Origin of the sequence: Corynebacterium sp. MSK073, from assembly GCF_030232085.1 — a bacterium.
Lineage (GTDB): Bacteria > Actinomycetota > Actinomycetes > Mycobacteriales > Mycobacteriaceae > Corynebacterium.
Genome location: NZ_JASPIY010000016.1, coordinates 1 through 54,624 on the forward strand (window position 1 = coordinate 1; position 54,624 = coordinate 54,624).

52 protein-coding genes and 4 pseudogenes are annotated in these 54,624 nt (G+C 58.7%); 34 read left to right on the plus strand and 22 right to left on the minus strand.

All coding sequences use genetic code 11. From position 1 onward, the window contains the following. Positions 1-61: 61 nt before the first annotated feature. The 4 genes and pseudogenes from QP970_RS09965 to QP970_RS11725 form a co-directional block, all read right to left on the minus strand. Positions 62-214, minus strand: coding sequence for a hypothetical protein (locus QP970_RS09965; protein ID WP_284771360.1), 153 nt, complete (start codon positions 212-214; stop codon positions 62-64). 49 nt (positions 215-263) lie between these two features. Next, positions 264-365, minus strand: a pseudogene (locus QP970_RS11785) (transposase); the annotation flags it as partial. A 345-nt stretch (positions 366-710) separates the two neighbouring features. Continuing rightward, complete coding sequence (locus QP970_RS09970) at positions 711-1,178, minus strand: hypothetical protein (protein WP_284771361.1); 468 nt, start codon at positions 1,176-1,178, stop codon at positions 711-713. A gap of 657 nt (positions 1,179-1,835) precedes the next feature. Further along, positions 1,836-2,018 (minus strand): integrase core domain-containing protein, encoded by a 183-nt coding sequence (locus QP970_RS11725; protein ID WP_349819741.1) that lies wholly within the window; start codon positions 2,016-2,018, stop codon positions 1,836-1,838. A 105-nt stretch (positions 2,019-2,123) separates the two neighbouring features. On the opposite strand from QP970_RS11725, the pseudogene QP970_RS09975 reads away from it, so the two are divergent. Both QP970_RS09975 and QP970_RS09980 read left to right on the plus strand, forming a co-directional pair. Further along, a pseudogene (locus tag QP970_RS09975) lies at positions 2,124-3,461 on the plus strand (IS256 family transposase). A 36-nt stretch (positions 3,462-3,497) separates the two neighbouring features. Further along, a pseudogene (locus QP970_RS09980) lies at positions 3,498-3,758 on the plus strand (integrase core domain-containing protein); the annotation flags it as partial. A 195-nt stretch (positions 3,759-3,953) separates the two neighbouring features. Here the strand turns inward: QP970_RS09980 and QP970_RS09985 are convergent. Next, complete coding sequence (locus QP970_RS09985; RefSeq protein WP_410763221.1) at positions 3,954-5,000, minus strand: pseudouridine synthase; 1,047 nt, start codon at positions 4,998-5,000, stop codon at positions 3,954-3,956. Positions 5,001-5,120: 120 nt separating this feature from the next. Here QP970_RS09985 and QP970_RS09990 point away from each other — a divergent pair, with 120 nt between their 5' ends. The 3 genes from QP970_RS09990 to QP970_RS10000 all read left to right on the plus strand — a co-directional run bounded on the left by QP970_RS09990 (position 5,121) and on the right by QP970_RS10000 (position 7,136). Next, a complete protein-coding gene (locus tag QP970_RS09990; protein WP_284771248.1) occupies positions 5,121-6,020 on the plus strand; it encodes a universal stress protein in 900 nt (299 codons plus the stop codon). 177 nt (positions 6,021-6,197) lie between these two features. Then, complete coding sequence (locus QP970_RS09995; RefSeq protein ID WP_005279667.1) at positions 6,198-6,449, plus strand: GlsB/YeaQ/YmgE family stress response membrane protein; 252 nt, start codon at positions 6,198-6,200, stop codon at positions 6,447-6,449. A gap of 78 nt (positions 6,450-6,527) precedes the next feature. Next, positions 6,528-7,136 (plus strand): TetR/AcrR family transcriptional regulator, encoded by a 609-nt coding sequence (locus QP970_RS10000; RefSeq protein WP_284771247.1) that lies wholly within the window; start codon positions 6,528-6,530, stop codon positions 7,134-7,136. Here the strand turns inward: QP970_RS10000 and yidC are convergent. Further along, positions 7,093-8,037, minus strand: a complete 945-nt coding sequence (yidC, locus tag QP970_RS10005; RefSeq protein ID WP_284771246.1) for a membrane protein insertase YidC — start codon at positions 8,035-8,037, stop codon at positions 7,093-7,095. The two genes, QP970_RS10000 and yidC, sit on opposite strands and share 44 nt — an antisense overlap. Positions 8,038-8,072: 35 nt before the next feature. Here yidC and QP970_RS10010 point away from each other — a divergent pair, with 35 nt between their 5' ends. Then, positions 8,073-8,735, plus strand: coding sequence for a class E sortase (locus QP970_RS10010; protein WP_284771245.1), 663 nt, complete (start codon positions 8,073-8,075; stop codon positions 8,733-8,735). Beyond that, positions 8,735-8,887, plus strand: coding sequence for a hypothetical protein (locus QP970_RS10015; protein ID WP_284771244.1), 153 nt, complete (start codon positions 8,735-8,737; stop codon positions 8,885-8,887). Before QP970_RS10010 ends, QP970_RS10015 begins: the two co-directional genes overlap by 1 nt. Here QP970_RS10015 and QP970_RS10020 read toward each other — a convergent pair. Then, positions 8,884-9,414, minus strand: coding sequence for a DUF2020 domain-containing protein (locus QP970_RS10020; protein ID WP_284771243.1), 531 nt, complete (start codon positions 9,412-9,414; stop codon positions 8,884-8,886). The two genes, QP970_RS10015 and QP970_RS10020, sit on opposite strands and share 4 nt — an antisense overlap. On the opposite strand from QP970_RS10020, the gene QP970_RS10025 reads away from it, so the two are divergent. Further along, positions 9,413-10,576, plus strand: coding sequence for a sensor histidine kinase (locus QP970_RS10025; protein WP_284771242.1), 1,164 nt, complete (start codon positions 9,413-9,415; stop codon positions 10,574-10,576). The genes QP970_RS10020 and QP970_RS10025 overlap by 2 nt on opposite strands. 37 nt (positions 10,577-10,613) lie before the next feature. Then, on the plus strand, positions 10,614-11,252 hold the full coding sequence (locus QP970_RS10030; protein ID WP_023018163.1) for a response regulator: 639 nt from the start codon (positions 10,614-10,616) through the stop codon (positions 11,250-11,252). A gap of 4 nt (positions 11,253-11,256) precedes the next feature. Here the strand turns inward: QP970_RS10030 and QP970_RS10035 are convergent, their stop codons facing one another. Together QP970_RS10035 and QP970_RS10040 are read right to left on the minus strand one after the other, a co-directional pair. Beyond that, a complete protein-coding gene (locus tag QP970_RS10035; protein WP_284771241.1) occupies positions 11,257-11,568 on the minus strand; it encodes a histone-like nucleoid-structuring protein Lsr2 in 312 nt (103 codons plus the stop codon). A 192-nt stretch (positions 11,569-11,760) separates the two neighbouring features. After that, complete coding sequence (locus tag QP970_RS10040; RefSeq protein WP_284869903.1) at positions 11,761-12,393, minus strand: DUF6474 family protein; 633 nt, start codon at positions 12,391-12,393, stop codon at positions 11,761-11,763. A 68-nt stretch (positions 12,394-12,461) separates the two neighbouring features. Here QP970_RS10040 and QP970_RS10045 point away from each other — a divergent pair, with 68 nt between their 5' ends. Continuing rightward, entirely contained in the window at positions 12,462-13,895 is a 1,434-nt protein-coding gene (locus QP970_RS10045) for a TM0106 family RecB-like putative nuclease (protein WP_284869904.1), read from the plus strand. Here QP970_RS10045 and QP970_RS10050 read toward each other — a convergent pair. The 3 genes from QP970_RS10050 to QP970_RS10060 all read right to left on the minus strand — a co-directional run bounded on the left by QP970_RS10050 (position 13,892) and on the right by QP970_RS10060 (position 17,080). Next, positions 13,892-15,190 carry a copper oxidase gene (locus QP970_RS10050; RefSeq protein ID WP_284849694.1) on the minus strand — a complete coding sequence of 433 codons (1,299 nt, stop codon included), beginning with the start codon at positions 15,188-15,190 and terminating at the stop codon, positions 13,892-13,894. The two genes, QP970_RS10045 and QP970_RS10050, sit on opposite strands and share 4 nt — an antisense overlap. 10 nt (positions 15,191-15,200) lie before the next feature. Continuing rightward, positions 15,201-16,352, minus strand: coding sequence for an MFS transporter (locus tag QP970_RS10055; protein WP_239269325.1), 1,152 nt, complete (start codon positions 16,350-16,352; stop codon positions 15,201-15,203). Between the two features lie 125 nt (positions 16,353-16,477). After that, positions 16,478-17,080, minus strand: a complete 603-nt coding sequence (locus QP970_RS10060) for a superoxide dismutase (protein ID WP_005279684.1) — start codon at positions 17,078-17,080, stop codon at positions 16,478-16,480. 164 nt (positions 17,081-17,244) lie between these two features. Here QP970_RS10060 and msrA point away from each other — a divergent pair, with 164 nt between their 5' ends. Next, positions 17,245-17,892 carry a peptide-methionine (S)-S-oxide reductase MsrA gene (gene msrA / locus QP970_RS10065; protein WP_284869905.1) on the plus strand — a complete coding sequence of 216 codons (648 nt, stop codon included), beginning with the start codon at positions 17,245-17,247 and terminating at the stop codon, positions 17,890-17,892. On the opposite strand, the gene QP970_RS10070 is transcribed toward msrA, so the two are convergent. Then, complete coding sequence (locus QP970_RS10070) at positions 17,889-19,631, minus strand: alpha/beta-hydrolase family protein (protein WP_239269323.1); 1,743 nt, start codon at positions 19,629-19,631, stop codon at positions 17,889-17,891. The genes msrA and QP970_RS10070 overlap by 4 nt on opposite strands. 87 nt (positions 19,632-19,718) lie before the next feature. On the opposite strand from QP970_RS10070, the gene QP970_RS10075 reads away from it, so the two are divergent. The 4 genes from QP970_RS10075 (at position 19,719) to QP970_RS10090 (ending at position 22,583) form a co-directional block, all read left to right on the plus strand. Next, entirely contained in the window at positions 19,719-20,666 is a 948-nt protein-coding gene (locus tag QP970_RS10075) for an L-lactate dehydrogenase (RefSeq protein WP_239269322.1), read from the plus strand. Continuing rightward, the gene (locus QP970_RS10080; RefSeq protein ID WP_284869906.1) at positions 20,666-21,370 is read left to right on the plus strand and encodes a glycerophosphodiester phosphodiesterase family protein; all 705 of its coding nucleotides are present in this window, start codon (positions 20,666-20,668) and stop codon (positions 21,368-21,370) included. The genes QP970_RS10075 and QP970_RS10080 overlap by 1 nt, the downstream gene beginning before the upstream one ends. 17 nt (positions 21,371-21,387) lie before the next feature. Next, entirely contained in the window at positions 21,388-22,308 is a 921-nt protein-coding gene (locus QP970_RS10085) for a DUF5926 family protein (RefSeq protein ID WP_005279695.1), read from the plus strand. Positions 22,309-22,394: 86 nt separating this feature from the next. Next, positions 22,395-22,583, plus strand: a complete 189-nt coding sequence (locus QP970_RS10090; protein ID WP_284772102.1) for a hypothetical protein — start codon at positions 22,395-22,397, stop codon at positions 22,581-22,583. A gap of 8 nt (positions 22,584-22,591) precedes the next feature. Here the strand turns inward: QP970_RS10090 and QP970_RS10095 are convergent, their stop codons facing one another. The 3 genes from QP970_RS10095 to QP970_RS10105 are packed head-to-tail and all read right to left on the minus strand — an operon-like array spanning position 22,592 to position 25,778. Continuing rightward, complete coding sequence (locus tag QP970_RS10095) at positions 22,592-23,875, minus strand: LCP family protein (RefSeq protein ID WP_284849693.1); 1,284 nt, start codon at positions 23,873-23,875, stop codon at positions 22,592-22,594. 59 nt (positions 23,876-23,934) lie between these two features. Continuing rightward, complete coding sequence (locus QP970_RS10100; protein WP_284772104.1) at positions 23,935-24,645, minus strand: CPBP family intramembrane glutamic endopeptidase; 711 nt, start codon at positions 24,643-24,645, stop codon at positions 23,935-23,937. Next, entirely contained in the window at positions 24,642-25,778 is a 1,137-nt protein-coding gene (locus QP970_RS10105; RefSeq protein WP_284772105.1) for an amidase, read from the minus strand. Before QP970_RS10105 ends, QP970_RS10100 begins: the two co-directional genes overlap by 4 nt. Before the next feature lie 33 nt (positions 25,779-25,811). Between QP970_RS10105 and pheA the strand changes: the two genes are divergently transcribed. Together pheA and QP970_RS10115 are read left to right on the plus strand one after the other, a co-directional pair. After that, a complete protein-coding gene (gene pheA / locus QP970_RS10110; protein ID WP_284772106.1) occupies positions 25,812-26,720 on the plus strand; it encodes a prephenate dehydratase in 909 nt (302 codons plus the stop codon). 9 nt (positions 26,721-26,729) lie between these two features. Then, entirely contained in the window at positions 26,730-27,383 is a 654-nt protein-coding gene (locus tag QP970_RS10115) for a histidine phosphatase family protein (protein ID WP_239269315.1), read from the plus strand. Here the strand turns inward: QP970_RS10115 and QP970_RS10120 are convergent. From QP970_RS10120 to QP970_RS10130, 3 genes are read right to left on the minus strand one after another with little or no spacing between them, the layout of a single operon-like run. Beyond that, positions 27,380-27,727 (minus strand): metallopeptidase family protein, encoded by a 348-nt coding sequence (locus QP970_RS10120; RefSeq protein WP_239269314.1) that lies wholly within the window; start codon positions 27,725-27,727, stop codon positions 27,380-27,382. The genes QP970_RS10115 and QP970_RS10120 overlap by 4 nt on opposite strands. Next, positions 27,728-28,777, minus strand: coding sequence for a septum formation family protein (locus QP970_RS10125; protein ID WP_239269313.1), 1,050 nt, complete (start codon positions 28,775-28,777; stop codon positions 27,728-27,730). 27 nt (positions 28,778-28,804) lie between these two features. Further along, positions 28,805-29,554 (minus strand): GntR family transcriptional regulator, encoded by a 750-nt coding sequence (locus QP970_RS10130; RefSeq protein WP_239269312.1) that lies wholly within the window; start codon positions 29,552-29,554, stop codon positions 28,805-28,807. A 65-nt stretch (positions 29,555-29,619) separates the two neighbouring features. On the opposite strand from QP970_RS10130, the gene serS reads away from it, so the two are divergent. The 6 genes from serS to QP970_RS10160 all read left to right on the plus strand — a co-directional run bounded on the left by serS (position 29,620) and on the right by QP970_RS10160 (position 37,740). Next, a complete protein-coding gene (gene serS, locus QP970_RS10135) occupies positions 29,620-30,876 on the plus strand; it encodes a serine--tRNA ligase (protein ID WP_284869907.1) in 1,257 nt (418 codons plus the stop codon). A 27-nt stretch (positions 30,877-30,903) separates the two neighbouring features. Beyond that, entirely contained in the window at positions 30,904-32,535 is a 1,632-nt protein-coding gene (locus QP970_RS10140; protein WP_239269310.1) for a lysophospholipid acyltransferase family protein, read from the plus strand. Positions 32,536-32,835: 300 nt separating this feature from the next. Further along, on the plus strand, positions 32,836-34,560 hold the full coding sequence (locus tag QP970_RS10145) for a glycerol-3-phosphate dehydrogenase/oxidase (RefSeq protein WP_239269309.1): 1,725 nt from the start codon (positions 32,836-32,838) through the stop codon (positions 34,558-34,560). Positions 34,561-34,572: 12 nt separating this feature from the next. After that, positions 34,573-35,310 (plus strand): MIP/aquaporin family protein, encoded by a 738-nt coding sequence (locus tag QP970_RS10150; RefSeq protein ID WP_239269308.1) that lies wholly within the window; start codon positions 34,573-34,575, stop codon positions 35,308-35,310. A 29-nt stretch (positions 35,311-35,339) separates the two neighbouring features. Further along, positions 35,340-36,887: a glycerol kinase GlpK gene (gene glpK / locus QP970_RS10155; protein WP_239269307.1), complete on the plus strand. Its 1,548-nt coding sequence runs from the start codon at positions 35,340-35,342 to the stop codon at positions 36,885-36,887. A 22-nt stretch (positions 36,888-36,909) separates the two neighbouring features. Then, positions 36,910-37,740, plus strand: a complete 831-nt coding sequence (locus tag QP970_RS10160; protein WP_239269306.1) for an HAD family hydrolase — start codon at positions 36,910-36,912, stop codon at positions 37,738-37,740. A 19-nt stretch (positions 37,741-37,759) separates the two neighbouring features. Here the strand turns inward: QP970_RS10160 and QP970_RS10165 are convergent, their stop codons facing one another. Continuing rightward, a complete protein-coding gene (locus tag QP970_RS10165) occupies positions 37,760-39,661 on the minus strand; it encodes an N-acetylmuramoyl-L-alanine amidase (RefSeq protein WP_239269305.1) in 1,902 nt (633 codons plus the stop codon). A 158-nt stretch (positions 39,662-39,819) separates the two neighbouring features. Here QP970_RS10165 and glf point away from each other — a divergent pair, with 158 nt between their 5' ends. The 4 genes from glf to QP970_RS10185 all read left to right on the plus strand — a co-directional run bounded on the left by glf (position 39,820) and on the right by QP970_RS10185 (position 43,866). After that, positions 39,820-41,016, plus strand: coding sequence for a UDP-galactopyranose mutase (gene glf, locus QP970_RS10170; RefSeq protein WP_239269304.1), 1,197 nt, complete (start codon positions 39,820-39,822; stop codon positions 41,014-41,016). Between the two features lie 62 nt (positions 41,017-41,078). Beyond that, on the plus strand, positions 41,079-41,294 hold the full coding sequence (locus QP970_RS10175) for a hypothetical protein (protein WP_239269303.1): 216 nt from the start codon (positions 41,079-41,081) through the stop codon (positions 41,292-41,294). Positions 41,295-41,317: 23 nt separating this feature from the next. Next, complete coding sequence (locus QP970_RS10180) at positions 41,318-42,244, plus strand: alpha/beta hydrolase (RefSeq protein WP_239269302.1); 927 nt, start codon at positions 41,318-41,320, stop codon at positions 42,242-42,244. Positions 42,245-42,390: 146 nt separating this feature from the next. Next, entirely contained in the window at positions 42,391-43,866 is a 1,476-nt protein-coding gene (locus QP970_RS10185) for an ATP-binding protein (protein ID WP_239269301.1), read from the plus strand. A gap of 75 nt (positions 43,867-43,941) precedes the next feature. Here the strand turns inward: QP970_RS10185 and QP970_RS10190 are convergent, their stop codons facing one another. Further along, positions 43,942-44,694, minus strand: coding sequence for an aminotransferase class IV (locus tag QP970_RS10190; RefSeq protein ID WP_239269300.1), 753 nt, complete (start codon positions 44,692-44,694; stop codon positions 43,942-43,944). After that, on the minus strand, positions 44,691-46,538 hold the full coding sequence (locus tag QP970_RS10195; RefSeq protein ID WP_284869908.1) for a chorismate-binding protein: 1,848 nt from the start codon (positions 46,536-46,538) through the stop codon (positions 44,691-44,693). The genes QP970_RS10190 and QP970_RS10195 overlap by 4 nt, the downstream gene beginning before the upstream one ends. A 166-nt stretch (positions 46,539-46,704) precedes the next feature. On the opposite strand from QP970_RS10195, the gene QP970_RS10200 reads away from it, so the two are divergent. The 7 genes and pseudogenes from QP970_RS10200 to QP970_RS10230 form a co-directional block, all read left to right on the plus strand. Then, positions 46,705-47,292 carry a three-helix bundle dimerization domain-containing protein gene (locus QP970_RS10200; protein ID WP_239269298.1) on the plus strand — a complete coding sequence of 196 codons (588 nt, stop codon included), beginning with the start codon at positions 46,705-46,707 and terminating at the stop codon, positions 47,290-47,292. A 143-nt stretch (positions 47,293-47,435) separates the two neighbouring features. Further along, positions 47,436-49,388 carry a glycosyltransferase gene (locus QP970_RS10205; RefSeq protein ID WP_239269297.1) on the plus strand — a complete coding sequence of 651 codons (1,953 nt, stop codon included), beginning with the start codon at positions 47,436-47,438 and terminating at the stop codon, positions 49,386-49,388. Beyond that, positions 49,378-49,893 carry a phosphatase PAP2 family protein gene (locus tag QP970_RS10210; RefSeq protein WP_239269296.1) on the plus strand — a complete coding sequence of 172 codons (516 nt, stop codon included), beginning with the start codon at positions 49,378-49,380 and terminating at the stop codon, positions 49,891-49,893. The genes QP970_RS10205 and QP970_RS10210 overlap by 11 nt, the downstream gene beginning before the upstream one ends. Continuing rightward, positions 49,886-50,866 (plus strand): decaprenyl-phosphate phosphoribosyltransferase, encoded by a 981-nt coding sequence (locus QP970_RS10215; RefSeq protein ID WP_023024308.1) that lies wholly within the window; start codon positions 49,886-49,888, stop codon positions 50,864-50,866. The genes QP970_RS10210 and QP970_RS10215 overlap by 8 nt, the downstream gene beginning before the upstream one ends. Before the next feature lie 62 nt (positions 50,867-50,928). Next, positions 50,929-52,617, plus strand: coding sequence for an arabinofuranosyltransferase AftB family protein (locus QP970_RS10220; protein ID WP_284869909.1), 1,689 nt, complete (start codon positions 50,929-50,931; stop codon positions 52,615-52,617). Between the two features lie 139 nt (positions 52,618-52,756). After that, a complete protein-coding gene (locus tag QP970_RS10225) occupies positions 52,757-53,791 on the plus strand; it encodes an alpha/beta hydrolase (protein ID WP_284772114.1) in 1,035 nt (344 codons plus the stop codon). A gap of 239 nt (positions 53,792-54,030) precedes the next feature. Next, a pseudogene (locus QP970_RS10230) lies at positions 54,031-54,276 on the plus strand (transposase); the annotation flags it as partial. Positions 54,277-54,624: the final 348 nt, after the last annotated feature.

A 54,624-nucleotide genomic window follows, 5' to 3' on the forward strand; every position in this document is an offset into this window, starting at 1 on the left:
AGCACGTGCTGGCCCCTGACACCATCACACTGCATGCTCTATCGAAAGGTAGAAACACCACTCAAACGGACTTGACCGTGTCCACCAAATGGGGGTCAGGTCCCAGATCTTCAGTGAGCCTGCTTGAAGCAAAATTTTTGGCGGCCTTGCGCAGGATGTCACGTTCTTCGCGCAGCTTCGCGTTTTCTTTTTCTAACTGGCGGATCCGTCTCACGACTCATTCGCTACTTGAGCTTTATCCTGCAATGCTTTTATGCGGGCACGTTTGCCGGTGCCGTACTTGGTGACCCATGAATGAAGCGAGGCACGGTTGATACCGAGCTCGGCTGACGCTGAGTTCAGCGAGAGTTCTCATAGAGAGCCACAGCATCGCGTTTGAACTGTTCTCAGTACCTGGACATAGTGGCAGATTACCAATCTTGCCAACCCGACTGGACTGGATATCAGGTGTCCACCAAACAGGGGCCAGGTCCGATAATGACTACGGTGTCACTGAAGAGAGGCCATACCCCAGCGAGGATTAACGAAGTCAGCGAGAAGCTGATGGAAATCCTAGGATCGCCGGCTTGATTAACGAATTGTCGACCCCACCAGTTAACGCTGGCTTGCGAACGAAGATGATACACATTTGAGCTACGGCCACTTGACATCGGTCTAGATGCTTGCGTTCCTTCCTTGAAACAGAATCTAAAGCCGATGAGATGGACTGCTCAGTACATGGGGATTTCTGGACCTTGGTTACGGAATTTTTCGAGCAAGGACCCGAATTCGACCTCCCATATATGAAACTCACTCGGCAAGAATGTAGGTTCCTTTTTCTGCCGAGAAACGACATCAGCTTGAGCTGCTTCACGCGTAGCAAAAGCAGCCAATATATCTGGGCTAATTTCCTGGTGGCGCGCGGAGGAATTTTGCGCATATCCTTCTCTAAAAACGAGATAAACGAGGTTCGGGAAATGGCACTTGTTTAGTTTCCCTCTCCAGCCCTGAAGGGGAACTTCTTCAGCCCAACAGGTCATATCTGAAGAATCAACATGCTCGCCCATGGCGCGCTCCTGCTCTCTGGTTAAAGCTACTCCGACAAATTCTTCGTCATACGTAGCTTCCATACGCGCAAAGAGCACAAAAATTTTAGCTTGGTTACTGTTATCTGAAGTTCTACCTGTTAAACCTTGCATGCTTCTCTAAACGGTTCAGTGTCAACAGTCGCAGTGTAAGTTTTATCACCGTCTACGATAGTTCCCGTAGTCGTGCCAATAAAGTTCGTATCCACTAAGCCATTGCAACGAAACTCAATGTTTTTCTGTTCGAGTTTGGATTGTCCCTGATTGTAAGAACGCGTAGGAACGCCAGACTTTAATGGTGCGTCTTTCCATACCATCCAATACTGGTACTTAAGTTTACTCTCGTGTTTGATAGAAGTTACCGGACGACTACACTTAGTCACCGGCTTAAAACCGATGATCCTTGCATCACCATCGCCGGTCTTAGTTCGTACATGAACTTCTGTAGGCTCGAGTACGCACGGTCCATAGTCTGGAGTTGCAGCGTACGGTTGAGCGGCGGGAGCACTACTATCGCCTTCTAGCTTTTCAACTCGTGTATAAACACCGCTCTCACCGGATTGTTCTACCGAAGCGGGAACCGTAGATGCCTCCGCCACCGAAGGAGTCAACGCAATAGCTAATGCCAAGCAGGAGCATGACGCGGACATCCTAGCTATTTTACTGAACAAAGCTCCACCCTCTCGTTTCTAGACACAATGAGTACCAATGCTAAGTCTAATTATGTATTGTCTCTTTTTCTATAAAAGTGAAGTGCCTCGTGTTTTGTTCCTAGGCATTTGCCTTGATTTCTATTATTACTTGCGGCGGGTTCTTCTTCCACAATTCGGTTTCCACCTCGGCCGGGGTTCGGTATCCCAGGCTTTGGTGGAGCCTTACCTCGTTCCACCATGACACCCACTCAAACGTGGCGATTTCTGCCTCGACAACATCATTCCACCTGCGAGTATGGATGAGTTCGCCTCTTGTGAGGGGCCGTTAACGTTTTCAGCTGAGAGTGTCTGATGGTTTGTGTGTGGGAACCCAACCCGCATAAGGAGATGAACCAGAATGACTACTATGGCGAGACGAGATCTAAGCTGATAAGGCCAAGATTGATGCGATTGAAAAGAAGCTGCTTGCTAACCCTGAAATCGCGAAACTGATTGATGAGCTAGGCACGTCGACAACGGATGCCAATGACCTAGTTCGGGGCATGCTACAAGCCTCAATCACCAGAGGCTTGAATGCTGAAATGGATACCCACCTAGGCTATGAGCCCGGCGATAGAGCAGCTAAAGCTACTGCTGAAACGGATAATTACCGCAACGGGTCGTATCCAAAGACCGTGGATTCTAATTACGGGCCAGTAAACATTGATGTTCCACGAGACCGGGCCGGGACGTTTACCCCAACCATGGCCCCTCAAAGGCTCCAGGCGGCTAACAGATGTTGACGATATGATTGTCAGCTTATATGCCGGCGGCATGACCATTAGGGATATCCAGCATCATATGGCAACTGCGATGCGGGTAGATATCTCCCATGAAACAATCTCTGCAGTAACTGATGCCGTCCTTGATGAGGTCATGGTGTGGCAAAACCGCCAGTTAGACGAGTTCTACCCCGTGATATTCCTGGATGCGTTGCGCATTAAAGTCCGCGACGGCGGCCGGGTAGTCAACAAGTCCGCGTACATGGCAATCGGCGTGGACCTCGACGGCATCAAACACATCCTGGGATTGTGGATTGCCAAAGAAGAAGGTGCTTCCTTTTGGGCACACGTGTGCGCCAACTTATCTAACCGCGGGGTCAAAGACGTCTTTATTGTCTGCTGTGACGGGCTGAAAGGCCTACCAGAGGCTTCTGGAGGCAACCTGGCCGAATTCCATGGTACAAACCTGCATCGTGCACCTGATTCGCGCCGCGAACCGGCAGGTCACCTACGGGGATCGCCGCGCTGTGTCAGCCGCGTTGAAGAAGGTTTATACGGCTACTGATGAATCCACGGCAGAAGCAGCGTTGAAGGAATTTTCCGATTCTGAACTGGGTGTGAAGTACCCTCAGTCGGTCAAGGTCTGGCAGGACGCATGGGATAGATTCGTGCCATTTTTGCAGTTCCCACCAGCAGCCAGAAAGGTCATCTATACGACGAATTCCATTGAGTCGTTTAACAACCAATTGCGTAAAGCCACCCGCAACAGGGTGCAGTTCACCAACGATGAATCCGCGCTGAAAACGCTGTGGCTGATGATCTGCACTATTGAAGACAAACGAGCCGCAAAGAGAGCAAAGCAAGGCAAACGAGTCTCAAGAACAGCCGGCAGACTCATGGAAGGAGCCCGAGTGTCCGGCTGGAAACAAGCCATCAACCAGATGGCCGTGGCCTTTCCCGACCGCTTCGACAAATACCTATAAACCTAGCCCCACACACAAACAACTTGACACGCTCATTGCTCGTCGTTGGGTGTGCGCCAGTCCATGGGCGCGGTAGGAACGAGTGCAGATAACGCCCTAGCAGAATCGTTTAACGCCACCTTAAAGCGGGAAGTCTTGCGTGATAGGAAAGTCTTTGGCAATCCCATTATCTGCCGTCAGGAAGTCTTTAGGTGGTGCATGCGCTACAACACGCGCCGGCGACACTCGTGGTGCAACCTTCTAGCTCCCGATGACTTCGAAGCACTCACATCAGCTACACTGACCAAAGCAGCATAGCTAACCCCCGACGTGCCCACTTTCCGGGGGTCAGGCCCATAATAGAAATCAAGGCACATGCCTAGGAATAAAACTCGGGGCACTTCATCTCCCCAACTCGACTGGGTTGAATATCAGGTGGCCACCAAATGGAGGTCAGGTCGTTCCAGATTTTCCCCTCTATTCAAACGGAACAAAGCCTGGGACATTGCAGGCTTAAAGCAATTTGTGCGTGGCCAGTGGAAGTCCTGAGCTGAAATGGCGCGGCTTTCCGCTGAGCGGATCCGTGAATCCTAAGTCCGTCGCTGTTAAGCGCATGGGCACGGACATGTCTTCAGCTTCCTCAGGGAAAATCGTGGGGTAGACAGGATCGCCGAGGATCGGTATGCCCGCCTGCCACATGTGCAGCCGCAATTGATGGGTCTTCCCAGTCTGTGGTTTTAGGGTGTAGATGCCGAGGTCAGCCAGTGAACCGTGAACTTTTTCATAAGGGGCCTTATCAATGGGTTCTACCGATTCTAGTGTGGTGAAAGCATTTGGTTCACCATCTGCTATTCGTCCCTGGATTTCACCGGGCGTTTTAGTTAGGTGGGAGGACCATTGGAGGGGCGTCGGCAAGCGGCGGAATTCCGCGACCGCCTGGTAGGTCTTGTGGACTTTCTTTTCTGCGAAGAGGGACTGGTAGGCGCCGCGGACGTCCTTGTGCTTGGTAAATAGAAGAAGGCCCGAGGTGAGGCGGTCGAGGCGGTGTGCCGGCACTAATTCGTTATTTCCGGTGGAACGGCGAAGGCGTACGGTGGCGGTTTCGACGATGTGCCGGGCGCGCGGCATGGTGGCCATGAATGGGGGTTTATCGGCTACCAGGATGTTGTCATCTTCATAGATGATGGGGATGTCATAAGGCACGGGTGCTTCTGGTGCGGGGATGCGGTAGAAGAAGACATCGACATCTTTGCCGAGCACGGTACCTGGCTTTAGGGGAGTTTGATCGCGCAGGACTACCTCGCCCGCGGTGAATCGGTCACGCAGTGCCTGTGCATCATCATTAGGGTGGCGGTGGCGCTGCGAGGAGATGACTTTGCTGAGAAAATCCCAGGTGCTGAGACCTTCCTCCGGCGTGCGTACGCGCGTGGGGTTGAGCCCATTTTTAATGGGCAAAGGGCTGAATCCTTTTTTGTGGTGTATTAGTGTGTTTGACATGGATATTAATTCTCTCGCGGACCAGGTGCTGGCTTTTTTCAATGACGGAATTGGCGCGGTGATATGGGGCGTATTCCGAACGCTCCTCGAAATTTTCTCTCCGTCCAATTCTGATCCTGCAACTGTCAACCATTAAGCCTAATCCGTACTATAATTAAGTTATAACCACTGAAAGGAAAGATCATGGCTAAGGAAGACATTGTAGTCGTCGCCGTCGACGGCTCTGACGCCTCAAAGAACGCCGTCCGTTGGGCGGCAAATACGGCGATGAAGAGGGAAATCCCGCTGCGCATCGCATCGAGCTACACCATACCGCAATTCCTGTATGCAGAAGGTATGGTTCCGCCGAAGGATCTCTACGATGACTTGCAGGACGACACCCTGGAAAAGATTGAGGAAGCTCGTGCAATCGCTCACGAGGTAGCCCCAGAGCTCAAGATTGGGCACACCATCGCAGAGGGCTCCCCCATCGATATGCTCTTGGAAATGTCTCAAGACGTCACCATGGTCGTGATGGGTTCGCGCGGCATGGGCGGCCTGTCCGGCATGGTCATGGGGTCTGTCTCCGCAGCAGTTGTTTCCCACGCCGCTTGCCCGGTAGTTGTGGTTCGTGAAGATAATAACGTCACCGACTCCACCAAATACGGCCCAGTTGTCGTTGGCGTGGACGGTTCCGAGGTTTCTCAGAAGGCAACCTCCTATGCTTTCCGCGAAGCCCAGGCTCGCGGCGCGGCCCTCGTTGCCGTGCACACCTGGATGGATATGCAAATCCAGGCATCCCTCGCCGGCCTCTCTGCAGCTCAGTCTGAGTGGTCAGAGATTGAAAAGGAACAAGCTGAGGTGCTGGAAGAAAACCTGAAGGAACCGCGCGAAGAGTTCCCAGATGTTGAGGTGAAGAAGCAGATCACCCGTGACCGGCCCGTCCGTGCGTTGACGGAGGCCGCCGAAGGCGCGCAGCTTCTCGTCGTTGGTTCCCACGGCCGTGGTGGATTCAAGGGCATGGTCCTTGGCTCTACCTCCCGCGCATTGCTGCAGTCTGCACCGTGCCCGATGATGGTGGTACGCCCAGACGACGAAGGCTAAATCATTCACTAGCCTGACTTCCCAGCGCTCTTCTCCCGGCTTTTAGAGCTAGGAGTGGAGCGCTTCTGGTGTTTTAAAGCCACTTTGCTATACAAATGTGTCGCATTTGTTATCGCCACTTGAGTCACAGGGGTTTAAACTGGGCAGTATTCGACACGTTTATATTAGGAGGAAATCATGGGACTAGGTTTGGGTCTATTTACTTCAATCATTGTTGGTATCATTGCCGGTTGGCTGGCAGAGAAGATTATGAAGCGTGACCACGGGTTGTTTACCAACTTGGTGGTGGGTGTTATCGGCGGCCTCATCGGTGGCATCATTATCCAGCTACTGAATATTGAGGCTAGCGGTGGTTGGATCTTCTCCATCGTCGCTGCCACCGCTGGTGCTTGCATCTTGCTGTGGATTGTGGACAAGGTGAAACAATAGTCCGCATATAACTAGCGTACATACCGGTTTGTCTATAAAGTATAGATGAACCGGTTTTGTCGTTGTAGAGAGGAATCCATGGCAGAGAAGAAGTCGCGCCGCAATCGCCCCAGCCCGCGGAGCCGATTGCTGGAATCTGCAACAAAGCTCTTTAAAACTGAGGGCATTCGCGTCATCGGTATTGACCGCATCTTGCGCGAAGCGGATGTGGCCAAGGCATCCCTATATTCCTTGTTTGGTTCCAAGGATGCCTTGGTTATTGCCTACGTAGAGTCCTTGGATGAACAATTCCGCCAGGACTGGGAGCAGCGGACGGCTGCCATGCAGGATCCGGACCAAAAGATCTTGGCCTTTTTTGACAAGGTCATTGAGGAAGAGCCGGAGGAAGGATTCCGCGGTTCGCACTTCTTGAATGCAGCGGGCGAGTACCCGCGGCCTGAAACGGATTCGGAGCGCGGCATCGTCGCGGCCTGCATGCAGCATCGCAATTGGGTGCACTCTACCTTGACGGCTCTGTTGACGGAGCGCAACGGTTATCCCTCGGCCTCCCAAGCAAGCCAGCTCTTGATTTTCCTCGATGGCGGTCTCGCCGGATCCCGCCTGACCAAAGAAGCAGGGCCACTCTATACCGCCCGCGAGCTAGCTACTCAGATGCTTTCGGCTCCTCCTGCTGATTATTCGATTTAAGGTGCTTGCGCGCCTCAATGCGCAGCCGGTTGACCCGCTTTTTCTCCTCCTTGGAAAGAGCGGGTTGTTTTTCTTTATTCCGCCAATTTTGAAGGCTCTCACGACGCATCGCATTTACTTCATCTGTAAGCGGGTAGAACTCGCGCAGCATGATTTCGAAGATGATGGTCTGAATGAGGGTAATCCAATATGCACAGGCCCAATAAATAATGATGGCGACGGGAATGGGGCCATTATGAGCTAGGTGCCAGAGGAAGAAGGGCACGATGATGAGCAAAATGCCCATGAAAATGAATATGCGGCGGTTCAGTTTTAGATCGAATTGCGTGGTGAGGAAGCTGCGGATTAGGGCGATGATGGAATTCGCCATGGTAAAGACGATGGCAGCAATGAGGACGGGATTAAGAAGATCGCCGTGATCGCGGGCGAAGTCAGTGATTGGGGCACCGTAGAATGTGGTTTCACGAAAGGCGGCGACGTCGTCAGCATTGAGCATGCCGACGGTCTTTGAGTCCTGATCGATTTTCGACATCCGAAGGATTACTTGGTACAAACCAATGAAAACCGGAATCATGATGAGCGGTGGGATGCAGCCAGCAGCAGGTTTGTAGTTATAGCTCTTCATGAGATCCTGCTGATTCTTGATGAGCGCAGCCATTTCCTCTTTGGTGCTGGCCTGGTTCATTTCCTTAGAGATATCGTTATTCTCCGGACGCATGAGGACACCGATGCGTGCGGAGCGCAGCGACATCCAGTTGAGGGGGATAACGATGCCTCTCACGGTGAGTACCAAAAGGAAAATGGAGACAAGCCATGCAGCGGATTCATCAACGAAGCCGCTGATCAGCCAATGCCAGAATTTCATGATTCCGGAAACCGGGTACATGAAGAACTCGAACATGGTTTTCCTTTCGGAGAGGAAGTATGGTTTAGGACATGACAAAAGTTCTGGGCGAACTCATGCTAACCATTGGTTTGGTTTTAGTTCTATTTGCATTCTATGAAGCCTATTGGACGAATGTGGAATCAGGGCGCTTACAAGATGAAGCTAATGCAAAATTAGAAGAGCAGTGGCGCAACCCCCGGGAGAAAGTGGACCCAGATTTGGGAGAGGCTTTTGCACAGATGTACATCCCAGCCTTTGGCTCGGATTATCATTTTGCCATCATTCAAGGCACGGATGATGATGATCTTCTACGCGGACCTGGTCACTATGAGGACACACAAATGCCAGGTGAGACGGGGAATTTTGCGGTGGCTGGGCACCGCGTAGGCAAGGGTGCCCCATTTAATGATTTGGGTTCTTTGCACACCTGCGATGACGTTATCATCGAAACCCAAACGGAAAAGATTACTTACAAGGTGCTGCCTATCGATGGCGAGCATGCGGATTGCTTCGATGAAGTACCAGAAGAATATAGCCATGTTGCAGGCAGGCACATCACCACGCCTGGCGATGTCTCAGTGATCGACCCCGTCCCAGGAACTGAAGCGGACCCCACGCGGGGAATGCTGACTCTGACTACCTGTCACCCGCAATTTTCCAACGCCGAGCGCATGATCGTGCACGCGATGGAAGTTGGAAAGGAAGCTAAGTAATGTATCGCGCTTTGTGGAATCTATTGCCAGGACCGAAGCCAGTGAAGGCGCTGCTCGCCATCGCCATTGCGGTGGGAATCTTCTTCCTCCTCATGGAGGTTGTCTTCCCCTGGGTTTCGCCGATGATGCCCTATAACGACGTCGCGGTTTAAAGCCCTAAATTGGCAATGGCTTCCTGAGCAATCTGCTCGGACTTGAAGGTCTGTTGCTGATTGCTCCACACCAGCACCGCGTGGGTATCCTTTTGCACGGCATAGACGGCCTGCTCATTGACGATGCCCCGTCCGCCTTCCCAGCCTGCAAAGGAGGCGGGCTCGGTGGCATCGATTGGCGCGGCCCAATCCACCGCGGCGCGGGCGTCTTCTACAGTGGGCATCTCGCGCACGATGACGGTAGCTTGCGGGTGGTCTTGATAAGACCAGAAGACGCACGCGGGGGTGGGAAAGCGCGTGTCGATGCCCTGCTTGGTAAGACGCTCGCCATTGGTATTTTCCAACCAGCCGGGATCGATATAGGGGCAATCGCTCCACTCGTTGACCTCTGCGGTCTGTGCGACGTTGATGGCGGCGCTTTCCGGTGTCACCTCGTGTTCCGGTTCGGTCTGGTCTGCTTGTTCGGTCTGGCATCCCGCGATCCCTATTCCGGTCAGGGCGAGAAGGACAAGTAGGCTTTTGCGCATGAGCTCCACATTAGATCGGGATTCTGATGCACTGCGTACCGGCATTCATTTCTTGACTGCGGTCCTGTTAGTGGTGGGTATTTTTACTTCGGTGAAAATGCCGCTATCGCAGTCCCTTATTAACCTATTGCTATTGGTGGGGTTCGCGGCCGTCTACTTTGCGGGATCGATCTATGCGGAGCAGTGGCCGCGGCCCATGCGCTACTTGTGGATAAGCATCCTGACGGTGTTATGGGGTGCGGATCTTTTCGTGGCTCCCGCCGCCATTTATCTGGTATTCGTCATGTACTTTTTGTACCTGACGGTGCTGGATGTGACCGCAGGTATCCTGTGTGTCATCGGTGCGACCGTGCTCACTGTCGTGGTGCAGATACCGGGAGGTCTGACCTTTGGTGGAGTGATGGGACCGGCGGTCTCGGCACTAGTAACCGTGGCGATTACCTATGCGTTTCGCACCTTATCGCGCATGAACCGGGAGCTAGTAGAAACCCGTACGCAATTGGCGGCCACGGAACGAGACGCCGGCATGGTGGCCGAACGCCAGCGCATCGCCCATGAGATTCATGACACCTTGGCCCAGGGGTTGTCATCAATTCAGATGCTCCTGCACTCCGCCGACCGGGATCTGGATAAACACGACATTGCCGCCGCCCGGCGGCGCATTGAGCTCGCCCGGCGGGCCGCGGCGGATAACCTGCATGAGGCGCGGGCCATGATTGCGGCGCTGCAGCCTCCCACACTGACGGAGACATCCCTTGAGGCGGCGCTGACGCGCATGGCGGAAAACTTCGCCGCTACGGCGGGGTTCCAGGTGGAGGTCGAAAGCGAGGGCGCGGAGCAACAGCTGCCGATGAAAATAGAGGCGGCGCTATTGCGGATTGCACAGGGGGCGGTGGGGAACATCGTCAAGCATGCCCACGCCAGCCGCGCCCGGATCACCGTCACCTATGAAACCGACGAGGTGCGCGTGGATGTGGTGGATAATGGGCAGGGTTTTGATCCCGCGATGGTGGAAAGCGCGCCGGCGGGTCTGGGGCATATTGGCCTTTCTGCCATGCAGCGCCGTGCGCAGGAGCTGGGCGGCGAGGTGATCATAGAATCCGCGCCGGGGGAGGGAACGGCTGTGTCAGTTAGTGTGCCCTTTGATAAGGCGGTAGATTAAACTTTTGGTTGAGAAAAACATCGATAGGAGGGATGTCGTGATTCGGGTCCTTTTGGCAGATGACCACGAGATTGTGCGGCTGGGGCTGCGTTCGGTGCTTGAAGGTGCCGAAGATATCGACGTCGTGGGCGAGGTAGCGACGGCGGAGGCCGCTGTGTCTGCGGCACAAGCAGGCGGTATCGATGTCATCCTCATGGACCTGCGCTTCGGGGCGGGCCTGGAGGGAACGCGCGTTATGGGTGGCGTCGAAGCCACCGCGCAGATTCGTTCCTCCATGAGCACGCCGCCCAAGGTGTTGGTCATCACCAATTACGACACCGATGCGGATATCCTCGGCGCTATCGAAGCAGGCGCGGTGGGCTACCTCCTAAAAGACGCTCCACCGCAGGAGCTTTTGGATGCCGTCCATTCGACGGCGGAGGGGGACTCGGCGCTCTCGCCCATCGTGGCCGATCGCCTCATGACCCGAGTCCGCACGCCCCGCACCTCGCTGACCCCGCGCGAGCTAGAGGTTTTGCAACTGGTGGCGGCGGGGGCCTCGAACCGGCAAATTGGCCACGACCTCATGCTTTCTGAGGCCACGGTGAAGTCCCACCTGGTGCACATTTATGACAAATTGGGTGTGCGCTCCCGCACGTCCGCGGTGGCGGCCGCTAGGGAACAGGGCGTGCTTTGAACGTCTAGTGGGCGGCGTTGTAGGCGTCGATAATGTCTTGGGGGATTTTGCCGCGGCGCGCTACGTCATGGCCCTGCTTTTTTGCCCATTCGCGGACCTTGCGGGGATCGACCTGTGGGGACTCGGCATCGGGGGCGGCATGTGCGGCCTCGACAAAGGGAGCGATTGCCTCGTGGAAGCGGCGAGCATTGTCGCGAGATAGATCCATGAGGTAGCTACGTCCGTTGACGCTGAAGCGAACTACTTCTAATTCATCCTCACCAATGAGTTTATTATCTAGGTCATCATAAAATTGCGTGATTTCGCGGCGTGCCATAGTACCTCCATGGTTTATTGCGTCGATATGTTTGCCTAATGCCGGCATTTGGAATCTGAATTAACTTTAATTCAATTCTACCAGTGTGGAAATTAATAGACAATAAAAATTTACTTATTGGCGCTCGCGTAAAAAATATCGCCGCCACCTTAAAGAAAGGTGAACGGCGATTGGTAGAAAGAAAAAGAGAAATTAAGCGCCCAGGCGCTGTTGAATCTCCGCAGTAACGGAATCGATCTCTCCGCTAATGGTCTTATGTGCACGGCGGCGCTGCTGCTCCGTCATGAATTCGGCGTTATCGATCGCGGAATCAACCTCCTCGAGGCGCTCGCGCACGTCGCGCTTGAAGCCGGCGGGCAGATCTACATCCTTGAGGGAATTACGGATGCCGGTGGTGCGGGCCTTGAGCGGGGCGCCATAGCCAGAAAAAGAGGCCATTTCCGCGGAACTCACGCCTGCCTTGTGAGCCTTGCGCTTTTCTTTTTCGGACTTAAGGCCCACAAATGCGCGATAAACGAGGGGAAGCAACAGCGGGGCGGCGGTGCGCAATGCGCCTGCATAGCGCTTGACCTTGCCAGAATTAAAGTGGCCCTCGCGCAACTTTTCCAGTTCTTTTTCCGCCATTTTTTGTTCGTGCTTCCGGCGCTTTTTGAGGCCCTTTTCTTCGGCCTTAACAAGGTGCTTTTCTTGCTTGGCAAGGAGCTTTTGTTGGCGGCGACGATCCTTCGACTGGGCCTTTACCTCAGCCTTGGCGCGCGCCTTTGCCGCCTTGGCCTGCGCACGCGCTTCTTGGCGAGCCTTTTTCAATTTCTTGAGGATACTCATTATTTTCCCTTACGTTTGATCGAGTCTGGATTCAACATTACCTTGCTGTTCTATTAAGCTCACCCGGTGTGGAGGATGTCGTTGTAGCTTCGGATCTCGTTGGGTGCCGCTATCGCTTGGTGCAGCGGCGCGCCCACCCGGAGATTCCGCGCACCCGATCCTCGATCGCTAGGGCCGAACGCCACAGCGCCGCCGTAGACGCGGTCATGGAATTATTCCCGCGCAAAGCCCCTGGCCGTTTCCGGCGCATCGATCTAGAAGGCGATGATTGGGAACGCGCCATGGCCACGCTGGAGGCCATTGCCTCCGGCTATACCCACATCACCAATGCGGTCTTTGCCACCGAAAAGTGGAAAGTACACGTGGAATTGCTACTCCGAGAGGGCAGCTCCTATACCCCCATTATTGTGAGCAACCACCGCGTCGCGCGCAAGAACCCAAAGAAAACCACGCTTGCCGTGCCCACCCATCGCCTTGGGCTGAGCGAGCCTATGGAGGTTCCGTATAAGTCCCGCCACCATGCCGTCGATGGGTATCGCTTGGCGCTCGCCGCCCAGGCCTTGGAAGACATGGGCCTGAACTCTGGGCGCGGCGGTGCCATCGGGCAGGACCGCCAGCAGGCCTTTTTCACGGAGACGGCGAAGTTTGACGTGCAGCGCGCTTGGGATAAGCCGCTTCCCACCGCGCCGGTGCGGGTCAAGGAATGCGCGAGTTGTAGGTTCTGGCCCCTGTGCGAGCAAGAGCTGGTGGCGGCGGACGATATTTCCCTTTTCTTACCGGGCGATCTCGCCCGCCCCTTTCGCGAGCGCGGCATTACCACGGTGCAGGCGCTTATCGATGCCAATGCGGGCGAGCCCTCCCGCCTCGCGGCCGCGTGGCGCTCCGGTCAGACGCTGTTGCGCCGCGGGGATACAGCGGTGCCGCGCGCGGATGTCGAGGTGGATGTGGACATGGAAGCCTACATGGACCAGGGCGCTTACCTGTGGGGCGCGTGGTTCGAGGGCGAGTACCACCCCTTCGTGACCTGGGAGCCGCTAGGCGGGCGCGCTGAGGCGGAGATCTTCGCCGAATTTTGGCGGTGGTTGATGCGGTTGCGCGATACAGCGCATGCGGAGGGCAAGACCTTTGCCGCTTATTGCTATTCCGCCCACGGCGAGAACCACTGGATGCGCCGTTCCGCGCAGCGCTTCCGGGAGGTAGATGAACGGGACGTAGAAGACTTTATCTCTTCCCCGGAGTGGGTGGATATGTTTGCCTACGTGAAGAGATCCTTCGCGGGGCCCTTTGGGCTGGGGCTCAAAGTGGTGGCCCCAGTGGCGGGATTCCGGTGGCCGGACGAGGACTTTGATGGCGAGGAATCCGTGAACGCGCGCCGGGAGGCCCTGGCCGGCGACATGAGCGTCCGGCAGCGCCTCTTGGACTATAACGCCGGCGATGTGCACGCCACCCGGATAGTGCGGGAGTGGATGACCGCCGGCGCGCCGGGGACCCCAGAGCTCTAGAGCGCCGCGAATAGGGCGTAGATCACCGCCAGGATGGCGATGCCGATATAGATTTGGTTCCAGTCCGCGGTGGTTTTCGGCGCGGGACCCTCCGCCTTTTTCATCAACACCTGCTTTTGGGCCTTGACCGCGCGGGCGATGAATATGGGGTAGACCGCCAAAGAGCCGATGCATAGCAGCGAGGCCACCACCTTGAGCACGGAGATATCCGTGCCCATCCAGATAAGCAGCCCGCCATTGACGAATGTGGCGCGCAACAGGCCCCACCGATCTAGCTCCTGAAGCCCCGCGCGGACCGCGCCGGGGCCACCGCCCATGGTGGTGGGAAGGAGATAGCTCATGACTCCGATGAGCAGCTGCGCCGCAAACCCCACGACGAGGCCGAGGGTGGGAAGCCCTGGTTCCGCAACGAGGAAGTGCTGTGTGGTGTAGTACGCCAGGGATAGCACCAGCCAGAGTGCGGCCATCAGCACCGAAACGGAGGCAAAGTTAACGCGATCGCGCGGTGCGCGGGCGACGTCGATGACATTGCCAAGCCACTGGTGCAGGCTCAGGATCCAACCGATGCAATAGATAATCAGCCCGAGCTGTGGGAAGTTCAGAAACGCGCCAATGGTCGTTGCCACCACGCCCAGGGTAAGCAGTAGGAACGAGGAGGACATGCGTTCATTGGTGCCCTGCGTGCGCCAGATGGTGGGAAAGAGGATGGTCAAAGAACCTGCTGCGGCAAGGCCGATGAAACCGCCGATATTGGCGGCGATATGGGCCAAGAGCAACTGTGGATCACCCGGGTGGATGGCCAGGATTGCGCCGAAGACCGCACCGACCGGCAGGCACAGCGCGGATAGCACATAGGCGCCGACAACCGGGCGGAAGCGCTTATCTTTAGCTGTTCGCCACTGGGTAAAGAGGGACACCGCGTGCCATAAAACGGTGAGCGCGATAAGCATGGCACCGATCTGGGTCAGTATCCAGTGATGATCCCAGAACTGCACGAGGATTTGGCCCGCCACGGCGATGATGATGCCGATATTGAGGATATAGATGCGCGCGAGCTGCTTGGGGCGGGCGGAATCCGGCAATTTTTGTTGCACGAATTTTTCAGTCAGGTGCTGCGACCACACCAAGATGCTGTTGGTGACTAGGCCCAACGTGAAGAGGTGGATTAGTACCCAGCGATAGTTGGGCACAAATATGTGCGCTGCGCCCACCACGATGAAGACCATCATCCAGATGGACACGGGGCGTGAGGCTTTGCGGTGCCAGGTGCGGCTCGACCACTTATCTTGAGGCATAAAACCGAGTTTAGTCGGATTTAACCTTGGTCCAAGTCAATGCCGTGAGAGCGAGCGCAAAGGCGGTGAAGCAGGCGATGAATTGGTGCCAGGTGAGGGCATCGAAAAGCACGCCTGCTAAGGCGCCCACGATGGAAGAGCCCAGGTAATAGCAGAAAACGTACATCGAGGACGCCTCGGCGCGGTCGTGGGTGGCCAATTGCCCCACCCAGCCAGACGCGGTGGAGTGGACCGCGAAGAAACCGACGGTCAGGCACACCATGCCGATAAGCGTCATGGCCAGGTTGCCGGCGCAGAGGATAATGCCCACGGTAAAGAGCGCGGCAGAACCGACCATGGTTTTACCGTGCCCAATGCGGGCGACCAGCGTGCCCGCCCGGGCCGAGGACCACGTGCCAGAGAGATAAAACAGGAAGGCAAAACCAGCTAGCGCCGGGGACAGGCCAAAATCCCCGGTTAGGCGGAAGGTGAGGAAGTTATACATGGACACGAACGTGCCCATGGATAAAAAGGCAACGATAAATAGCGTGGCGAGATCCTTATTTGCCCAGTGCCCAAAGACCGCGCTCAGCTCGGAGCGGAAGTGAATTGGCTTGGGGTGAAAATTTCGCTGGGCGGGCAGGAGGAGCCAGCAGGTAATGGCAAAGGCTAGGGAGACCACGGCGGAGCCGAGCAGAGCCCAGCGCCACGAGGAAAACTCCACGAGGCCCGCGGGAATGATGCGGCCGGTGAGCCCGCCCACGGAATTGCCGGCGATATAAAGGCCCATCGCCTTAGGCAAAGCGTGATCCTCGAGCTCTTCCGATAACCAGGCCATCGCCGTCGCCGGTGCTCCAGACAACATCGCGCCCTGCAGCCCGCGCAGGGCAATGAGCTGCCAGCCCTCTTGGGCCAGGGGCACCATGAGGCCCAAGATAGTGGCGGCGATGGCGGAAATGAGGAGGATGCGCCCGCGCCCATAGCGCTCAGAAAGAATGGACGCCGGAACCACACAGATGGCTAACGCGCCGGTGGCGGCCGAAACGGTCATGGCCGCCTCCGTGTGCGAGATGCCCATATCCGTTACCAACGTGGGCAAAATTGCTTGGGTGGTATAGAGGCTAGAAAACACCGCCAAGCCCAACAGGAGCATGGCGATGGTGGCGCGCCGGTTTCTGGTCATGCATACCAGCATTCTCTTCACGGGCGGCGGTGTAAATTGCGCCACACCCTTGATGGGGTTAGTGCAAGCATAAAAATGCCGCCCTTCCAGTAAGGAAAGGCGGCGGAAAGTAACTAAGTTAGAAGTTACTTCTTAGCTGCAGCGAAACGCTCTGCAACGTCGTCCCAGTTGAAGACGTTCCAAGCGGCCTTGACGTAGTCGCCCTTCACGTTCTTGTACTGCAGGTAGTAAGCGTGCTCCCACATATCGAGCATGAGCAGCGGGGTGAAGTCAACGGAGACGTTGCCCTGCTGGTCGGTGAGCTGCTCGATGATCAGGCGGTCAGCGATGTGGTCGTAACCCAGCACTGCCCAGCCAGAACCCTGCAGGGAGGTAGCGGCACCAGCGAAGTGTGCCTGGAACTTCTCGAAGGAACCGAAGTCGCGGTCGATAGCCTCTGCCAGCTCGCCGGTGGGCTGGCCGCCACCGTTCGGGGACAGGTTCTTCCAGAAGATGGAGTGGTTGGTGTGGCCACCCAGGTTGAATGCCAAGTTCTTGGACAGGGCGCGGATACGGTCTGGGTTAGCCTCGCCGTTGCGCTCTTCTTCCAGTGCCTCGAGGGCAGCGTTAGCACCCTTCACGTAGGTTGCGTGGTGCTTGTCGTGGTGGAGCTCCATAATCTCTGCGGAGATGTGTGGCTCCAGTGCGTCGTATGCGTATGGGAGGTCAGGAAGTTCGTAAACAGCCATTTGTGTAATCCTTTCTTCGGGTACGTGTCCCGATGATAGGCACGATCGAAAGATTTCGCCATGATTAATTTGAAGTCTGCAATTACAGCGAATATTTAGTGGCCCGGGAATCTATTTTCCCAGTACAACGTTATTAAGGGAAATGGAGAAAGGAGCTTTACCTGATGTGGATGTTTAAACCAGAGCCGAAGATGGTGGCTGCGGAAGATGCCTTGCCGGGCCGCAGCGAGCCGGTCTTGGACCCAGCCCCGCACGCGGTGCTAAATACCCCAATTACCGGTCCGTGGAAGGACGGCCAGAAATCGATCTTGATTGCCCTGGGCTGTTTCTGGGGCGCGGAGAAGATGTTTTGGGAGACCGATGGCGTCGAGTCCACCTCGGTTGGCTACGCCGGTGGCACGACTCCGAATCCCACGTATTATGAGGTCTGCCGCGGGCAAACCAACCATGCAGAAACCGTCGAGGTCACCTATAACCCGGAGAAGATCTCCTTGCGCGAGCTCGTGGTGAAGGCACTGGAAGCCCACGATCCGACGCAGGGCTTCCGCCAAGGAAATGACGTGGGCACGCAGTACCGCTCCGCGTTTTATCCCCGCACCGAAGAAGAGCGGGGAGAGATCCAAGCAATCGTGGATAGCTACGCGGATAAGCTCAAAGAATTTGGTTTTGGGGAAACCACGACGGAAGTAAAGCGCTTAGCTGATACGGACTCTGGCGAGTACTACTTGGCCGAAGACGAGCACCAGCAGTACCTGCACAAGGTGCCGAACGGATACTGCCCGCACCACAGCACCGGTGTGAAGTGCGATTAGGCGTCGAGCCGGATAAATCCGGCGATTTTGCCGGCTAACTTTGAAGTGAGGTTCAGGCGCGATTGGGAGCCTAGGACCTCGTCCCAGTACCAGAGCATTTCCTGAAAGTAGTTATGCCCGTGGCCACCTGGGACGTTCAGGGAGTTGATCTGGTCCAGGCCAATCTGCCACCAAGTAATAAACGGCGCCCAGCGCAGGTGGCGGAGCGTATCCGCCCGGAGTGTCTCCGGTTGGGGTTCGTGCATCCAGGTGGGACGCCGGAACATCAGGTTCAGGTCCCACCACACGATGGCATCGGAGGCATGCTGGGCGATGAGCACGCGAGGTCGGCGCCAGCTGGAAGGAAAATCGTTGCCAAAGGCATCGTGGCGCGAGTGTTCCGGTTGGGCAACAAAGCGGACGTGTTGCCCGTCATCGATGACGGGGAGCCGCTCGAGCGAGCCGATATCGCGGCGCAGGCGCTGGGTAAAGTGCGTCATCCGCGGTGGGCCAGAAAAGACCGCGCCGCTGCAGGCGGCCAGGAGTTCTTCCTTGTTCTGGAAGTTATCCATAATGGCGTAGGCACCCAGGGATTCCCCCGCAAGGTAGAGCCGCGGGCGGTCTTCTTCCGGGAGCTTGTCAATTTCTTCTTGGACCACGGAAATGAGCTCCGCGGCGGCGCGCTTGGGCGCGTTTTTATCCACGAGGTAGGCAAAAACCGAGGGCAGGTAGGAATACTGCATGGTGACGGTGACGCAATCACCGGCGGTCAAAAACTCATAGGAGCTCGCGCCCCAGTTATTGATCCACCCGGATCCCGCGGGCATCTGAATGACGATGGTATCCCGGCGCAGCGCACCGGTGCGCTGCAATTCTGAGCGCACCTTCTTCGCCGCCTGGGCAAAAGAACGCCCTGGGATATAGCCGGCATAAATGCGGATGGGTTCTTTGGCGGGAGCGCCGGTGATGCTGCGAATATCGCGGGCGCGCGGGCCGTTGGAGACAAACCGCCGCCCCTGTTGCCCCAGCGCGGACCAAGGTTCAAGTGACCACGGGCTGCCGGAGCGCTCCGGCTCCCAGGGCATCGACGTGCCGGGAAAGATTTGTTTATTCAGGCGCTGGGCCTTGTGGGAGAGCGAACGGATCCAGCGCCGGAATACCACGCGGTCCGATAGCCCCACCGCGGCCACCGTTAGGCCTGCGGTAACGACCGGCCAGGCCACGAGTGCTGGAACCCAGCGGCCCAATTGGCGCGATAGTTTGGTCACGGTCAGTTGTGCGGCCTCGCCCACCAAGAGCAGCGCGCCGTATCCGGCGGTGCCGGCGGCTAGGCCGATGGCCGCGGTAGCCGGACCGCGAACCAATTGCTTATTGACCAAACCCGCCTGCTTTTCCTGGTTGCGCAGTGAGAGCGCCGCGTTGAAGGCGGTGCCGGCGCCAATCGCTAAGTGCAAAATCTGGCGGTGCTGCGGGCCCAAGCGGTCTTGGGGGCGCTTGCCCAGCCGGTTGAGCACGAAACTCGTCGTGGCCGCCCCGAGGTGCCCGATGGCCTGGCCGATAGATACATTCGCTGCCGTCACCCACCACGGGCGGGGCAGCAAGGACGGCGATACCGCGGCCCACGTGGCCAGCTCTGCGCCTAAGATTCCGGCCGACATATGGGGCGGCAACGTCTGCCGGCTGGTCATGCGGACGACGGGCGTGAGATCCGCGACTACGCCAAGAGAAATTAGTGCAGCGCGGCTGAAGGCGCGTTTCATGGTTGCCCATTATCCCAGAACATGCCTCGTTGCGCAGTGTGAAACATTCCGCATGCAAAACCCCGCCCGGCGTTGCACAATGGGGTCATGGCAAATCATGTAGGAAATAAAGTCGTTCTCATTGGCGCGGGTGACGTGGGAGTCGCTTACGCCTACGCACTTGTCAACCAGAGCATCGTCGACCACCTGGCCATCATCGACATCGATGAGCGGAAGCTGGAAGGCAATGTCATGGACCTCAACCACGGTGTGGTCTGGTCGCCACAGCGTACCCGCGTCACCAAGGGCACCTACGAAGATTGTGCGGACGCTGACATGGTCGTCATCTGCGCCGGCGCCGCCCAAAAGCCCGGCGAAACCCGCCTTGACTTGGTGGATAAGAACGTCAAAATCATGAACAGCATCGTCGGAGATGTCATTGCTAATGACTTCGACGGCATTTTCTTGGTCGCCACCAACCCGGTCGATATCCTGACGTATGCAGTATGGAAGGCCTCCGGCTTTGACCACAAGCGGGTCATCGGCTCCGGTACGATTCTGGACTCCGCGCGCTTCCGCTACATGCTGGGTGAATTGGAGGGCGTGGCCCCGAAGTCCGTGCACGCCTACATCATTGGTGAGCACGGCGATTCTGAGCTGCCCGCCGTCTCCACCGCGAATATCGCCGGTGTCCCGCTTTCGCAGAAGCTGGAAAAGGATCCGGAATACGCCGAGCGCATTGAAAAGATCTTTGAAGAAACCCGCGACGCCGCCTACTCCATTATCGATGCAAAGGGGTCGACCTCCTACGGCATCGGCATGGGGCTGGCGCGCATTACCGCCGCGATCATCCAAAACCAGGACGTGGCGCTTCCCGTCTCGGCCTACCTGCAGGGCGAGTACGGCGTGGAAGACCTCTACATCGGTACCGCGGCCATCGTGAACCGCACCGGCATCGTTCGGCCGGTAGAGCTGCAGCTCAACGAGCACGAAAAGGAACGCTTCGACGCTTCTGCAAAGACGCTCAATGACATCAAAGAGAAGTTCTTCGGCTAGTGCACATCGTCGCGCATAGGGGATATTCCGGAAAATATCCGGAGCTATCCCCCTTAGCTTTTGAAAAGGCCATGGAGCTTCCCATCCATGGCGTGGAGTGCGATGTGCGGTTAAGCCGCGATGGCAAGGTGGTGGTCCAGCACGATCCCACCTTGGAGCGAACGACGGGGCGCGCCGGGCGGGTTTCGGCGATGGATTGGCAGGAGCTGAGCGAGGTCGACATCGGCAAGGGGCAGCGCATGATGCTTCTCGATGACCTCCTGGCCCTGCTGGGGGACAAGCCCCACCACCTTTATATTGAAACCAAGCACCCCTCCGGGCAAGGTAGCGCCTTGGAAAAGCGGGTCATGGAACGACTGCGCGCCGCCGGGCTCGATGAGGATCCGCGCATTCACGTTATTTCCTTTTCCCACAAAGCCATCCGGCGCATGAAGATTTTGGCACCGCATATTGACCGCATTTACCTGCGCCGAGACTGGGAACGCCATTTTAATCGCTCGGATTTCATGTGGTCGCGGCCGAGCGCCCTGGGGGTTTCCCTGCTGCGCGCCAAGATGCAGGCGGCCATTATCGGCGCGCAGGGCTTGCCTACGTATATGTGGACCGTTGATAAGCCGGAGGACATGAAGTGGGCCTGGTCCAATGGCGTGGACATGCTTGCCACCAATCAGCCGGAGGTGGCCCTGCGCGCTATTGAGCTGTAGGCAGGTATCTTGGAGGCATGGCCAAGAAGAAAAAGAAACAAGAAGACCTGCCTGAGGGCATGTCCCGCCGTCAGGCGAAGCTTGCTGCCCGCGCCAAAGAACGCGCCGCCTTGGAAAAAGACCCGCGCCCCTATAGCGGCCTCGCAGCGGAGGCTTCCCTCGTTGCCATGCAAGAGTTTGTGCCTTCTGCTTTTGCGAAGCTCGACGTGAAGGGCTGCGATAGGAACGTCTACGTCTCCACTGTCCTTCCGGGCGCCACCGCGGCGCTGATCCGCGATGAGGAATTCGGCGGCGATGCTTTTGTGGCACTCCAGGTGCAGTCTCACACCCACAACCCCGGCCGGGATCTGGCTTTCGCTCTGAACTGGGTCAAGAACAACGAGCCAGGCTCGACCCTGGAATCAACCGCGGCCGATGGCTCGCAGCCGGAGCTTAGTGAGCTTATCGATGCCGCAACTACCCTCGACATCGAAGTCCACCAGGACTTCAGCTGGTGGATCCCGGAAGGCGCACAGGTCACCCCCGAGGTATCGCAGTCCATGCGCGCCGCCAATGACTCGGTCATCGAATCCCACCAGGTGGGCAAGGACATTACCGGCACAGCCTTTTGGGCCAATGCCGGCGGCGGCAAAGCGCACGTGCGCTGGGTGCGCCCGAACGACGATGAGGCCGCGTTCCTCAATGCCCTGGCGCGAGTCGCCGCGCGCGGCGAGCTGAACTTGGGCGAGGACACCAAGTTTGCCGGAGTATTCCGTACTCACGGCCTTATTGCTCCCGTCTTTGACGTGCAGCCCGAGGTTGATTATTCCTCTTATGAGGACAAGCTCGCGGGCGTAGATAAGGCCTTGGAAGAAGAAATCTCCAATGACGCGCAATTGAACGCAGAAGAGCGCAAGCAGCTAGAAAACATCAAGTCCCGCCAGGTGACGTTGCGCTAAACGAACCACACCAAAGCGGCCCTTTCCCTACAGTACGAGGAGGAAAGGGCCGTTTTCTTCGCAATCTAGCTAGGACGAGTTAAGGCATGAACAAGAAAAACTCAGGGCCTCGGCGCATAGCCTGGGCTTTCGCAGCCGCCGGCGCAATAGCCTTCATCCTTGGCATAATTAGGATGTTCTCTATGGATCCTGTGGAGTGGAGAATTCTCCTTGAATTCTTCATAGCAACCACACTTGCTGGTTTCTCAATAACGTTTTTCCGATACGAAGATTGAGTTCAGGCCTATTTCATGGAGTCCCAGAGTTGTTGGGCGCCTTCATCGTCCCAGAGCACGACATTGCCCACGACGGTGTCCTGGAACCCGCCAATGGGAACGGTTTCCGTATCTACGCCGGAGCCCATCGCAAGCGCCACGCGGGCCAGGTGCCATACGTGGTCGCCATCGCCCACGATGAAGGAGGAGGCGGTGTGGTTAATCAGGGAAATCGACCGGAAGGGGTTAATCAGCGTGGCCGGGGAAGTGATCTTATCTAGGAGCGCGGCAAAGAATTCGCGCTGGCGCTGCACGCGGTCGAGATCGCCCATTGCGGTGGCGCGGGTGCGCACATAACCCAGCGCATCGCTGCCCTCTAGCTTCTGGCAGCCTTCCTGCAGATCGATGCCCGCCAGGGGGTCATTGATGGGCTCTGCAACGCAGATATCAACGCCGCCGACGGAATCGACCACATTGGCCAAACCACCCATGCCGATTTCGGCATAGTGATCAATGTGCAGGCCAGTATTGCCCTCCACGGTTTGTGCTAAGAGCTTTGGCCCGCCGTAGGCAAAAGCGGCGTTGATCTTATCCATGCCGAAGCCGGGTACTTCCACGTAGCTATCGCGCGGAATGGAGACCAGTTGGGCTCGGCCGGAGCGTGGGATATGCAGGAGCATGATGGTATCGGTGCGGCCCTCGCCCACATCGCCACCGGTGCCGAGGGCTTGTTGATCCTCTTCGGACAGGCCCTGGCGGGAATCGGATCCCACCAACAGCCAATTGGTGCCGGAGGTATTGGCCACCTGCTCATCCGGGAGGGCATCCACGCGGGTCAGGCGCGTATCGGCCCACAGCGCGAAGATGAGGCTGCAGACCACGACGAAGAGGACAAAGATGCCGACGCACCCAAAGAACCGCTTGACCGGATTGGTCTTTTTCCGGCGGCTATGCGGTTTAGAGTGGCGGCGGGGCGGTTGCTGCGCTTGTTGTGGTTGGTAGCGCTGTTGCAGCTGCTGCGGCGATTGCGGCTGCGATCGCTGTGGCGGCCGTTGCTGTGGCTGTTGTGGCCGCTGTGGTGGTTGCTGCGCGGAACACTGCTGGGCCCGGTACTGGCTGGGGTAGCGGGTAGGGGTTTCCTGGCGCGGGATGTGCTGCTGCGGCTCGGCACGATTCGTGCGCGGCCGGCGGCGGATGGGCCGACCGTAGCGGTCCTTGAGGGGACGGCCATCGGCCCCAAGGACGAACTCACTGGATGAGCTATCGCCAGCGCGGCGCGCCTCCCGATGCGGATCTCGTCCTGATTCAGTCATGCGCTATACCTTACAAGGCGCCGGCCAATTCCCCCGCTTTCCTCGCGAGCACGCCACTATTAAAGCACAGAAAGGCCGAAGGAATAGGCGAGGAAAGCGATCGCATCGATAAGAAAGTGCGCGATGACAAGCGGCCACACGCGGCCTGTGCGGTGATAGTAGTAGCCGTAGATTACGCCCATGATGATATTGCCAAAGCCGGCCGATACCCCCTGGTACAGGTGATATGAACCGCGCAGGATGGAGCTAGCTGCCAAGGCAGCCGGCAGCGACCAGCGCGCCTGGCGCAGCCTCGTCATCAGCCACATGACCACCACGGTCTCTTCCGCAAAGGCATTTGCGGCGGCCTTGATGAGGGACACCGGAATCTCTAACCACGCATTGTCGAAGTCACCGGGGATGACCTCTTTGCTCCAGCCAAACTGCATCGCGGCGAAATACAAAACTAGGCCCGGGATGCCGATGAGCGCGGCGAGTCCCGCGCCGTGCAACCAATCAGAGGCACGGTAGGCGGCCGGTTTAATGTGGTCTTGTGCCAGCAGGAAAATCACCAGCGCACCATAGGCAAAAAGGACCGCCGCCGAGCACAATTGCAGTCCCAAATCCACCCATGCCAGGCTGGATTGGCTGGAGTTGAGCGTGACGGATTGCTCATTGAGCGCCTGTGGAGCAGCCAGCGAATTGATAAGCCGCAACACCGCCCTGACCCCGGAAATACCAAAGGTCAGGGTGAGGACGATGAGCAGCTCGGCGCGTAGTTTCTTGGTCATGGGTGCAGGATGTGGGCGAGGCCTAAAAGTTGGGCATCGGAAAGCGTAATGCCTCCCACATGCACGCCGACGGGCGGGTGCGCGGGGATGGCCCAAGGTACAGAGATGGCGGGCAATTGGGCCATATTAAACAGCGAGGCCCATGGGGACCAGCGCGTTTGGGCGTCGAAATTCTCCGCGTGCGGAAGGGACAGGAAATGCCCCCGCGGCGGGGGATCCGCGGTGAGCATGGGCGTGATAATGGCATCGACCCGCCATTGCTGCGCTAGGAGCTCCGGGAGGTGGCGGACATGGCGCTGCGCCGCGTTCAGCTCTGCGGCGGATACGGTAGCGCCTTGCTGGGCCACCCAAGCCGCGTAGCCCTCTGCCTGCGGCAGCCCCACAAACCGGGAGGTAAAGATCTCGCGGAAGTGCGCAAACGTGGCCCCCGCCTGCGGATAAGGCGCAATGGGGACCACCTCGAACCCCGCAGCGCGCAGGCGATCCGCGGCCTCGCGTGCCGCCCGCAGGTGGTGGGCCTCCACCCGAGTCGCGGCAAAAAGGGGCTCAAGCAACAGCCCAATGCGGGCGCGCGGGGTGATCATGCGGTGGCCGTGCAGGAAGGCATTATCGGCCACAGTGCGGGTGATAAACCCCTCCGCGCCCAGGTTGCTGCCCGCAGGCTTAAAGCCCACGACCCCGCAGGCCGCCGCGGGAACGCGAATGGAACCGCCGCCATCGCTGGCCTGCGCCGCGCGCACGAGGCCGCGGGCTACCTGGACGGCCGCGCCGCCAGAAGAACCGCCCGGGGTGCGTCCTGGATAAAGGGGATTATCGGGGTGGGGAAGATCCACCGGCTCGGTATCGACGCGCAAGCCCAACTCCGGGGTGGAGGACTTGCCAATGAATACCGCGCCCTGCTTTTCCAATGTCGCGATGAACGGCTCGCTGACCGCGGGATAGTACGTGCGCTTGGCATTGCCCAAGGTGGTGGGCATGCCCGCGACATCGTTGAGATCCTTTGCAGATAGGACCCACCCGCACAGTCGACCGGTGCGGGCGGGGGTGCGCTGCAGATCCAGGTAGGTAAAACCGTGCTCTGTGGGGCCCATGCCCTGCACATCGGCGCGGAATCGTTCTATGGAAAAGTCCATGGCGCACCAGTCTAGTGGGCTAAGGTGACGGGCATGACTACAACCATCGCTTTCTTAGGCCCCGCCGGTACGTTCACGGAGGCCGCCGTGCACAAATTTGCCGCGGAGTGGGAAGCGCGCGGGGAGACCGTGGAGACCCTACCGGTGGACTCGCCTTCAGCGGCGGTGGCGGCCGTGCGCGCCGGGCAGGCCGATTATGCCTGCGTCGCCATCGAAAACTCCGTGGACGGGGCGGTGACGACGACCTTTGACGCGTTGGTAGAAGGCGATCCCGTACAGATTTACCGCGAGGTAGATATCCCCGTGACCTTCAGCATCATGACCCGGCCGGGAACGAAAGACATCACGCGCCTGAGCACGCACCCGGTGGCCTTCCAACAAATCCGCGGCTGGGTGGCAGAGAACGCGCCGGGCGTGGAATTCGTGCCGGCGAGCTCGAATGCGGCGGCGGCTCAGGCCGTAGCGCGCGGGGAGGTCGACGCGGCGGCGGCGCCAGCGCGGGCGGCAGAACTTTTCGGCCTAGAAACCAAGGCGAGCGGCGTGGCCGACGTGCAGGGCGCGGCTACCCGTTTTGTGTTGGTAGGCCTGCCGGGTCGCCCGACCGCACGCACCGGCCAGGATCGCACCAGCGTCATTTTCACCCTGCCCAACCAGCCGGGAACCCTGGTGGGGGCCTTGCAAGACTTTGCCCACCGTGGGGTGGATCTTTCCCGGATTGAGTCGCGGCCGACTCGCCAGACCTTTGGTACCTACCGCTTCTATGTGGACCTGATTGGGCATATCGATGACCAGCCGGTTGCTGAGGCCCTGCGCGCGGTGTGGTTGCGGGCGGAGGAACTGCGCTTTTTGGGCTCCTGGCCCACCGCGACGCCCGCCGGCCACCCGCCGCGGGACCTGGCTGAGGCGGATGCCTGGGTGGCGAGGGCGCGCAGGGGTCAATAATCTGGACGCATGACTGGAAGAATCATCCTGCTGCGCCATGGCCAAACCCATTCCAACGTATCCCGGCTGCTGGATACCCGGCCGCCGGGCGCGGAGCTTACGGATCTGGGGCGCAACCAGGCCACGGAGGTGGGCCGGGAGCTAGCGGGGTTCGTGGGTGATCGCGAGGTCGACTTCAAGTGCTCTATTGCGCTGCGGGCGCAGCAGACCGCCACCTTGGCGGCGCGCGCCTTTGAACAGGAGCGGAACCTGCCGCGCTTTTCCATTCCCATCGATGTCATCCCGAATGTGCAGGAGATTTTCGCCGGCGATTGGGAGCTCGATGCCAGCGAGGCCGCCCACCGCAGCCACGATACGGCCATGCGCGGCTGGTGTTACGGCGATAGCCAGGCCGCCATGGAAGGTGGCGAGCGGCTCCAGGACGTGCTTTCGCGTTTCCAGCCCGCATTGGAAGAGATTGCGGCGCAGCTTGCCGATGACCGCGATGTCATCCTCGTCAGTCACGGCGCCGCCATCCGGGTGGTGACGAAGCACGCCACCGGGGCGGACGCGGACTTTGCCTATACCGGTTATATGCCCAATTGCCGCTTTACCGTGATGGAACCGCGCGGCAAGAAATTTGGCGAGTGGACGCTTACCCGCTGGGCCGATATTGAGCTCTAACCCCAGCCCAGCTGGTGCAGTTCGTGTTCTTCCATGCCAAAGTAATGGCCTAGCTCGTGGAAGACCGTGACCTTGACCTGCTCGGCCAGGTCTTCTTCTGACGTGGCCCAGCGCTGCAGCGTGCTGCGATAGATGAAGATCGCATCGGGCAAATACCCGGTGTGGTCAAATGTGCGCCGAGGCAAAGCGACGCCTTCATAGAGCCCCAGCAAGGTGGGATTATCGGGGTTTTCCTCTTCCACCAGGATCACTAGGTTGCGCATCTTGCGCACGAATTCATCGGGCACCTGATCGAGGGCGTCATTGACCATCTCCTCGAAGCGCTCTTCCGAGACGGAATACATTTACGGCGCCGGCTTATCATCGCGAATCGGGTTGCGCTCAGGGCGCTCCTCCGGCGGGTTGCCATCGATGGAGAGCGCCTGGCGGCCACCGGTGGCGGTACCAGTGATGGAGGAGAAGCCGCCATCATCGCGGGCGTGGACGAGTGAGCAGTTCACGGACTTGGTGCCACCATTCCAGGACTCTTCCGATACGGTGCCCCAGAACGGTTGCAGCGTGGATTGGTAGAGCTGCTCTTCCCCGCCCAAGTAATCCTCAGCGGCGGCCGTGCAGGTATCCGAGAGGAATTTATCCATCTCCTTGCCGTCCGGGTACGCGTCGGGGAATTTCTTGCCCAAGTCGATGACGGATACCGTCTCCAGCTGGTGTGGCTGGCCGCAGTCCACGACGTGCGGTACCTGCTGATCATCGATGGCCAAGCACTCGCCCGGCTTAGCCAGATTGGCCTGCTCGGAGGCCTCGACGTTGCCGGTGGTCAATTGCGGCACGCCGTGATCATCGGTGGTCTGTAGGCCGCACAGCAGGGTGCGGTCACCGTTATCCCACGCGGATTCCGGCGGCAAAATGGAGGCAATATCGTATTTGCCGTGCGGATCCCACTTGCTGTGCAGGTAGCTCACTGTGGCGGATTCGCAGAGCTCATCGCGCAGCTGGTGCTGGCGGGTAAGCGCGGGCCGCGAGGCATCTGGGCCGAATTCGCTGGTGGGGTAGACGCTGAGATCCTCCACGGTAGAGACCTCAAAGCGGTGCTGCTCCGAGCATTCCACCTCTTTGAAGGAAGCGGCAGAGCCATCCTCGTTGATATCCCACGTCACGCAGGACCCAGCGGAAGCGGAGGTAAAAGGCTCCGTCTTCGGATCGGAGGATCCCGAGCCACCCGCACCGCCCTCAGCGGACTGCTCGGAAGAGGCCGTATTATCGGCCCCGTTGGAGCCGTGGTTGCTGACAATGCCGTAGATACCCATGAAAACGGCCGCCGCGATTGCTGAGATCAAGGCAATCTGGACGGCCACAGCGGAACGCCACGCAGGTGATTTCTTCATAAGGCCCATTATCTTACCCCTTAAGCAGGGTCTTTTCTAGATTGAGGTATCCCGGGAAACGCGGGTATTCAGGTGGTACCTATCAGTGCGGTAGACCGAGGAACACCATTCCACGGGCTTATCCCCCGAGCGCGAGCAACGCACGATGTGCAGCAGTGGGGAACCCACGGGGACATCGAGAAGCGGCGCAATCTCCTCATTGGCGGCAATAGCGGAGACGGTCTGGTCCGCGTCCGTGATGGGGACGCCAAATGTCTTATCCAAAATCGAGTACACAGAGTTATAGGTGTCATTTTCCAGCAGGCTCGGCGCAAAAGCGGAGTTGTACCAGCCGTCATCGATGGAATAAGGCTCGCCATCGCCCAAGCGCAGCCTGCGCAAATGAATTTGTTCCTCTGTGGCAGGGGTGCCAAAGAATTGGGTGGCCGCCTCCGGTGCGCTAGCGCGGCCGCTATTCAGGATCTTGGAGGAAGCCACCACGTCCTGGGCACTCATTTCATCGGAAAAAGAGGCCAGGTGAAGGCGCGATACCAAGGGGTTGGGGGCAACGAAGGTGCCTTTACCGCGCACGCGGCGCAATTTACCGGCGGCAACGAGATCCCCGATGGCCCGGCGCACCGTAATGCGGGAGACGCCGTAGGTTTCCTCTAGGAGCCTCTCACCGGGGAGGATATCACCGGGTTTGAAGGTGGTATTACATAATTCCTCCAGAATATCGTGCAATTGGGCGTGCTTGGGAGTGGGGCCATCGCTGATTTCGCGGGCCGGCAATTCTAGGGAGGACATGATTCCATAATAATTCGCTGGTTATTACCACGGCAAGGCAATGGCAGTGCGCTAGAATCAGTTCCGTGATTGATCTCAAGCTACTCCGTGAAAACCCAGACGTTGTCCGCGCCTCCCAGGTCACCCGTGGGGAAGACCCCTCGCTCGTGGATCAGCTCCTCGCAGCCGATGAGAAGCGTCGCTCTGCCATCCAGAAGGCAGACGAGGTGCGTTCCCAGCAGAAATCCCTGGGCAAGAAGATTGGTCAGGCCTCCCCGGAAGAGCGCCCGGCGTTGCTGGAAGGCGCAGATGAGCTGAAAGCCAAGGTCAAAGAGGCTGAAGAGGCTCGGTCCGCGGCTGAGGCCACGGCGGAAGAGCTGCAGTACAAGATCGATAACGTCGTCGAAGGTGCGCCCGCCGGCGGCGAGGATGACTTCGTCCTCGTTGAAGAGGTAGGCGAGATCCCGCAGTTCGATTTCGAGCCCAAGGACCACCTTGAACTCGGCGAATCCCTGGGGCTCATTGACGTCAAGCGCGGTGCGAAGGTCGGCGGTGCCCGCTTCTACTACCTCACCGGCGATGGCGCATTCCTGCAGCTGGGCATGCTGATGTTGGCTGCACAAAAGGCACGGGAAGCCGGCTTCCAGCTGATGATTCCGCCGGTTCTGGTGCGCCCAGAGATCATGGCCGGCACGGGCTTTTTGGGCCAGCACTCCGATGAGATCTACTACCTGCCAGCCGATGATCGCTACCTCGTGGGCACCTCCGAGGTAGCCCTTGCTGGCTACCACAAGGATGAGATCATCGATCTATCCAATGGTCCCCTGCAGTACGCCGGCTGGTCCTCCTGCTTCCGCCGAGAGGCCGGTTCCCACGGCAAGGACACCCGCGGCATCCTGCGCGTGCACCAATTCGACAAGCTAGAGATGTTTGTCTACTGCAAGCCGGAAGACGCAGAGGAAATGCACCAAAAGCTCCTCGATATGGAAAAGGAAATGCTGGCTGCGATGGAATTGCCGTACCGCACCATCGATATCGCCGGCGGTGACTTGGGCTCTTCGGCGGCCCGCAAATTCGATAATGAGGCGTGGGTGCCAACCCAAGGCACCTACCGTGAGCTAACCTCTACCTCCAATTGCACCACCTTCCAGGCCCGCCGCCTATCCACTCGCTACCGCGACGAGAACGGGAAGACGCAGGTAGCCGCCACCTTGAATGGCACATTGGCCACCACCCGCTGGATCGTGGCGATTTTGGAAAATCACCAACAAGCCGATGGTTCCGTCGTTGTTCCAGAGGCCTTGCGCCCATTCGTGGGCAAGGATGTTCTCACGCCGCAGTAGCCTGCGGAGCAAAGCTAAAGGAGCACCATGAACGCTGCGACGAATTTCTTGTACCGCCAGATCACCCACATTGGGCGCGGCCTCACCTTGGCCCAAGGCCTGCAGATGCGCCTGTCGGGGGAAGAGAATATTCCCGATGACGGCGGTGCCGTCCTGGTGTGCAATCACACCGGGTACATGGATTTTCTGTTCGGCGCGTTCATTGCCTATCGTAAAAAACGGCTGGTGCGCTTTCTGGCTAAGGCCAGCATCTTTAGCGCGCCAGGCGTGGGTGCCCTGCTGCGCGCCATGGGGCACGTGCCGGTAGACCGCATCGATGGCAAAGAGTCCTTGCGCAAGGCGGTAGAGCTTGCCGAAGCCGGCGAGCTCGTCGGTGTCTTTTCGGAGGGCACGATTTCCCGCAGCTTTGAAATCCGCAGCATGAAAACCGGCGCATCTCGCATCGCTTTTGAGGCGGGCGTGCCGGTTGTCCCGCAAGTGATGTTTGGTTCGCAGCGCCTGTGGACAAAGGGCCACAAGAAGAATTTGGGACGCACCAAGACTCCGGTCTTTATTTCCGCGCTCGAGCCGTATTACCCCACTGGGGACCCAGAAGCCGATACAGCTGAAATCCGACGGCGCATGCAGGAGGCCCTAGAGGGACTTTGGGAGGATTACGAGGCGGAGTTCGGCCCCATGCCCGCCGGCGAATATTGGGTTCCCGCGCGCAAGGGCGGTTCTGCCCCGACCCTGGAAGAGGCCGAAGCTCGCGATGCGGAGGTAGAAACGGAGCGGCACCGGGTGCGTCGTTTGCGCGATGATTTGGTAGGGCTCAAAGAGCGCGTTTCCGTTTCCACCGTTGAACTCGTGCGCAACCACATGGCCTCTGCCAAAGGTAAGGAAGGCCAGGAAGAACACGTTGGCGACGAGCCCCAGGAAAAGAAGCATATCGCGGCCGATACCTTGGAGTGGGTCAAAACCAATCTCAATGCCGTGGTGGAAGAGGCGACCCGTGGCTTGGATGAAGGCAAGGATAAGGTCGCCGATGTCATGGCGCAATTGAAGTCCGACGTGGCGCAGGCCCAGGCCTCTATTGCCGCAAGCAGCAAGGAGATCTGGGAAGGATCCGTGGTAGAGCAAGGATTGCTCGCCGCGGCGACACAGTCGCGCCTGATCGTTTCTCGCCTGCCGCACCGGCTCAAGGCCCAGTTTTCTGACATCCCGCGCGTAGTAGTGGCGCATCAAAGCACGCTGAACTGGGAAGACGATGCCCTGACCCCGCGGTTGAAGGCGGCGCTAGAAGGCATCTACCCCGCGGCGGAGGTGCTCATCGCGGTGTCGTGCGATGCGGATCTCGATGTCCCGCAGGCGGTGTGGCATATCCAGCTTGATGAGCAGGCCGAAAAGCCGCTCGTGGATAAGGAGGCGATGAAGGTTACCTCGGCCACGGCGGCCGCCGGCGTGGACTGCATCCTAGATGATTTGGAAGCCAAGCCGAGCGAGACTTTGGTCTTTGGTAATGAACCAGGGGATGAAGAATTTTTGAATCACATCCCGGTCGTTGCTCTAGAGACCGCGCCCATCGAGGTGGTCAAGGATGCGCAGGCTGTGACGTATTCCGCCGAGCGCGCAGGTATGTCTGAGGTTTTGGAAGCGATGGCCCGGCTACAAAAAGATTAGCCGCGTGCAAACGTTGGCGTTGCCACCCCCGCGAGGGGGTGTTTTTCTTTTTGGGGAGCTAAGCAAAGGGTGGAAATTGACTGCTTACGGGGCCGGAAGTTACGTGTGAGAAACCTCTAGTGAATGTTTACCCGGTGACCTCTAGCATAGGAGATAGGAGATATTGGCTCTACTTTTTAGAGCGCAATAGTCGCCATCATGAATCATCCAAAACTTGCTTTTAGCTGTGCTTACGCCATCTCATTCATCGTTTGTCGGAGCAAGCACACATGAGCACCAAGGAAGGAGATGCGGTCTCTAATGACCCAGCAAAGCAACCAATCCTTTAACCCCGAATATTTTGAAAATGTGTGGAACGGCTACGCGGATGAGGACTACGACGTCGTCATCATCGGTGGTGGCTCCGTAGGTGCCGGCGCGGCACTGGATGCAGCAACCCGCGGTTTGAAGACCGCAGTGCTGGAGACCCGCGACTTCGCCGCTGGTACCTCTTCTCGCTCTTCCAAGATGTTCCATGGTGGCCTGCGCTACCTTGCGATGTTTGACTTCCGCCTCGTGGCAGAGTCCCTAAAGGAGCGCGAGCTCAACATGTCCACGTTGGCTCCCCATCTAGTTAAGCCGCTGAAGTTCATCTTCCCGCTCACCCACCACGTATGGGAGCGCGTCATGATGTTCGGCGGCTTTACCCTTTATGACCTCATGGGCGGTGCAAAGAGCGTGCCGATGCAAAAGCACCTCACCCGCAAGGGCGCCCTTAAGGTCACCCCTGGCCTGAAGGAAGACGCCATCGTCGGCGGTGTGCGCTACTACGACACCCTGGTGGACGATGCCCGCCACACGATGACCGTGTTGCGCAGCGCCGCCGAGTACGGCGCCGATGTGCGCACCAATACCGAGGTCATCGGCTTTGATAAGGACCGCGGTGGCCGCATCGTTGGCGCCAAGGTCCGCGATACCGCCACTGGCCGCGAGGCCACCGTGCGCGGTAAGGTCTTCATCAACGCCACCGGTGTTTGGAACGACAAGATCCAGGAGCTGGCCGGCGTGGAAGGCAAGTTCACCGTTCACGCTTCCAAGGGTGTGCACATCGTCGTGCCAAAGGATGCCCTGGATGCAGAAGCAGCACTGTGCTTCGTAACCGAAAAGTCCGTCCTCTTCGTCATTCCATGGGGCGATTACTGGATCATCGGTACTACCGATACCGACTGGGAGAAGGGTCTATCCCTTCCGGATCCCGCCCCCACCAAGGCAGATATTGACTACATCCTGAATGAGGTCAACCAGCGCGTGCGTCGCCAGATCACCCGCGATGACATCGTCGGTGTCTACTCTGGCCTGCGCCCGTTGCTGTCCGGTAAGTCCGATTCCACCACCAACCTGTCCCGCAACCACGCCGTGGCTCGCGTGGCCCCGGGCATGGTTTCCGTTGCCGGTGGTAAGTACACCACCTACCGCGTCATCGGTAAGGATGCCGTTGACCTAGCCGTGAAGGAACTCGGCGGCAAGGTGCCGGAGTCCATCACCGAGCACACCCCGATCCTGGGCGCTGCCGGCTACCACGCACTGGCCAACCAGATTCCTACCTTGGCCCGCCGCTACAACCTGAGCGAGGACTTCATCGAGCACCTGCTCGGCCGCTACGGTTCGCTTTTGGGCGAGGTTCTGGCTCCTGCGCAGGATGACGAGTCCTTGCTCGAGCCCGTTCCTGGCGCAGAGTCCTACCTCTGGGCTGAGGTGCGCTACGCCGTCACCCACGAGGGTGCACTGCACTTGGACGATATCTTGACCCGTCGCCTCCGCGTTGCCATCGAGTTCGGTGACCGTGGCGTCAACGCAGCTCCCGCTGTTGCGGACTTCGTTGCTCCGCTGCTGGATTGGAGCGAGGAAGACAAGCAGCTCGAGGTGGATACCTTCACCAAGCACACCGAGGCCGAGCTGGCTGCCGAGGCAGCTGTAACTGACCGCGAAGCTAACGACATTCTGGTCCGCGCTGGCTCCGCTCGTCCGACCGAGACTCAAGGATAAGGGGAGGCGCTAATGGCTGGATCTGACGCATTTTTGTGGGAGTTTATCGGCACCACGCTGCTGATGCTTCTTGGTAACGGCGTGTGTGCGCTGGTAAACCTCCGCACTTCGGGCGCCCGTGGCTCCGACTGGATTGTTATTGCCTTGGGTTGGGGCATGGGTGTCTTCGTCGGCGCCAGCGTCGCTGACCCAACCGGCGGTCACTTGAACCCTGCGGTAACGCTCATGCTCGCGCTCAATGGTTCGCTCGAATGGAACTTGGTTCCGTTCTACGTGCTGGGCCAAATCCTGGGTGCTATGTTCGGTGCCTTCTTGGCCTGGGCCGCATTCAAGCAGCTCTTCGATGCGAATAACTACGACGAAGAGGGCAATGTCACCGGTGCCAATTCTGAAACCGCGGGCATCTTCTTCACTGCCCCCGCTCACCCACACAATGGATGGAATACGGTAACTGAGTTCATCGCCACCACCGTATTGTTGATATTCATCGCCTTCGGCCCTGCCGGCGGCGAGCTGGGACCGCTGAGCTACTTCGGTGTGGCATTCGTTGTTGTCGCCGTTGGCCTGTCCCTGGGTACGCCTACGGGATACGCCATCAACCCGGTCCGTGACTTGGGTCCACGCTTGATGTACGCCTTCGTCCTGCCCATTAAGGACAAGGGCAGCGCTAATTGGGGCTATGCTTGGGTGCCGATTGTTGGCTCGCTGCTTTCGGCCGTCGCCGTTGGTCTACTGTCCATTGCGCTTTAATCCAACCCTATACAGGAGAAATTAGACACATGAGTGATAAGAAATACGTCGCAGCTATTGACCAGGGAACCACGTCAACCCGCTGCATCATCTTCAACCACGATGGCGATCAGATTTCCGTGGGCCAGCTCGAGCACGAGCAGATCTTCCCAGAAAAGGGTTGGGTAGAACACGACCCGCAGGAGATCTGGAGCAACACTCGCCGCGCCGTGGGGGAGGCTTTGGCCAATGGCGATATAACAGTAGAAGATATCGACTCCGTCGGTATCACCAACCAGCGCGAAACCACAGTTGTGTGGGATAAGAACACTGGCGAGCCCGTCTACAACGCCATCGTCTGGCAGGACACCCGCACCTCCGCTATCTGTAAGGAACTGGCTGGTGAAGAGGGCCCGGATAAGTGGCGCCGCCGCACCGGCCTGCTGATCAACTCCTACCCTGCCGGCCCGAAGGTTAAGTGGATCCTCGACAATGTCGATGGCGTCCGCGAGCGCGCCGAAAAGGGCGACCTGCTCTTCGGAACCATTGACTCTTGGCTGCTGTGGAACCTTACCGGCGGTGCCGAGGGCGACGGCGACATGGAAGCGCTGCACGCAACGGACGTGACCAACGCTTCGCGTACGCTCCTCATGGACATCGAAAAGCTGGAGTGGGACGAAGAGCTGTGCAAGGAAATGGGCATTCCTATGTCCATGCTGCCGGAGATTCGCCCGTCCCTGGGTGATTTCCGCACCGTTCGGGAGCGCGGTTCCCTCGCCGGCGTACCTATTCGCGCCATCCTGGGGGACCAGCAGTCCGCTATGTTCGGCCAAGGCTGCTTCCGTGCAGGTTCGGCCAAGAACACCTACGGCACCGGCCTCTTCCTGCTGCTGAACACCGGTACCACCCCGAAGTTCTCCGATAACGGCCTGTTGACCACCGTTTGCTTCCAGCGCGAGGGCGAGCGCCCCGTGTACGCGCTGGAAGGCTCCGTATCCATGGGTGGCTCCTTGGTGCAGTGGCTGCGCGATAACCTGCAGCTCATCCCTAATTCTTCTGCCATCGAGAACTTGGCACGGGAGACCAAGGACAACGGCGGCGTTTACATTGTTCCGGCGTTCTCCGGTCTCTTCGCCCCGCACTGGCGTCCCGATGCCCGCGGCGTCATTGTGGGCCTGACCCGCTTTGCCAACCGTGGACACCTGGCCCGCGCTGTCCTCGAGGCAACCGCTTACCAGACCCGCGACGTGGCAGATGCCATGGTGGCGGACTCCGGCGTGGAAATTACCGAGCTGCGCGTGGATGGCGGCATGACCACCAACGAGCTGCTCATGCAGTTCCAGGCTGACATCTTGGGTGTGGAGGTACACCGCCCGAAGAACATTGAGACCACCGCAACCGGCGCCGCTGTTGCTGCCGGCTTGGACAATGGCTTCTGGGAAGACCTCAGCATCTTGGATACCCAGCGCGGTGACCTCACCGTATTCAAGCCCAAGATGGAACAAGAAGAGGTGGATTACCTCTACGGTGAATGGAAGCGCGCTATCAAGCGTTCCTTGAACTGGGAAGACTCCGATGAGGATGAGATGGACTTCTAAGTCCTGAAGTAAACTCGCGGGTATGGATACTTTCCCTACCCGGGCCCCTCGGCTCATCGCGAGCGATATTGACGGCACCCTGTTGGACCGCAATCATCGCGTCCCGCGTCGCAACCGCGACGCAGTGGCGCGGGCGGTGCAGCAGGGTGCTTATTTTGCGTTATCCACCGGCAGGCCCTTTCGCTGGATAGAGCCGGTGCTGGAGCAGCTCACGGTGCTCCCGGTATGTGTGACCTCAAATGGGGCGGTGCTCTATGATTCCGCGGAAGACCGCGTGCTATCCGCGCGGGAGCTTTATCCAGACGCGCTAGAAGAGGTGGTGACGGTAGCGCTGCGCGTCCTTGGCACGGTTGGCTTTGGTGCAGAGCGGGCGGGTGGCTCGCTTGCCAATGCCCCCGAGGAGCTCTTCGTCGTCGACCCGCACTACTCCGAAAATGCCCTCTTTGAAGGCTTCGGCGTCGTCAGCGTGGGCGAGCTGGTGGCACGGCCAGTGGTCAAGCTGCTTATCCGGAATACGGATTATTCCGCGCCAGAACTCTATGACTTGATTGCGCCTCATATTGATCCGGAGCTGGCGCATATCACCTACTCCATGCAGGAGGGCGTGCTCGAGGTCGCGGCCCCCAACGTCACCAAGCGCCGCGGCGTGGAGTGGTTGGCCAAGCAGCATGGGATAGCGCAGGAAGAAACCATTGCCTTTGGCGATATGCCCAACGATATTGAGATGCTCACGTGGGCCGGCTGTGGGGTGGCAATGGAAAACGCCCTCCCGGCGGTGAAGGCGGCCGCTGATGCGGTCACCGTGGCCAACCACCAGGCGGGCGTGGCAAAGGTTTTGGAGCGCTGGTTCTAACTCCCACTCCACGGGGAGGCTAGTCGGTGTAGATGTCTACCTTTTCGGTATCCATGTTGTAGACAATCTCGCCGCCCTGGAACTGGACGCGGATTTCCTTGCCGTCTTTCATCTCGTTTGTGGTGGGCAGTCCGAGTTTGGAAGCGTTATCGCCTTCTGCCCACTTCTTGGCAATCTCTCCGGTCAGGGCCTTTGCCCCAGAGTCCTCGGAGGAGAGGACCACACCGTTTTTGAAGAGCTGGTACATGATCTTGCCGGAATCGGTGGTGTCAGGTCCGCCAACGGCGAGACCCAAGACTGGGCCAAAGGCGTTCAGGACGGAGGTCCAGGATTCCTTGAGGCCTTCGTTATTAGAAAGCTGCACAACCTTGTTGACGATCTTCGGAATCTCGCCGACGGTAAGCTCACCCGCAACCTTCTTATCGGCATCCGGCTGCGCTACGCGGTCATTGGCAACCAAGACGCCGAACACGGTGGCGGCGATGCCAGCCAAGGCTTGGATGGTCGATACTGGAACATCGACACCAGCGATGGAAGAGGTGGTATCTCCCGAGGTGGACTGATCGCCGCCACTCGATGGCGACTTCTTATCCCAGTTCATTGCTGCGGAGTTACCGCCAGCCTTAACAGCGTCGTACTTCTTTTTGGTGTTCTTGCGGATCTCGTCCCAGTGCTGCACGGTGTAGCGACCAGGGCACTGGGTGTAGTGGAAATCATTGTGACCGCTGAAGGCAGGCACGGTTGCCTGCGCACCGGCTGGAAAGCGGGAGCCGCCAAAGCCGCCAGAGGTCAGGGTAGCGGTGCCCGTGGGATCGATGCCGGAAATTGCTGCCTTCCACCCGGCAATTTCTGCCACCGAGTTCAGCATCTTCTGTGATGGTTCCTCAATTTCGTAGTTACCAATCATGGAAATACCCCAGTTATGGGAGTTGAAGCCACCAACGTGTGCGCCCTGGACGGCCTTGTCCAGCCCGCCGTAGCGGCCCTCGTAGATGGTACCGAACTTATCCACGAGCACGTTGTATCCAATATCGCACCAGCCCAGATTCTGGGCGTGGTACTCGTAGGCAGCGCGAACCTGTGCGGCAGCCTGTGCCGGGGTGTAGTTATTGGAGCCCGCGGTGTGGTGCAGCGTCATCGCCTTGATGCCGTCATCGTAGGTGGGCTGTTGGCAGCGCTTGGATTCATCGGCGCCCCACCCAGAGCGGGACACTACCTTGGGCATGCCATCGGTGGCGGCAGTAGGTTCGATGGCTTGGCCTTCTTGGGCATTGCCGTCCATAAAGACGGCATCCAGGTCCGACACGGTGGTGCGGTCGGTGTTGTTTTCATCAGCTACAGGGGCGATATCGCCGACGTTAGAAGGCTGCGAGGCGGCGCGGTTGGCATCCGCAGCGCCGGCTGCTTTATCGGGCAACTCAGCATCGTCATCCAGGTTGGAACCGGTTACTAGGTCTACATTGGCCATGGATACCTGCACATCGTTGGTATCGCCTACGTAAATAAGCTCGGTACCGTTCTTGCCATCGCCGTAGTTCATGGCATCCATATCGAACCATTCGCTCCAGGAGCCGTCCTCCTGCTTGGAGCGGACGAAGGAGTGCACGTCGCGCTTGCCCTCCCAGGTCACGGCGAACATGTTGAATGTCTCGTCGCGGTGGAAGTGCTTGACGGCACGTGGGCCCTCGCCATCGCCTTGCGCTGCCACGGCGGGGTCATCAACGACGACGGAGTCGGCGTTGCTAAAGCTTTCAGAGGCGTTTTTCACCTCGATAGGTCCGCCAGAACCGGAGTCCTGGGTTTTAAGGACCTGCTGGCCGCCGAATGCGGCCGCCATGACGAGGGCAATGGAGGAAACCGTCGCGATGACGGGTGTGGACCACGGTGACCTCGTGGGGACTAGTCGACGTCGTTGCTTCACTCTATTCTCCCTGGGTTGAGTTAGGTGCCGATGTAGCTGTAAAAACGGTTGCCAAAAGTTAACAGTTGATAGTGATGCTACGAGTGTGACAACTGTGAATCTTGTTGCGACACGCCGATGACCCGTGTTCCCCTCTGGAGTGCAATAAAGTGGAAGCCATGACTTCTTATGACCTCATCGTTGTTGGTTCCGGATTCTTTGGCCTGACCGTTGCGGAAAGGGCCGCTAGCCAGCTGGGAAAGAAGGTGCTCATCGTCGAGCGCCGCGAGCACCTGGGCGGCAATGCCTATTCCGAGGCGGAACCCACCACCGGAATTGAAGTGCACAAATACGGCGCGCACCTCTTCCACACCTCCAATAAGCGCGTGTGGGAGTACTGCAACCAGTTCACCGATTTCACCGACTACCAGCACCGCGTCTTTGCCATGCACGATGGCACCGCCTACCAATTCCCCATGGGGCTGGGGCTTATCAACCAATTCTTCGGCCGGTACTACTCGCCCGATGAGGCCCGCGAACTGATCAAAGACCAGGCCGGCGAATTCTCTGCGGATGAGGCCAAAAACCTGGAAGAAAAGGCCATCGCGCTTATCGGACGCCCGCTCTATGAGGCGTTCATCCGCGACTACACCGCCAAGCAGTGGCAGACCGACCCCAAGGAACTGCCGGCCAGCAATATCACCCGCCTGCCGGTGCGCTACACCTTCAATAACCGCTACTTCAACGACACCTACGAAGGCCTGCCCGTCGATGGCTATGCGGCGTGGTTAGAAAACATGGCGGATCATGAAAACATCGAGGTCCGCCTGGATACCGATTGGTTCGATGTTCGCGAGGATCTGCGCGCCGATTCCCCGGATGCTCCCGTAATCTACACCGGCCCGCTGGACCGCTACTTTGACTTCGCCGAAGGCGAGCTCGGCTGGCGCACCCTGGATTTCGACCTCGAAGTGCTCGATACTGGCGACTTCCAAGGCACCCCGGTGATGAACTACAACGATGCCGATGTGGACTTCACCCGCATCCACGAGTTCCGCCACTTCCACCCAGAGCGCAAGGACCGTTACCCCTCCGATAAGACGGTCATCATGAAGGAGTACTCGCGCTTTGCCGATAAGGGCGATGAGCCGTATTACCCCATCAATACCCCGGAGGATCGCTCCAAGCTGGAGGCGTACCGCAAACTAGCCGCCCAAGAAGCCAAGGAAAACAAGGTGTTATTCGGCGGCCGCTTGGGCACCTATCAGTACTTGGATATGCACATGGCCATCGGCGCCGCGCTGTCCCTATTCGATAACAAGCTCGTGCCCTTCTGGAACGAGGGCAAGGCCATCGAGCAAGAGCGCGGACACTAAGAGCTGCTAATCTGCCCTGGGCACGCTATGCTTAGTCACCTCACAGGTTAGGAGGTGACGGCATGGCTCAACGCAAGAAATACACCAAGCCCGGGCACGCGGACCGCAGCATGTGGAAGATGTCCCCGGAGCGGCTCCAGGAGCATTTGAAACTGCGCAGCCGCGCAACGCGCATTCCCGATAAGAAAAAGCAGCAAGCAAAGAAGGCCTGCCGGAACACCCGGCGGGCCTTTCCGCTACTTAACCCCGCGATTATGAGTGCTTGCATTGCCCAATAGATGCAGCACTGGAAAGTATTTTTATGGTGTTTATTCAGCCCGAAGCCCAAAAATTCCTCGACCTGAACAGGGATGCCCCACAGCTGGACACGCGTACTCCTGAAGAAAACCGCGCCGCCCAGCAGAAGACGGCAGCGGCTTGGGGCAAGAAAACCCCGATGGTTTCCGTGTACGAGACCTCGGTGCGCGGTGTCACGGTGCGGGTTTATGTGCCACAGGCGCCCGCGCTTGCCGATGCCCCAGCAGCGCCTGCCTTCATCTTCTTCCACGGCGGCGGCTGGGTGCTGGGGGATTTAGAGACCACGGATACAACCGTGCGGGACATTGCCGCAGAAGCGGGAATCATCTGTATCAGCGTGCACTATCGCCGTGCACCGGAGCACCCTTTCCCGGCGCCACTAGATGATTGCCGTGCAGTAGTAGACGGGGTGCTACAAGGAGAATTGGGGATCGGCATCGATCCAACGCGCGTTGCCGTGGGCGGAGACAGCGCGGGCGGCAATATCGCAGCGGTGATCGCACAAGAACTGCGCGATCAGCTGGCTCATCAGGTGCTGATTTACCCCGTCATGGATTTATCCACCTTTGACACGCAATCCCATTCGGATTTTAGCGATGGCTATTACCTCACCAGGCGGCGCCTTAACTATTTTTATGATTCTTATGCTGGCGCTGCAGACCGCACGGATATCCGTATGTCTCCCGGCAGGAATGGCGATCTGGCGGGGCTGCCTCCAGCGACGGTGATTACCGGTGAACTTGATCCGTTGGTCTCTGAAGTAAGTGACTACGTTGGGCGGATGCTCAATGCGGGAAATGTAGTGAGCTCTATCGAATTTAAGGGCCAAGTCCATCCGTTCGTCCAGATGGGCGGGATCATTTCGGATGCACTGATTGCGCGCACCATTATTGGCAGCGAATTAAAGCGTGCGCTGCGAGGCCAAGGCTAAAGGCCGCGATCTGCCGGAGCCAAAGGGAAGCGCGGCGTGAACACCCAACACTCAACACAACACTCAACATGTGCAGTGTTGTGTTGAGTGTTTGTGTAGTGTTATGTGTAATGCTCGGCTGAAGGTGAGAGGCAAGCGGGGAAGCGATGGACCTAGAAGAAATTGAGCGGATTGTTCACAATCTGCGTGCCATAGGCAAAGACACCAGCATGGTCGAAGTAAAAGCAGCTGGCGGAGGCCTTCCCAAGAAGATAACGCGGTCGGTGTCTGCTTTTGCCAACGGAAAAGGCGGAACGATCATCTTTGGTCTCGATGAGGACTCAGGGTTTCTTCCCGTCGAAGGCTTCCAAGCCGAGCCCATAGCCAAAGCATTCGTGGAGGCCTGCGCGGAGAAATTGACCCCTGCTGTCCGTGCCGATGTGGAAATTGGTGCTGTCGATGGCGCGCCGGTAGTAGTTGCGGAAATTCCAGAGCTTGCACCCTTTGATAAACCATGCTGGGTTACTGCGCAATCTAAATACAACGGCAGCTACATTCGCGAGCACGATGAAGACCGGTTATTGAAGCCCTATGAAATCGATCGTCTCGAAGAAAATAAGATGCAGCCCTCGTGGGATCTGGAGGTCGTGGAGGCGGCTACTATTGCAGACCTCGATCGGGACATCGTCCAGCAAATCCTAGAGCGCGAACGCAGCCTGCGGCCAGGGATCTTTGGCAAGTTCTCTGATGAAAGGGCATTGAAAGCCCTGCATCTCACCGGCGTGGGAGATGATGGGGATGTTCATCCAACCTTGGCTGGCTTATTAGCAGCTGGCATTTATCCGCAAGAATTTTTCCCGCGGCTCAATGTAACTTTTACTGCTTATGTGGGAACGGATAAGACGTCGACCAAAGGCCAAAGATTTGTTGATAACGCGAGTTTTGTAGGCCCGATTCCGGAATTGGTGCCAGCGGTGGTTTTCGCGGTTGAGAAAAATATGCGGGTAGGTGGCGTCGTCGACGGGGCGTTCCGAGAAGACCTGCCGGATTATCCGCCAGTAGCAGTCAGGGAAGCAGTTGCTAATGCGCTCATGCACAGGGACTATTCTCCCCAGGCTAGAGGGACACAGGTTCAGGTTGATATGTACGCTGACCGCCTAGAAATCATTAATCCGGGTGGCCTTTTTGGGATGGTGAACGTCAATAACCTTGGGGATCCGGGCATGACAAGTGCGAGGAATCAGCACCTGTCTCAGCTATTGGAGGTAACGGCTATCTCCGGCGGGTCTGGGTACGTGGCGGAAAATCGTGGAACTGGCTACATTGAGATTCTTGACCAGCTGCAAAAGACACTTCTTCCTCCGCCGAAGCCGACGGATTCGTTGACCACGTTTAAGCTAACTTTTGAACGGCGTGAAATGACTTTGCCAGAGCGGAGTGCGTCTATACACGGCGGTTCTAGTGAACGGATTCTGGAGTATTTGGCTCAGCATCAGTCTGCGAATAGCCGTGAGTTGGCGGCGGCCGCCGGGATTTCTGTTGGTGGGGTGCGCAGAATCCTGAACCAATTGGTAGATAGTGGAAGGATCGAGCGTACGGAGCCTTTGCGCAGCCCTAAACAGAGGTATCGCTTGGTGAGGTAGGTGGGCGCCTGAACACCCAACACTCAACACGAACACTCAACACAACACTCAACATGTGCAGTGTTGTGTTGAGTGTTATGTGTAGTGTTCGCCTGCACCCGCGGGGCTAAAACCCTGCCACCACCAGTTTTGCCAGATTGCGGCCTCCGGGTGCGGCGGTGGAGTGATGGTGTCGTGTGGTGTGTGTATGGAGCTGACGGGGCTAATTCCATGCAGTGAGTTGATAAACCACAGGGGACATTCCGCAGCGAGTGCCGGGGTCAATGGGTGCTGCGCGGTGGAAAGTCCCAAGTCATTGCAGCGGTGCAGGACTTGGCGCAGGGTCACGCTGGGCAGGCGCACGCCGGTAGGAAGCAGGAGCGTGTCGCCGTCCCAGGCGATGAGCGCGCCGGTGGTGGTTTCTGCGATGGCACCGTGGGCATCGACAATCGCGGTGTCATCGGTGCCGCTTACCTGATACTGGCTGCGGTAAGCAGCCAGGGCGGGCAAGTCCGGGCCTTTAACTAGAGGCTGCACGCGGGGATCGGGGGCCTGTGTATAAGTAAGGCGCGTGTGGGCGCGCGGAGCCGGGGCAGGCCGGATATCGAGGTAAAGCTCGCCGGCCATGAGGGCGATGCGGGGGAAAAGCTCGCCATCTGAAAGGAGCTCCAGCATGGCGGGGACGAAGCTTACGGGCAAGGTCCCGGCGGCGGATTCGAAGCGCTCCAAGTGCAGGTGGAGACCGTGCGTGCGGCCTTGCGAATGCCGCCAAGAATCGGCCACGGTGCAGGGGTCAGCCGGTGGGGTGCAGGGGATGAAGGCGCCGTCGCGCCAGATATAGGAACTCATGACCACGCCCCGAGGACCGATTGGGCCTTGAGGTTTCTTTCGGCCAGCTCGGCTGCGGGATCGGAATCGAGGACGATGGCCCCGCCGGCGCCGACGGTGACCTCGGAACCCGCGCGCACCGCGGTGCGGATGACCACGCTGAAATCAGCCTCGCCGGAATACCCGAGGTAGCCCACGATGCCGGAATAGACGCCGCGGGGTCCTGCCTCGAGGGCATCGATAATCTCGCAGGTGCGCAGCTTCGGCGCGCCGGTCATAGAACCGGGCGGGAAGGCGGCGCGGATGGCGTCGAGCGCGGTGGCGCCGGGGCGCAATTGGCCGGTGATCGTGGAGACGAGCTGGTGCACGGTGGCGTAGCTTTCCACGTTCATCAACCCCGGAACGCGCACGGTGCCGGGTTCGCACACGCGGGATAAATCGTTGCGCAAAAGGTCCACGATCATGAGGTTCTCGGCGCGGATTTTGGGGTCATCGCGAAGCAGCGCGGGGTCCTGGTGGGCTGGAATGGTGCCCTTGATGGGCTTGGCCTCGACGCGGTTATCGCGCACGCTAAGGAAGCGCTCGGGCGAGGCGCTGCAGATTTCCACGCCGTCGAAGACCAGATGCGCCGCGTACGGTGCCGGGTTGTGCCGGCGCAGCGCAGCATAAATATCGCCGGTGGCCTGCGCGGTATAGGTATCGGTCAGGCATACCTCGTAGCTTTCCCCAGCGTGCAAGAGCTCTTGGGCGCGCTGGATTCGGTCAAGGTAGTCGGTGGTGCGCCAGGCGCCCGCGCTTGCCGATGCCCCCTCGTTTCCCACCTGCCCGCCTTTCAGGGCTGCCTCCAACCGGTCGAGCAGGCCTTGTGCGCCTTCGCCGTCGAGGCAGCACAGGTATGCCACTTGCCGGTGGTGGTCGTAGATAAGGAAGGACTGCGGCCGGATGAAGTAGGCATCGGGATACGGCGAGCGGTGGCGCAGCTGGATGGGCAGGGTAAGCTGCGCGCATTCGTAGCCGAGGAAACCGACCACCCCGCCGGTAAACGGCAAATCCGGCGCGTCAAAGACCTGCGTGGATAGCTCGCGCTCGAGGGTGGTGAGGATATCGGGGGCATCGCCAAGCCGGTAGCGAAAGGATCTGCTAAGCGGACCGGTGGCATCGCCAAGAATGCTATAGCACCCGCGCGCGTCGGCGGAGTCGAGGAAGAAGGCATCGGTGCCGTCTGCCTGCAGCGCCGCGAAGACGCTGGGGCAGTCAATCGCGCCGGGGACCTCGCGGTGGAGGAGGCGAAAACCGCCGAGGAAATTGCGCAGCAGGGTCGCGCCATGTTGTGTCAGCACCGATTCGGGGTGGAATTGCACGCCCCAATGCGGCAGGCCATCGACCTTGAGGGCCTGGACGGTGCCGTCCTCGCTGCGGGCGTGCACGGTGATGCCGGGGGTGGGCTCAATGTGCAGGGAGTGGTAGCGCACCGCCTGAAAGTCCTGCGGGATGGTGGCGAAAAGTCCCTCGCCGGAGTGGCTGATGGTGGATACGAAGCCGTGGCGCGGTTCGGGCGCGCGGCGTATGCGGGCACCGGCGAGCATCGCCAGACCCTGATGGCCGAGGCAGACGCCAAGCAGGGGAATTCGCGCTGTGGCGGCCGCCTCGATAACGCGCCGGGACGTGCCAAAGTCGTTGTCTTCCTCCGGGGTGCCGGGGCCGGGGGAGATAACCACGTGGCTGAACTCGCCGGCGCGCACGCGCTCTGGGATGCCGGCGGCCTCGCCCGCGGGAACGACGAGTGGCTCGGTTCCAGAGACCTCTGCGATGAGGTGCGCGAGGTTAAACGTGTACGAGTCGTAATTATCAATGAGCAGGATCATCAAAGGCAGAGTCTATAGCCCAGTGCGCCCCACGCGTAACTTGCTCCACGGGAGGTCTAACTAATGGGTTATGACCAATCAATTGACGGATGTCACACCGCGCTGTAAGGTTAACTTCAAGTTAACAAAAAGCAAACGGGGAAAGAATCCAGGAAAGGGGATAACAATGAACCAGTTTGAAACCCTCCGGCATGACCTACATACCAAGTACGGTCACGGATATACCCGTGCTGACATCGATGCGAAGCTGGACGAGGTCATCGCCAAGCACACCGCCAAAGCCGAGCTCGTGGAATTCATCCCCGTGCTGGTAGAGCGCGAGGTGCGCGAGTTCTTCGGTGCCCACCGCATCCACGTTCGCTTCGCCGCGGGCAATAACCACGCCCTGGCCAAGGCCGCAGCGGACCTTACCAAGAAGCACGCGGGGGAGGCGCTCTACGTCGATACCGCCGCCGCGCACCCGGAAAATGACGGCAATGACCACCTGGCGCACGTCATGAGCGAGCGCGGCATGGGACAGGCTCCCAAGAAGTACCTCGAAGAGGTGCGGACCGTGGCCATGCCGGACTACATCGTGTACCTGGGCCGCGAGGTCGAGCGCGATGAGGCCGGCAAGGACATCAAGATCTGGGACATTGCCCCGGCTGAGACCGTTGAGCAGGCCCGCGAGCTTGCCGATGACCTAGAAGCCCGCGTCTACTACATGCTGAACAAGCTGGGCATCGACCCGGTAACCGAGCGCGTGAGCGCATAAGGGGAGGCACCATAAGCCCTGGGCCGAGGAGGAATTCCTCGGCCCTTCTTTTATTGTCCGCGTGTAAACCCGAGCAGTCGCGCGAAAGCAACTACGCTAGGTCGCTGACTACTGTTTAAACCGTTTGGAGAATCGAAGCAATCGTGACTGCCAACAACACCTCGGCTTATGAGCCCCTGCAGCGAATCTTGCTGCCCAAGCGCGGCGAACCCTTTGATGTACGCATGCTCTACCTCATCGAGGCGGAGCAAAACCGCGAGCGCTTGAGCTGGACAAACCGGACCGCCGTGACCATCCCGGCCGGCGAGGAAGCCTCCTTTGAAACCTACTTCAACGCCTTCCCGGCCTCCTACTGGCGCCGCTGGTCGCAATTGCGCTCGGTGGTTCTAAGCCTGGAGATCGAGGGTCAAGCCAACGTTTCTTTGTATCGGTCCAAGCAGGATGGCCAGCGCATTTCCGTGGCCAACCACCTCGTTGGCACGGGCCACCACGAGTTTGAGCTGCCGCTCAAAAACTTCGAGGACGGCGGCTGGCTGTGGTTCGATATCACCGCGGAAAAGGAAACCACCTTGGCGGATGCTGCCTGGTGCTCCCCGCAGGCCCCAGCGGCGCAAACGCTTCCCGATGGCACCGAGATCGCCCCTTCCGAAAAGCGCGTCGCCGTCGGTATTCCCACCTTCAACCGCCCCACCGATGCCGTCGCCGCCCTGCAAGCCCTGGCAGAAGATCCCGTGGTGGATGAGATCATTGACTTCGTCCTCATGCCGGACCAAGGCAACCAGCACCCGGCCGATGAGCCCGGATACGACGAGGCGGTAGCGCACTTTGGCGATCGCTTCCGCGAATTCCGTCAGGGCAACCTCGGCGGTTCCGGTGGCTATTCCCGCATCATGTACGAGGCGCTGGAGAATACGGATTCGCCCTTCATCTTGTATATGGACGATGACATTGCCATCGAGCCGGACTCCGTGCTGCGCGCGGTGCAGGCAGCACGCTATGCGGAAAAGCCGATCATCGTCGGCGGGCAGATGCTCAACCTGCAGGAGCGCTCCCAGCTGCGCACCACCGGTGAGCAGGTCAACCGCTCCGATTTCATGTGGGGCGCCGCGCCGCATGCCGTGTATGACCACGACTTTGCCAAGTACCCGCTGCGCGCCATTGGCACGCCAGAAACCCATGTGGATCCAAAGAAGTACGATTCTCGCGCGCTGCACCGCCGCGTGGACGTGGAATATAACGGCTGGTGGATGTGTCTCTTCCCGCGCGTGGTGGCAGAGACCAACGGCCAGCCACTGCCGCTGTTTATCAAGTGGGACGATACCGAGTACTCCCTGCGCGCTGCCCGCAATGGCTTCCCCACGGTGACCTGGCCGGGCGCGGCCATCTGGCACATGGCCTGGGCGGATAAGGACGATGCCATTGACTGGCAGGCCTATTTCCACCTGCGCAACCGCTTGATCGTGGCCTCGCTGTACCACGATGGCGCAGTATCTGGCATTACCAAGTCCATCTTTAAGTCCACGCTCAAGCACACCATGTGCATGGAATACTCCACCATGGCCATCCAAATTGAGGCCATGAAGGACTTCCTGGCGGGACCGGACCACCTCTTCGATATCTTGGATACCTCGCTGCCACGCATCGCGGAGATCCGCAAGAACTACTCGGATGCGGTCATCATCGAATCCGCAGACCAGCTGCCGGCGCCGACCGGCGCGCCGGGCGTTCCCACCCGCAATGTGGGCGGGCGCTTGGCCAAGGTCAAGAAGCTGCCGTGGGCAGTAAAGGGGCTTAAGCACCTGCTGAGCAAGGAGGATCCCGCGCATCAAGCGGCGCCGCAGCTGAACCTCACCCCGGAAGAGGCGCGCTGGTTTACCCTTTCCCGCGTTGACTCCGCCACCGTTTCCACGGCCGGCGGCACGGGCGTGGCCTTCCGCAAGCGCGACCGCGATTTGGCCAAGGAGCTTATCGTTGAAACCCGCAGCCTGCTGAAAGAAATTGAAGAGAACTTCGATGATCTGCGGGCACAATACCGCGCCGCGTTGCCAGAACTGACCGCGCGGTCTTCCTGGAAGAAGGTTTTTGATGCCCAATAAGCTTTCCATCGCAGAATCCCACGTCTTGGAGTCCATCCAGGACGCCGCCTTTGACGTGCCGGGAGTGCTGCCCGCCGCCCGCGGTTTAAGTCACTTGGGCGAGCACGCCCTGGGCTGGATGGGTGGCGCGGCACTTGGGGCCAGTTTGGACAAGCAGCGCCGGGAGGAGTGGATTCGGATCGGTGCCGCGGCGTTTACCGCGCACGCGGCAAGCGTGGTGCTCAAGCGCATCGTGCGGCGCAAGCGGCCCGATTATTCCTACGTGCGCGTTGGGGTCAAAACCCCCTCGCGCCTATCCTTCCCGTCCTCGCATGCTACCTCCACCACGGCCTTTTTGGTGGGCCTGTCCCGCCTGACGGGGTCCAAGGCACCGCTTGTGGGAGTGCCGGTGATGATGGCATCGCGTATGGTGCTCGGGGTGCACTATCCAACCGATACCGTTGCGGGCGCAGCCATTGGCGCTGCTACCGCGCGGGCAATGACGAAGGGAAAGACGCATGAGTGAGGACGGCAACCAGCACTTTCTCCATTCGGAGCCGCATACGTCTGGCGTCGATACCGGCCGTAAGCGCAAGCCGCCGAAGAATTTGGCCGATGGCATGGTCAAGGCCCTGCGCCCGAAGCAATGGGTAAAAAACATTCTCGTGCTGGCCGCGCCCGCTGCGGCCGGTGCGGACTCGCTCTTTCACGGGCGCGTGCTTGTCGATGTCCTCCTAGCCTTCATCGTCTTCTGCCTCGGCGCTTCTTCCATCTACCTGATTAATGACGCCAAGGATTGGCGCGAGGACCAGGAGCACCCGACCAAGCGCTTCCGCCCGATCGCCTCGGGCGTGCTGCCCATCAAGGTGGCCTATGTCATGGCCGTGGTGCTCGTAGGCCTGTCCATCGGGCTGTCTTTCTTGGCCACCGCGGGACTAGAGCTAGCCATCGTCATGGCGGTTTATATCGCCCTGCAGCTGGGCTATTGCTTTGGCTGGAAGCACATTCCGGTCATCGATATTGCGCTGGTGTCCTCCGGATTCATGCTGCGCACCATGGCCGGCGGCGTGGCGGCCGATATTGAGCTTTCGCAGTGGTTCTTGCTGGTTGCTGCCTTTGGCTCGCTGTTTATGGCCTCCGGTAAGCGCTATGCCGAAATCCTGCTGGTGGAAAAGACCGGCGCGAAGATCCGCAAATCCTTGCAGGGCTATACGCCGACCTACCTGCGCTTTGTCTGGACGCTAGCGGCCACCGCCGTGGTGGTCTTCTATTCTCTGTGGGGCTTTGAGCTGGCTAATGCCGCAACCTCTGGTGGCGTCTGGTACCAGATTTCCATGGTGCCGTTTACCATCGCCATCCTGCGCTATGCCGCCGATGTGGACCGCGGCCAGGGCGGGGCGCCGGAAGAAATCGCGTTGGGGGACCGCACCCTGCAGATCCTCGCCATCGCTTGGCTGGCCTGCATCGCCATGGCCGTCTACATCATGCCATTGGTCTAAGCAGCGGTGGCATAGACGTGTTGAACTAGAAGATCTTGAGGGAACTGATATACTCACCCGACGTGGTTAACACCGGTAACAAGAGAATCGTACGTTGGAGCGTACCCGCCTCGGTTCTTATTATCGGTGTTTTTTCTTTGTGGGGTGGCTTTGCCCGCCGCTGGATCGCCGATGATGGACTCATCGTCCTGCGCACCGTCCGCAACTTAGAGGCCGGCAACGGGCCTGTGTTCAATGTGGGCGAGCGCGTCGAGGCCAATACCTCCACGGTCTGGCAATACCTCATCTTTGTGGCGCGGTGGGTAAGCGGTGCTGAGCTCGAAACGATCGCCATCTACCTCGGGCTTATCCTGGCGGTTGCGGCGATGGTGGTGGGCACGTGGGCATCGGCAAGCATGCACAAGGGAATTGTTCTTCCCGCTGGTGCCTTGGTGTATCTGGCCCTGCCACCGGCACGGGACTTTTTTACCTCCGGCTTGGAATGGAGCCTGTGTCTTTTCTACTTGGCCGTCTTGTGGTGGATGCTGATTTCATGGGCGCGACCGCGACAAGAATTGCCGCCCGAGCCTCTCGTGTATGGGTTGGCATTCTGGGCGGGGCTGTCCTGGCTCATTCGCCCTGAGCTCGCCCTGTATGGCGGCTTGGTTGGCGTTGTACTCATAGTGAGCACGCGTTCGTGGAAGGTTATCGCTGCCGCCTTGCCCCTGGGGTATCAAGTCTTCCGCATGGGCTACTACGGCCTGCTTACGCCTCATACCGCCGTTGCGAAATCCGCGGCCGGTTCCGCGTGGGGCAAAGGGTTTGCGTATCTGGGTGACTTTATGGCGCCCTACGCGCTGTACCTCCCACTCATCGTGCTGGCAGTGGCGGCGCTATGGAACGCCAATTTTCGCCCGCCAGCGCTGCGCTCGCTGCAGACTGTGGTTTATATCTTCCTGGGCGCTGCGCTTTTGCATGCCCTGTATGTTGTGCACGTGGGCGGCGATTTTATGCATGGACGCATGTTGCTGCTTCCGCTTTTTGCTGCGCTCCTGCCCATCTTCGTAGTTAATCTACGAACCTGGTGGGCTGCCGTATTCTCTGCGGTGTGGGCTCTCGTTATTGTCGTGCATGGCCACCCGGTAGACCGCGCTGCGTACGCGGGGAAGCTTACTGTTGTGGATGAGCGGGACTATTGGACCGATATCACCAACCGGCAGGAACCACCTCGCCGGGCCGAGGATTTCCTGGGTATGGATGTGATGAATGACTACGAAAAAGCGGTGCAGGACTTGGCAGCCGGCGATGCCATGACCTTCCGCTATAGCAAGGAAGGGGGCCAACCATCGTGGACGACGGTGCCCGCGGATCCGGAACGCTCCGATCCTCCCACTGTGTATTTTGTTAACCTCGGTCTTACTTCTATGAATGCCCCGCTTGAGGTGCGCGTGCTCGATGAAATTGGGCTCAGTAATCCCCTAGCAGCGCGCCAGCCCCGCATCGAGGGCGGGCGCATTGGCCATGATAAGAGCCTTGGTGTGGCGTGGCAGATTGCCGATTCTGCAGTGGATATTGACTCCCTATTGCTGGGGCAGGATAAAGATTCCGCGTGGCAAGCACGCACTGCGCTTAATGATGCCAATTTCCAGAAACTCTTTGCCACCTATAGGCAACCGCTAACCTGGGGCCGATTCTTAGAAAATATTAAATTTTCCCTGACAGAGGGAAGAACCCTAACCTTTTCCTCCGATCCGGGGGATTACCTGCAATGATGGTTGATAATGAGGCAAAAAGCCTGTGAGTGAACTACACTGCCTTTCAGTGAGGTTTTCGCTGAGGGGTGTTAACGATTCACAGGTTCCCAGCGATAAAGCCAAAGAACAATAATTGAGTACTTTGTGGAGGAGAAAGATGACTGCATCTTTGAGGGGACGCGTCCTATCGGTCATCATGGCGGTGGCCGTAGCGCTTGGCCTCGCCGTAGTGGCAGGCGGCACGCAGCAGGCACACGCGGGAAACCGCGATTGGCTGCGTCCGGATAATACTGGCACCTGTGAATGGGACCCAGTTGGATTTTGGGTTCAGCGCTGTGATGTCTGGTCCCCGTCCATGAACCGTAATATCCCGGTACAGATCCAGCCCGCAAAGAATGGCGGCAACGCTGGTTTCTACCTATTGGATGGCATGCGCGCTACCTACGCAACCAGCGGCTGGGTTAGCCCGCATAGCGAGGTTAATGCCGCAAAGACCTACTCGGACAGCAACCTCACCCTCGTGATGCCGGCAGGTGGCGAGTCTTCTTTCTATGCCGACTGGCAGGCACCGGGCAAGTATGATCCGAACGATCCGGTTAACTACAAGTGGGAGACCTTCCTTACCCAGGAGCTTCCTGCCTACCTCGAGCAGAACTTTGGCGTGGCCCGCAACAACAATGCGATCGCTGGCCTCTCCATGGGTGCCGGTTCCGCCATGACTTTGGCTGCTAAGCACACTGACCAGTTCAAGCAGGTACTGTCCTACTCTGGTTACTTGACTATGACGGTTCCAGGTGCCCAGACTGTCCTTCGTTTGGCCATGCTGGATGTAGGCGGGTTCAATGTCAACGCCATGTACGGTTCCCTATTTAACCCAAGGCGTTTCCAGAATGACCCGCTCATGCTGATTCCGCAGCTGCGCGATGGTGGTACCGATGTTTATATTTCAGCCGCATCCGGTATGCCGGGTCAATTGGATAAGGAAACCCTCCCACCGAAGTTCCAAGCACCGGGTGTCGCACTGGAGGTTGGTTCTCAGCTGACCACCCGCGCTTGGGAAGGCGCCGCTCGACTGCAGGGTCTGAACCCAACGGTGAGCTACCCGGCCGAGGGCTTGCATAACTGGTACCAATGGGACTACCAGCTCAATGCTTCCAAGCCACGCGTTCTCAACGCTTTGAATGCCTGGTAAGGCTCACTAACGGACTATCCCCGCGCCGTTTGAACTGCTCCCCAGTAGTTGGACTGAGAAATCAGCTACCAACTAGTGGGGAGCATTTTTCTTTGGGACTATGAAGTTCGCTAAGTGAAACGCAGCGCGAGCAAAGGGTGGAGCGTTTCGAACAGGGCAGGGGCACCAAGCCGGAGGGGCTTACTGAAGGAGACAAACAGCGTCGCAAAAACGAACTGTTGCCGGCCGAAAATGCCTAGCTGAAAAATACAGATGAAGGCTTCCAATACCAGCATTCAACCTGGCGGACATTGATCCACGACAACGGCGGCGTTCAGTCGATGTCGCGTACAGCCAACTGCTACGACAACGCAGTAATAGAGAACGCTTTCGGTCACCTGAAAAGCGAGATATACCACGGAGAAGACTTCAACACCGTCGAGGAGTTCACCCAGGCGATCGAAGATTACATCCAGTGGTACAACACCGAACGCACCCAACAATGACTTAAGGGCCTGACCCCGATGTAATATCGGAATCAGGCCCTTGCGCCCCTAGCCACCTAGAAGCGAATCAGTCCAACTCTTGGGGACTAGTTCATGGCGCTTTCGGTGGTGTTGCGGGTTCGTGCTTTGGTTAGTGGTTTTGGAGTTCTCGGGTGATGATTTGGGTCATTCCGTCGTGTCCTACGTCTGTTGGGTGTAGTGGCATGACGGATGGGGCGGTTGGGGTCTGTGAGGTTACCCTCGTTTAGTGGACACCCGATTAGTGCGGATTTTGTGTCCGTAGGAGAGGATGTTCATTGTGAGTCAACAACGCCAGAAATACACGCCGGAGTACCGGCGTGAAGCCGC

Coding starts and splice junctions, on each gene's coding strand:
- QP970_RS10050 (WP_284849694.1), bottom strand. CDS start 15,190: ATGCCTCAAGATAAGTGGTCGAGCCGCACCTGGCACCGCAAAGCCTCA.
- pheA (WP_284772106.1), top strand. CDS start 25,812: ATGACTACAACCATCGCTTTCTTAGGCCCCGCCGGTACGTTCACGGAG.
- QP970_RS10000 (WP_284771247.1), top strand. CDS start 6,528: ATGGCAGAGAAGAAGTCGCGCCGCAATCGCCCCAGCCCGCGGAGCCGA.
- QP970_RS10090 (WP_284772102.1), top strand. CDS start 22,395: ATGAACAAGAAAAACTCAGGGCCTCGGCGCATAGCCTGGGCTTTCGCA.
- QP970_RS10215 (WP_023024308.1), top strand. CDS start 49,886: ATGAGTGAGGACGGCAACCAGCACTTTCTCCATTCGGAGCCGCATACG.
- QP970_RS10140 (WP_239269310.1), top strand. CDS start 30,904: ATGAACGCTGCGACGAATTTCTTGTACCGCCAGATCACCCACATTGGG.
- QP970_RS10130 (WP_239269312.1), bottom strand. CDS start 29,554: ATGTCCTCCCTAGAATTGCCGGCCCGCGAAATCAGCGATGGCCCCACT.
- QP970_RS10210 (WP_239269296.1), top strand. CDS start 49,378: ATGCCCAATAAGCTTTCCATCGCAGAATCCCACGTCTTGGAGTCCATC.
- QP970_RS10185 (WP_239269301.1), top strand. CDS start 42,391: ATGGACCTAGAAGAAATTGAGCGGATTGTTCACAATCTGCGTGCCATA.
- QP970_RS10150 (WP_239269308.1), top strand. CDS start 34,573: ATGGCTGGATCTGACGCATTTTTGTGGGAGTTTATCGGCACCACGCTG.
- yidC (WP_284771246.1), bottom strand. CDS start 8,037: ATGTTCGAGTTCTTCATGTACCCGGTTTCCGGAATCATGAAATTCTGG.
- QP970_RS10180 (WP_239269302.1), top strand. CDS start 41,318: ATGGTGTTTATTCAGCCCGAAGCCCAAAAATTCCTCGACCTGAACAGG.
- QP970_RS10075 (WP_239269322.1), top strand. CDS start 19,719: ATGGCAAATCATGTAGGAAATAAAGTCGTTCTCATTGGCGCGGGTGAC.
- msrA (WP_284869905.1), top strand. CDS start 17,245: ATGTGGATGTTTAAACCAGAGCCGAAGATGGTGGCTGCGGAAGATGCC.
- QP970_RS09970 (WP_284771361.1), bottom strand. CDS start 1,178: ATGCAAGGTTTAACAGGTAGAACTTCAGATAACAGTAACCAAGCTAAA.
- QP970_RS10095 (WP_284849693.1), bottom strand. CDS start 23,875: ATGACTGAATCAGGACGAGATCCGCATCGGGAGGCGCGCCGCGCTGGC.
- QP970_RS10010 (WP_284771245.1), top strand. CDS start 8,073: ATGACAAAAGTTCTGGGCGAACTCATGCTAACCATTGGTTTGGTTTTA.
- QP970_RS10125 (WP_239269313.1), bottom strand. CDS start 28,777: ATGGGCCTTATGAAGAAATCACCTGCGTGGCGTTCCGCTGTGGCCGTC.
- QP970_RS10035 (WP_284771241.1), bottom strand. CDS start 11,568: ATGGCACGCCGCGAAATCACGCAATTTTATGATGACCTAGATAATAAA.
- QP970_RS10200 (WP_239269298.1), top strand. CDS start 46,705: ATGAACCAGTTTGAAACCCTCCGGCATGACCTACATACCAAGTACGGT.
- QP970_RS10195 (WP_284869908.1), bottom strand. CDS start 46,538: ATGATCCTGCTCATTGATAATTACGACTCGTACACGTTTAACCTCGCG.
- QP970_RS09990 (WP_284771248.1), top strand. CDS start 5,121: ATGGCTAAGGAAGACATTGTAGTCGTCGCCGTCGACGGCTCTGACGCC.
- glpK (WP_239269307.1), top strand. CDS start 35,340: ATGAGTGATAAGAAATACGTCGCAGCTATTGACCAGGGAACCACGTCA.
- QP970_RS10025 (WP_284771242.1), top strand. CDS start 9,413: ATGAGCTCCACATTAGATCGGGATTCTGATGCACTGCGTACCGGCATT.
- QP970_RS10020 (WP_284771243.1), bottom strand. CDS start 9,414: ATGCGCAAAAGCCTACTTGTCCTTCTCGCCCTGACCGGAATAGGGATC.
- QP970_RS10175 (WP_239269303.1), top strand. CDS start 41,079: ATGGCTCAACGCAAGAAATACACCAAGCCCGGGCACGCGGACCGCAGC.
- QP970_RS10015 (WP_284771244.1), top strand. CDS start 8,735: ATGTATCGCGCTTTGTGGAATCTATTGCCAGGACCGAAGCCAGTGAAG.
- QP970_RS10055 (WP_239269325.1), bottom strand. CDS start 16,352: ATGACCAGAAACCGGCGCGCCACCATCGCCATGCTCCTGTTGGGCTTG.
- glf (WP_239269304.1), top strand. CDS start 39,820: ATGACTTCTTATGACCTCATCGTTGTTGGTTCCGGATTCTTTGGCCTG.
- QP970_RS10190 (WP_239269300.1), bottom strand. CDS start 44,694: ATGAGTTCCTATATCTGGCGCGACGGCGCCTTCATCCCCTGCACCCCA.
- QP970_RS10070 (WP_239269323.1), bottom strand. CDS start 19,631: ATGAAACGCGCCTTCAGCCGCGCTGCACTAATTTCTCTTGGCGTAGTC.
- QP970_RS10145 (WP_239269309.1), top strand. CDS start 32,836: ATGACCCAGCAAAGCAACCAATCCTTTAACCCCGAATATTTTGAAAAT.
- QP970_RS10225 (WP_284772114.1), top strand. CDS start 52,757: ATGACTGCATCTTTGAGGGGACGCGTCCTATCGGTCATCATGGCGGTG.
- QP970_RS10115 (WP_239269315.1), top strand. CDS start 26,730: ATGACTGGAAGAATCATCCTGCTGCGCCATGGCCAAACCCATTCCAAC.
- QP970_RS10120 (WP_239269314.1), bottom strand. CDS start 27,727: ATGTATTCCGTCTCGGAAGAGCGCTTCGAGGAGATGGTCAATGACGCC.
- QP970_RS10105 (WP_284772105.1), bottom strand. CDS start 25,778: ATGGACTTTTCCATAGAACGATTCCGCGCCGATGTGCAGGGCATGGGC.
- QP970_RS09995 (WP_005279667.1), top strand. CDS start 6,198: ATGGGACTAGGTTTGGGTCTATTTACTTCAATCATTGTTGGTATCATT.
- QP970_RS10085 (WP_005279695.1), top strand. CDS start 21,388: ATGGCCAAGAAGAAAAAGAAACAAGAAGACCTGCCTGAGGGCATGTCC.
- QP970_RS10040 (WP_284869903.1), bottom strand. CDS start 12,393: ATGAGTATCCTCAAGAAATTGAAAAAGGCTCGCCAAGAAGCGCGTGCG.
- QP970_RS10060 (WP_005279684.1), bottom strand. CDS start 17,080: ATGGCTGTTTACGAACTTCCTGACCTCCCATACGCATACGACGCACTG.
- QP970_RS10160 (WP_239269306.1), top strand. CDS start 36,910: ATGGATACTTTCCCTACCCGGGCCCCTCGGCTCATCGCGAGCGATATT.
- QP970_RS10100 (WP_284772104.1), bottom strand. CDS start 24,645: ATGACCAAGAAACTACGCGCCGAGCTGCTCATCGTCCTCACCCTGACC.